Origin of the sequence: Nitrosomonas sp. HPC101 (assembly GCF_009833125.1) — a bacterium.
Lineage (GTDB): Bacteria > Pseudomonadota > Gammaproteobacteria > Burkholderiales > Nitrosomonadaceae > Nitrosomonas.
On sequence record NZ_QRCC01000001.1, the window covers coordinates 229629 to 287299 of the forward strand.

Annotated in this window: 57 protein-coding genes and 1 other RNA gene (1 of these 58 only partly in view); 33 read left to right on the forward strand and 25 right to left on the reverse strand. The window is 50.4% G+C overall.

Features of this window, described 5'->3' with window-relative positions:
* Positions 1-535 carry the 5' portion of an oxygen-dependent coproporphyrinogen oxidase gene (gene hemF, locus ABO04_RS01005; RefSeq protein ID WP_160808747.1) on the reverse strand. Its footprint begins 371 nt before the window's first position, so 535 of the gene's 906 nt are visible here — the first part of the coding sequence; its start codon is at positions 533-535; its stop codon lies off the left edge, out of view.
* Between the two features lie 160 nt (positions 536-695).
* Here hemF and aroC point away from each other — a divergent pair, with 160 nt between their 5' ends.
* The 4 genes from aroC to ABO04_RS01025 all read left to right on the forward strand — a co-directional run bounded on the left by aroC (position 696) and on the right by ABO04_RS01025 (position 3767).
* Entirely contained in the window at positions 696-1868 is a 1173-nt protein-coding gene (gene aroC / locus ABO04_RS01010; RefSeq protein WP_160808748.1) for a chorismate synthase, read from the forward strand.
* A 145-nt stretch (positions 1869-2013) separates the two neighbouring features.
* Positions 2014-2367 carry a hypothetical protein gene (locus ABO04_RS01015; RefSeq protein WP_160808749.1) on the forward strand — a complete coding sequence of 118 codons (354 nt, stop codon included), beginning with the start codon at positions 2014-2016 and terminating at the stop codon, positions 2365-2367.
* A gap of 232 nt (positions 2368-2599) precedes the next feature.
* Positions 2600-3373, forward strand: a complete 774-nt coding sequence (locus ABO04_RS01020; protein WP_160808750.1) for a complement resistance protein TraT — start codon at positions 2600-2602, stop codon at positions 3371-3373.
* Positions 3374-3431: 58 nt separating this feature from the next.
* Positions 3432-3767 carry a hypothetical protein gene (locus tag ABO04_RS01025; RefSeq protein WP_160808751.1) on the forward strand — a complete coding sequence of 112 codons (336 nt, stop codon included), beginning with the start codon at positions 3432-3434 and terminating at the stop codon, positions 3765-3767.
* A gap of 118 nt (positions 3768-3885) precedes the next feature.
* Here the strand turns inward: ABO04_RS01025 and ABO04_RS01030 are convergent, their stop codons facing one another.
* Complete coding sequence (locus ABO04_RS01030; RefSeq protein WP_160808752.1) at positions 3886-4533, reverse strand: epoxyqueuosine reductase QueH; 648 nt, start codon at positions 4531-4533, stop codon at positions 3886-3888.
* A 169-nt stretch (positions 4534-4702) separates the two neighbouring features.
* Here ABO04_RS01030 and ABO04_RS01035 point away from each other — a divergent pair, with 169 nt between their 5' ends.
* The 4 genes from ABO04_RS01035 to ABO04_RS01050 are packed head-to-tail and all read left to right on the forward strand — an operon-like array spanning position 4703 to position 7655.
* Positions 4703-5992, forward strand: coding sequence for a DUF3696 domain-containing protein (locus ABO04_RS01035; protein WP_160808753.1), 1290 nt, complete (start codon positions 4703-4705; stop codon positions 5990-5992).
* Complete coding sequence (locus ABO04_RS01040; RefSeq protein WP_160808754.1) at positions 5989-6516, forward strand: hypothetical protein; 528 nt, start codon at positions 5989-5991, stop codon at positions 6514-6516. The genes ABO04_RS01035 and ABO04_RS01040 overlap by 4 nt, the downstream gene beginning before the upstream one ends.
* A 2-nt stretch (positions 6517-6518) precedes the next feature.
* A complete protein-coding gene (locus tag ABO04_RS01045; protein ID WP_160808755.1) occupies positions 6519-7220 on the forward strand; it encodes an RNA ligase family protein in 702 nt (233 codons plus the stop codon).
* Between the two features lie 57 nt (positions 7221-7277).
* Positions 7278-7655 (forward strand): DUF202 domain-containing protein, encoded by a 378-nt coding sequence (locus ABO04_RS01050; RefSeq protein ID WP_160808756.1) that lies wholly within the window; start codon positions 7278-7280, stop codon positions 7653-7655.
* 225 nt (positions 7656-7880) lie between these two features.
* On the opposite strand, the gene ABO04_RS01055 is transcribed toward ABO04_RS01050, so the two are convergent.
* The 10 genes from ABO04_RS01055 to ABO04_RS01095 all read right to left on the reverse strand — a co-directional run bounded on the left by ABO04_RS01055 (position 7881) and on the right by ABO04_RS01095 (position 18194).
* Positions 7881-9338, reverse strand: a complete 1458-nt coding sequence (locus ABO04_RS01055) for a catalase (protein ID WP_160808757.1) — start codon at positions 9336-9338, stop codon at positions 7881-7883.
* 25 nt (positions 9339-9363) lie between these two features.
* Positions 9364-10698 (reverse strand): DUF3422 domain-containing protein, encoded by a 1335-nt coding sequence (locus ABO04_RS01060; RefSeq protein WP_160808758.1) that lies wholly within the window; start codon positions 10696-10698, stop codon positions 9364-9366.
* A gap of 33 nt (positions 10699-10731) precedes the next feature.
* Complete coding sequence (locus ABO04_RS12290) at positions 10732-11055, reverse strand: TSUP family transporter (protein ID WP_345852740.1); 324 nt, start codon at positions 11053-11055, stop codon at positions 10732-10734.
* 183 nt (positions 11056-11238) lie between these two features.
* Positions 11239-11370, reverse strand: a complete 132-nt coding sequence (locus ABO04_RS12295; protein ID WP_345852741.1) for a hypothetical protein — start codon at positions 11368-11370, stop codon at positions 11239-11241.
* 161 nt (positions 11371-11531) lie between these two features.
* Positions 11532-11987, reverse strand: a complete 456-nt coding sequence (locus tag ABO04_RS01070) for an EVE domain-containing protein (RefSeq protein WP_160808759.1) — start codon at positions 11985-11987, stop codon at positions 11532-11534.
* A 46-nt stretch (positions 11988-12033) separates the two neighbouring features.
* Positions 12034-12212: non-coding RNA, 6S RNA (gene ssrS, locus ABO04_RS01075), on the reverse strand.
* Positions 12213-12425: 213 nt separating this feature from the next.
* Positions 12426-13214, reverse strand: a complete 789-nt coding sequence (locus ABO04_RS01080; protein ID WP_205012728.1) for an arylamine N-acetyltransferase — start codon at positions 13212-13214, stop codon at positions 12426-12428.
* A gap of 298 nt (positions 13215-13512) precedes the next feature.
* A complete protein-coding gene (locus tag ABO04_RS01085; protein ID WP_160808761.1) occupies positions 13513-15750 on the reverse strand; it encodes a methyl-accepting chemotaxis protein in 2238 nt (745 codons plus the stop codon).
* A gap of 76 nt (positions 15751-15826) precedes the next feature.
* Entirely contained in the window at positions 15827-16330 is a 504-nt protein-coding gene (locus ABO04_RS01090; protein ID WP_160808762.1) for a chemotaxis protein CheW, read from the reverse strand.
* Positions 16331-16415: 85 nt separating this feature from the next.
* Positions 16416-18194: a chemotaxis protein CheW gene (locus tag ABO04_RS01095; protein ID WP_160808763.1), complete on the reverse strand. Its 1779-nt coding sequence runs from the start codon at positions 18192-18194 to the stop codon at positions 16416-16418.
* A 238-nt stretch (positions 18195-18432) separates the two neighbouring features.
* Here ABO04_RS01095 and ABO04_RS01100 point away from each other — a divergent pair, with 238 nt between their 5' ends.
* The 10 genes from ABO04_RS01100 to yedF all read left to right on the forward strand — a co-directional run bounded on the left by ABO04_RS01100 (position 18433) and on the right by yedF (position 27463).
* Positions 18433-18867, forward strand: coding sequence for a hypothetical protein (locus tag ABO04_RS01100; RefSeq protein ID WP_160808764.1), 435 nt, complete (start codon positions 18433-18435; stop codon positions 18865-18867).
* A gap of 88 nt (positions 18868-18955) precedes the next feature.
* Positions 18956-19588, forward strand: a complete 633-nt coding sequence (locus ABO04_RS01105; protein ID WP_160808765.1) for a hypothetical protein — start codon at positions 18956-18958, stop codon at positions 19586-19588.
* 89 nt (positions 19589-19677) lie between these two features.
* The gene (gene ubiB, locus ABO04_RS01110; protein WP_160808766.1) at positions 19678-21192 is read left to right on the forward strand and encodes a ubiquinone biosynthesis regulatory protein kinase UbiB; all 1515 of its coding nucleotides are present in this window, start codon (positions 19678-19680) and stop codon (positions 21190-21192) included.
* Between the two features lie 259 nt (positions 21193-21451).
* Positions 21452-22543: an ABC transporter ATP-binding protein gene (locus tag ABO04_RS01115; RefSeq protein WP_160808767.1), complete on the forward strand. Its 1092-nt coding sequence runs from the start codon at positions 21452-21454 to the stop codon at positions 22541-22543.
* Positions 22540-23442, forward strand: a complete 903-nt coding sequence (locus ABO04_RS01120) for an ABC transporter permease (protein WP_160808768.1) — start codon at positions 22540-22542, stop codon at positions 23440-23442. Before ABO04_RS01115 ends, ABO04_RS01120 begins: the two co-directional genes overlap by 4 nt.
* Positions 23443-23461: 19 nt before the next feature.
* Positions 23462-24247 (forward strand): ABC transporter permease, encoded by a 786-nt coding sequence (locus tag ABO04_RS01125; protein WP_160808769.1) that lies wholly within the window; start codon positions 23462-23464, stop codon positions 24245-24247.
* Between the two features lie 47 nt (positions 24248-24294).
* Positions 24295-25356, forward strand: coding sequence for a spermidine/putrescine ABC transporter substrate-binding protein (locus ABO04_RS01130; RefSeq protein ID WP_240141368.1), 1062 nt, complete (start codon positions 24295-24297; stop codon positions 25354-25356).
* A gap of 4 nt (positions 25357-25360) precedes the next feature.
* A complete protein-coding gene (locus ABO04_RS01135) occupies positions 25361-25669 on the forward strand; it encodes a (2Fe-2S) ferredoxin domain-containing protein (protein WP_160808770.1) in 309 nt (102 codons plus the stop codon).
* A 334-nt stretch (positions 25670-26003) separates the two neighbouring features.
* Positions 26004-27206 carry a selenium metabolism membrane protein YedE/FdhT gene (gene yedE / locus ABO04_RS01140; protein WP_160808771.1) on the forward strand — a complete coding sequence of 401 codons (1203 nt, stop codon included), beginning with the start codon at positions 26004-26006 and terminating at the stop codon, positions 27204-27206.
* Between the two features lie 11 nt (positions 27207-27217).
* Entirely contained in the window at positions 27218-27463 is a 246-nt protein-coding gene (gene yedF / locus ABO04_RS01145; RefSeq protein ID WP_160808772.1) for a sulfurtransferase-like selenium metabolism protein YedF, read from the forward strand.
* A gap of 2 nt (positions 27464-27465) precedes the next feature.
* Here the strand turns inward: yedF and cysG are convergent, their stop codons facing one another.
* The 6 genes from cysG to ABO04_RS01175 all read right to left on the reverse strand — a co-directional run bounded on the left by cysG (position 27466) and on the right by ABO04_RS01175 (position 35154).
* Positions 27466-28869, reverse strand: coding sequence for a siroheme synthase CysG (cysG, locus tag ABO04_RS01150; protein ID WP_160808773.1), 1404 nt, complete (start codon positions 28867-28869; stop codon positions 27466-27468).
* A gap of 46 nt (positions 28870-28915) precedes the next feature.
* A complete protein-coding gene (locus ABO04_RS01155) occupies positions 28916-29890 on the reverse strand; it encodes a PstS family phosphate ABC transporter substrate-binding protein (RefSeq protein ID WP_240141369.1) in 975 nt (324 codons plus the stop codon).
* Positions 29891-30050: 160 nt separating this feature from the next.
* The gene (glmM, locus tag ABO04_RS01160) at positions 30051-31427 is read right to left on the reverse strand and encodes a phosphoglucosamine mutase (protein ID WP_160808775.1); all 1377 of its coding nucleotides are present in this window, start codon (positions 31425-31427) and stop codon (positions 30051-30053) included.
* 162 nt (positions 31428-31589) lie between these two features.
* Positions 31590-32399, reverse strand: a complete 810-nt coding sequence (gene folP, locus ABO04_RS01165; protein ID WP_160808776.1) for a dihydropteroate synthase — start codon at positions 32397-32399, stop codon at positions 31590-31592.
* A gap of 120 nt (positions 32400-32519) precedes the next feature.
* Complete coding sequence (gene ftsH, locus ABO04_RS01170; protein ID WP_160808777.1) at positions 32520-34448, reverse strand: ATP-dependent zinc metalloprotease FtsH; 1929 nt, start codon at positions 34446-34448, stop codon at positions 32520-32522.
* 85 nt (positions 34449-34533) lie between these two features.
* Positions 34534-35154, reverse strand: coding sequence for an RlmE family RNA methyltransferase (locus ABO04_RS01175; protein ID WP_160808778.1), 621 nt, complete (start codon positions 35152-35154; stop codon positions 34534-34536).
* Between the two features lie 33 nt (positions 35155-35187).
* On the opposite strand from ABO04_RS01175, the gene yhbY reads away from it, so the two are divergent.
* From yhbY to ABO04_RS01190, 3 genes are all read left to right on the forward strand, one after another.
* A complete protein-coding gene (gene yhbY, locus ABO04_RS01180) occupies positions 35188-35571 on the forward strand; it encodes a ribosome assembly RNA-binding protein YhbY (RefSeq protein WP_160808779.1) in 384 nt (127 codons plus the stop codon).
* 95 nt (positions 35572-35666) lie between these two features.
* Positions 35667-36077: a CBS domain-containing protein gene (locus tag ABO04_RS01185; protein WP_160808780.1), complete on the forward strand. Its 411-nt coding sequence runs from the start codon at positions 35667-35669 to the stop codon at positions 36075-36077.
* On the forward strand, positions 36074-36457 hold the full coding sequence (locus tag ABO04_RS01190; protein WP_160808781.1) for a CBS domain-containing protein: 384 nt from the start codon (positions 36074-36076) through the stop codon (positions 36455-36457). Before ABO04_RS01185 ends, ABO04_RS01190 begins: the two co-directional genes overlap by 4 nt.
* A gap of 260 nt (positions 36458-36717) precedes the next feature.
* On the opposite strand, the gene ABO04_RS01195 is transcribed toward ABO04_RS01190, so the two are convergent.
* Together ABO04_RS01195 and ABO04_RS01200 are read right to left on the reverse strand one after the other, a co-directional pair.
* A complete protein-coding gene (locus tag ABO04_RS01195) occupies positions 36718-37287 on the reverse strand; it encodes a DNA-3-methyladenine glycosylase (RefSeq protein ID WP_160808782.1) in 570 nt (189 codons plus the stop codon).
* 237 nt (positions 37288-37524) lie between these two features.
* Positions 37525-38001 (reverse strand): glutathione peroxidase, encoded by a 477-nt coding sequence (locus ABO04_RS01200; protein ID WP_160808783.1) that lies wholly within the window; start codon positions 37999-38001, stop codon positions 37525-37527.
* 30 nt (positions 38002-38031) lie between these two features.
* Here ABO04_RS01200 and ABO04_RS01205 point away from each other — a divergent pair, with 30 nt between their 5' ends.
* Together ABO04_RS01205 and ABO04_RS01210 are read left to right on the forward strand one after the other, a co-directional pair.
* A complete protein-coding gene (locus tag ABO04_RS01205) occupies positions 38032-38592 on the forward strand; it encodes a carbonate dehydratase (protein WP_160808784.1) in 561 nt (186 codons plus the stop codon).
* 92 nt (positions 38593-38684) lie between these two features.
* Positions 38685-39524 carry an SDR family oxidoreductase gene (locus tag ABO04_RS01210; RefSeq protein ID WP_160808785.1) on the forward strand — a complete coding sequence of 280 codons (840 nt, stop codon included), beginning with the start codon at positions 38685-38687 and terminating at the stop codon, positions 39522-39524.
* Between the two features lie 125 nt (positions 39525-39649).
* On the opposite strand, the gene nadB is transcribed toward ABO04_RS01210, so the two are convergent.
* Positions 39650-41233 carry an L-aspartate oxidase gene (gene nadB / locus ABO04_RS01215; protein WP_160808786.1) on the reverse strand — a complete coding sequence of 528 codons (1584 nt, stop codon included), beginning with the start codon at positions 41231-41233 and terminating at the stop codon, positions 39650-39652.
* Between the two features lie 249 nt (positions 41234-41482).
* Here nadB and ABO04_RS01220 point away from each other — a divergent pair, with 249 nt between their 5' ends.
* From ABO04_RS01220 to ABO04_RS01260, 9 genes are all read left to right on the forward strand, one after another.
* The gene (locus tag ABO04_RS01220; RefSeq protein ID WP_160808787.1) at positions 41483-42403 is read left to right on the forward strand and encodes a branched-chain amino acid transaminase; all 921 of its coding nucleotides are present in this window, start codon (positions 41483-41485) and stop codon (positions 42401-42403) included.
* Positions 42404-42427: 24 nt separating this feature from the next.
* Positions 42428-42640: a zinc-finger domain-containing protein gene (locus ABO04_RS01225; RefSeq protein ID WP_160808788.1), complete on the forward strand. Its 213-nt coding sequence runs from the start codon at positions 42428-42430 to the stop codon at positions 42638-42640.
* 63 nt (positions 42641-42703) lie between these two features.
* On the forward strand, positions 42704-44080 hold the full coding sequence (locus ABO04_RS01230; RefSeq protein WP_160808789.1) for a phosphomannomutase/phosphoglucomutase: 1377 nt from the start codon (positions 42704-42706) through the stop codon (positions 44078-44080).
* Between the two features lie 48 nt (positions 44081-44128).
* Positions 44129-45739, forward strand: coding sequence for an NAD+ synthase (locus tag ABO04_RS01235; protein ID WP_160808790.1), 1611 nt, complete (start codon positions 44129-44131; stop codon positions 45737-45739).
* 107 nt (positions 45740-45846) lie between these two features.
* Positions 45847-47364 carry a M48 family metalloprotease gene (locus ABO04_RS01240; protein WP_160808791.1) on the forward strand — a complete coding sequence of 506 codons (1518 nt, stop codon included), beginning with the start codon at positions 45847-45849 and terminating at the stop codon, positions 47362-47364.
* Positions 47365-47604: 240 nt separating this feature from the next.
* On the forward strand, positions 47605-48657 hold the full coding sequence (locus ABO04_RS01245; protein ID WP_240141361.1) for an efflux RND transporter periplasmic adaptor subunit: 1053 nt from the start codon (positions 47605-47607) through the stop codon (positions 48655-48657).
* Positions 48658-48667: 10 nt separating this feature from the next.
* The gene (locus ABO04_RS01250; protein WP_160808793.1) at positions 48668-49423 is read left to right on the forward strand and encodes an ABC transporter ATP-binding protein; all 756 of its coding nucleotides are present in this window, start codon (positions 48668-48670) and stop codon (positions 49421-49423) included.
* Positions 49420-50643: an ABC transporter permease gene (locus ABO04_RS01255; protein ID WP_160808794.1), complete on the forward strand. Its 1224-nt coding sequence runs from the start codon at positions 49420-49422 to the stop codon at positions 50641-50643. The genes ABO04_RS01250 and ABO04_RS01255 overlap by 4 nt, the downstream gene beginning before the upstream one ends.
* Positions 50644-50735: 92 nt before the next feature.
* Positions 50736-51935 (forward strand): ABC transporter permease, encoded by a 1200-nt coding sequence (locus ABO04_RS01260; protein WP_160808795.1) that lies wholly within the window; start codon positions 50736-50738, stop codon positions 51933-51935.
* Positions 51936-51951: 16 nt separating this feature from the next.
* Here ABO04_RS01260 and ABO04_RS01265 read toward each other — a convergent pair whose 3' ends face one another.
* The 3 genes from ABO04_RS01265 to ABO04_RS01275 form a co-directional block, all read right to left on the reverse strand.
* Positions 51952-52476 (reverse strand): cytochrome P460 family protein, encoded by a 525-nt coding sequence (locus ABO04_RS01265; protein WP_160808796.1) that lies wholly within the window; start codon positions 52474-52476, stop codon positions 51952-51954.
* 440 nt (positions 52477-52916) lie between these two features.
* Positions 52917-54194 (reverse strand): cytochrome c, encoded by a 1278-nt coding sequence (locus ABO04_RS01270; protein ID WP_160808797.1) that lies wholly within the window; start codon positions 54192-54194, stop codon positions 52917-52919.
* On the reverse strand, positions 54191-54910 hold the full coding sequence (locus tag ABO04_RS01275; RefSeq protein ID WP_160808798.1) for a cytochrome c4: 720 nt from the start codon (positions 54908-54910) through the stop codon (positions 54191-54193). Before ABO04_RS01275 ends, ABO04_RS01270 begins: the two co-directional genes overlap by 4 nt.
* Positions 54911-54997: 87 nt before the next feature.
* Between ABO04_RS01275 and ABO04_RS11970 the strand changes: the two genes are divergently transcribed.
* Complete coding sequence (locus tag ABO04_RS11970) at positions 54998-55423, forward strand: DUF3293 domain-containing protein (RefSeq protein WP_160808799.1); 426 nt, start codon at positions 54998-55000, stop codon at positions 55421-55423.
* On the opposite strand, the gene ftsH (ABO04_RS01285) is transcribed toward ABO04_RS11970, so the two are convergent.
* Entirely contained in the window at positions 55415-57247 is a 1833-nt protein-coding gene (gene ftsH / locus ABO04_RS01285) for an ATP-dependent zinc metalloprotease FtsH (protein ID WP_345852744.1), read from the reverse strand. The two genes, ABO04_RS11970 and ftsH (ABO04_RS01285), sit on opposite strands and share 9 nt — an antisense overlap.
* Between the last annotated feature and the right edge of the window lie 424 nt (positions 57248-57671).

A 57671-nucleotide genomic window follows, 5' to 3' on the forward strand; every position in this document is an offset into this window, starting at 1 on the left:
CGCGCGGCTCCTTGCGGTGTTTCAAATAAAAGTACTCATCACACCATTTCTTGAAGCGCGGGTAGTATTCGCTGCCCGAGGGTTGCAGGGCATCCTTGCAAGTCTGGTGAAAATGAACAGCATCTTCCTCAAAACCATAGTAAGGCGTGAGATCCATCCCGCCGCCAAACCACCACACTGGTTCTGCCCCTTCCTTGGTCGCTGCAAAAAAACGGACATTCATGTGGACGGTCGGCGCGTAGGGATTGCGCGGATGCAGCACCAGCGAAACACCCGCTGCTTCAAACGCCCTGCCAGCCAGTTCTGGACGGGCTGCAGTAGCCGAGGCAGGCAATCCCTTACCGAACACATGCGAGAAATTGACGCCTCCGCGTTCCAGCACATTGCCTTCCTCGATCACACAACTGGCTCCTCCCCCGCCTTCCGGGCGTTCCCAGGTATCGCGGCGAAATGACTGACCATCAGCCTGCTCCAGCCCGGCTACAATTCTGTTCTGTAAATCAACCAGGTAATCCTTGACCTGTGCAAAATCCATACCCCCTCCCCCTGTAATAATGCTTGTTCACCAATCGGTTTTTTCAGCCAATTCTACCTGCACAACCCTGAATTGGCACGCTGGCAGATGGCCCTCAACCCGTCTCCCCGCCTGGGCTTATGTTAGACTTTGCATTTCCCCGTTCAACCAAGGATTTGTCATGTCTGGCAACAGCATCGGAAAACTGTTCAGTGTCACTTCGTTCGGTGAATCTCACGGTCCAGCCATTGGCTGTATCGTAGATGGATGCCCATCCGGATTAGCCCTGTCAACCGAAGATATTCAGCAGGAACTGGATCGGCGCAAACCCGGTACTTCCCGGCATGTCACACAGCGACGCGAGGCAGATCGGGTAGAGATCCTCTCCGGCGTATTTGAAAATACAACGACAGGCACGCCAATCGCCCTGCTGATTCGCAACGAGGATCAGCGCAGCAAAGATTACAGCAAGATCATGGATGTATTCCGCCCGGGCCATGCGGACTACACCTACTGGCAGAAGTACGGCATCCGCGATTACCGGGGAGGCGGCCGCTCGTCTGCCCGTGAAACAGCTGTACGAGTAGCAGCCGGCGCTATCGCCAGAAAATGGCTGCAACAACACCACGGTATCGTCATCCGGGGTTACATGGCACAACTCGGCCCGATTGCTATTCCTTTCAAAAGCTGGGATGTCGTCAATCAGAATCCGTTTTTTGCTGCAGATAATGATTATGTCGAGCAATTGGAAACCTTCATGGACAGTCTGCGAAAATCAGGCGATTCGGTGGGTGCCAGAATCAATGTCGTGGCTGAAGGGGTACCGGTCGGCTGGGGCGAGCCGGTTTATGACCGGCTGGATGCCGATATCGCTTACGCCATGATGAGTATCAATGCAGTCAAGGGTGTGGAAATCGGTGCCGGATTCGCCAGCGTCACCCAGAAAGGGACGGAACACTCGGATGAGATCACCCCGGAAGGGTTCCTGAGCAACAATGCCGGGGGAGTTTTGGGTGGGATTTCCAGTGGCCAGCCAATCGTCGCCAGTATAGCGATCAAACCCACCTCCAGTATCCGCCTGGCACGACGTTCGATCGACAAGACAGGAAATCCTGTACTGGTCGAAACCCATGGCAGGCACGATCCCTGTGTCGGCATCCGGGCAACGCCCATCGTGGAATCTATGCTGGCTATCGTACTGATGGATCATGCCTTGCGCCACCGCGCACAGAATGCCGACGTTGTCTGCACCACTCCCAGAGTTCCGGGAAGTATTCCCAACTCGACCCATCCACTCACAACACAACCCGCTGCTCCCCGGGCAGAAGATCCGGAACCGAACGAGAATTCTTAAACAGGCTACTTTCTGCAGATACACCCGAACAATCTCCTCCCGTTTCCTTCAAATCTACTCACCCCTGGCAACGAGAAAACCATTCAAGAATCTGAAACAGACTCCATTCCAAGAGTAAACTTTATAATCGTAAGGAGAAGGCAAAATGAGCACAAAACAATCAAATTTTGCTGTTTATGCGAGTTTATTGTTTCTTTTGACCAGCAGTGCTGCAGGATGGGCACAGAATGTCAGCGAAATTCAACAACGATTCAATGCTGAGATTCTCAATAGGCCCTTCGGTGTTCCCAGCGATGCAGAACTGACCTCCTCATTGAAAGAAGCCACCCAAAGAGGCAAATCCAACATCTCACCAAGTCATACACCCGCTTGCGTCGGACCGGGTTGCACGACAGGTAGAAATTATGGTTACGGGAGCTATTTCGGAGGATACGCGCGCCCGTATTACGGGGGCTATTATGGCTTTAATCGCTACCTTCCCTTTTATTATGGCTGGTAAATTGTCCGGTTACGCAGCATACGCCAGGAAACCTTTGAAAAACTACCTGCGTTGTCATTTTTGCATTTAAAGTCGGCTCAAAATGCTCATTTATTACGTATAAACTCCGCTTCTTCGCCGACTTTCGCCTTAAACTGACTGCCTCGTTGACATTTTCCAGAGGTCCCTTAAGTCACAGATATAAATATATTTACTCGTTTAATTTTTTCACACAAATATTCTAGGAGATGACATGGGTTATTCCATCAATAAACCAGCCTGGACCTTAACCGGAATCATGGCCCTTTCTTTGATATTAGGCGGCTGTGCTGCGGTTCACACATCCCTTGCCAAAAAGGATCTGGATGTGCAGACCAAGATGAGTGACACCATTTTTCTGGATCCGGTCGAACCGGGGCAAAAAGTCGTCTACCTGAACATTCGCAATACTTCAGACAAAACTAATTTCGATATCGTCCCGTCTGTCATCCATTCGCTGCAAAGCAAAGGCTACCGTATTACAGACAATCCAAAAGTAGCGCATTACTGGCTGCAAGCCAATGTGTTGAGTGTTGAAAAAGCCAGCCCGACCGCAGCTGAATCAGCCTTACGAGCGGGTTATGGCGGATTGGGTAGTGCTGCATTAGGGACTACTGTTGGCGCGGCCACGGGTGCAGGAATTGGCGGCTGGAGTGGTGCCGGGATTGGCGCACTCGCCGGTGCGGCAGCATTTAGCCTGGTAGATACCATCGCCGGAGCCGCAGTGAAAGACGTCACCTTTATGGCCATTACCGATATCGAGATCGCTGAACGCGCTGAAAGTGACGTCATCGTACGCGAAGATCGCCAGCAGGATCTGAAACAAGGAGTTGAGGGGTCCAAAAGACAAACCTCTTCCAAAGTCAGCGAAATGAACAAGTACCGCACCCGTGTCGTCAGCATGGCCAACAAGGCCAATCTCGAATACGAGGAAGCAGCGCCTGAATTGACCAATGGCCTGGCGCGTACTATTTCCGGATTATTCTGACACGCTGCCCGCTGCCGCACACGCGCAGTATCCGGTGGCGGCTCTCAGGGAGATTTGCATGACCATAAATACCATGATCATCACGCTGGCTTCAGTAGCCTTACTGTCATCTACGGTAGTACTGGCGCAAGAAGCAACGCAGCCTGCTGATAGCCATGTAGTAGTCAATCGTATGGCCAAAGAGCTGGGGCTCAATAACACACAGCGCTCCCAGGTCGAAACTATTTTCAACAATGAAAAAAGGAAAGTTGAAGCAGTATTCAACGAGGAAAGGATAAAACTACAGGCAATTCAGGAAGAAACCCGCGCCAGCCTGCAAGCAGTACTCACACCCGAGCAAATGCAGAAACTGGACAACAAAATGCGCCAGAAAAACAATCCGAGTAAACAATAGACCTTGTGGAGCCCTTAATCATGAGAAACTTGAACCCAGATAATTCATTATGCTGCCTAATGAATCATTGATGATTGAGTTGAAAGCTCTTAAAGCAACTCTTACAGGTAATACACATTTACTCGGTAACGTCCCCGTAATATTTCTCACCTATTCGGATACGCTCCCTGCCATGCTCCACGCGCCATTTATTGGTATCACGTAGCGAATAGGCGCATCCGCAGTATTCCTGCATATAGAATCTTTCCCGTTTACTGATCTCCAGCATGCGCGCAGAGCCTCCCTTTTTACGCCAATTATATGTCCAATAGCTGATTCCCGGATAGTGTGCCGCTGCTCTGACACCACTGTCATTGATCTGGTCCATATTTTTCCAGCGGGAAATACCCAGTGAGCTGGAGATAACATCGAATCCGTTTTCATAGGCATACAAAGCCGTACGCTCAAATCGCATATCAAAACACATGGTGCAACGGATGCCGCGTTCAGGTTCCATTTCCATGCCTTTTGCCCGCTGGAACCAGTCATCTCTATCATAATCAGCATCGATCAATGGAATACCATGCTTCTCGGCAAAACGGATATTTTCATCCTTACGCAGATCATATTCTCTGCGCGGGTGAATATTCGGATTGTAAAAAAAGATGGAAAAATCGATTCCGGAAGCGACGATGGCTTCCATCACTTCACCTGAACAGGGTGCGCAGCAGGAATGCAGCAATAATTTTTTACCATTTTCCGGTAGTTCCAGTTTTTCACGTTCCATTTTTCAATCTACCTGTAACACGATTATTCAATTGTTGCATTATAGACCCGGCTGGTACTTTACCGAACCACCCTGTGGCTGATAGAAATTCAGATTGCCGACAAAAACAAAATTGTACGCAGGCGATACACAGGCTCATAAAATATGACGACAGGAAATAAACAAAACCATGTTCACTTCTCTGAGATTAACCAACTTCAAGGCCTGGCAGGACACTGGCATGATCGCGCTGAAACCGGTGACTGTTTTGTTGGGAACCAATTCATCCGGCAAATCCTCACTTATCCAGAGCCTGCTGCTGTTGAAGCAAACGGCGCAATCGCCGGATCGTTCAATTCACCTCAATCTGGGCGGCGATGAAACCAGCGATTTATTCAACTTTGGCAGTTTCGATGATGTATTGAAACGCGGCACACGATCACCGCGCGAATTTTCAGTTACATTTGCTTTTGAGGCACACGAACAGTCACGGGTAAATAATGGCCGGTTTTCCTGCAGCTACCGACAAACAGCTGCCGGTGCTCCCATCATTCAGGAACTGGCGCTCTCCACTACCGGGCATCGTTTTCGCACTGCACGGAAAGAAAAAGAAAACTACGCCATTTTTCTTGATGATGAAACCCGATCGCGCGCCAAAAATAGAAATCTTGTACCGGAACGCTCCATCGCGCTTCCTGCCGAGGCGATCGTCATACTGGGAAGTAATGGTGCGCGCGCTGAAGATATCAGCCTTTCCATCCGGCGCAAACTGGAAAATATCTGCTATCTGGGCCCGTTTCGGCGCAAACCGGAACGGGATTACGTCTGGAACAAGACCACACCCGGTCAGATTGAAAGCGACGGACATCGCGCCATAGACATCCTCCTGTCTGATGTGTTGAGCAAAAAGGGGGAACAAAATGAAATTCTGAATGGAATTTCTTACTGGCTGGCCCGGATGAGAGTGGCAGAAAAACTGGCAATAAAACAGCTGGGGCGCTCGTCCCGTTATGAAATTGAGGTGCACAAGGATGGGGTTGCCGCCAACTTGCACGATGTCGGTATTGGTATACCCCTAATTTTACCCGTACTGACCGCAGGTTACTTTGCTCCCGCAGGCAGCACCATCATTCTGGAAGAACCTGAAGTGCATCTGCACCCGTTGGCACAATCCGTTCTGGCAGAATTTTTTGTGATCCTGAGCCGGTCACGTCACATTCAGTTCGTTGTGGAAACACATTCGGAGCATCTGTTCCGTCGGATGCAGACCCTGATTGCACGCAAAGAAACGTCGACAGAACAGATTGCCATGTTTTTCGTGGAAAGAGTGGCGGACAATGCAATATTACGAAAACTGGAAGTGGATGAATTTGGCCGGGTAAGCAACTGGCCGCAATACTTCTTCGGCGACGCATTGGGCGAGACACGCGAACAGGCGCGGTTAATGTTTGCCCGCCAGCAGGAGCAAGTCAACAAATGAGGCAGCGTTACGTGGTAGATACCAATGTATTGATTATCGCCAGCGTTGCACATCCTTCCACACCGAAAGATATCGACACGACACCGCAAGACCCTGCGCTACAGTTCCGGGTATGGCAATGGCTGGTTGAGTTTGAGAGCAGTCCGGCAAGACTGGTGCTCGATTCCGCTGGCAAAATCGAGGAAGAATATGGTCGCAAACTCGGATTCAACGATTATGGAATTCAGGTTTTGATCCATAAATGGAGTACCCTGGCGGTAGATAATGTAGATGTTCAATACGATAATAACGGCCACGCTGTATTGCAACCCCCACTGGACTCGGTAGTACACGACCTGGCAGACCGAAAAATGGTTGCAGCAGCACTGGAAGCCCGGAAGCAGTACGGTGAAAGCGCCATTGCCTTCGCTGGTGATACCGACTGGCATGATTGGGAACAGGCACTGACACACGCCGGGCTGTCGCTCGAACCCCTCATTGAAGACTGGTCACGCGCCAAACATGCTGAAAAGGCAAACAAATAATCATGACTGACTTCTTTCGTTTTCCCAATACCCCTCACTTGCTCTGGCTGGGGCAAGGCCAGCCCAGGGATGACAAAATCTTGTCAGATACCGAAATAGCTGCCTTGCTGCAGGACGAAGTGCTGATCGAGGAAAAACTGGATGGCGCCAATCTGGGTATTTCACTGGATAAGCAGGGAATATTGCGTGCACAGAATCGTGGCCAGTATCTGCCACAACCTTTTTCCGGACAGTTCTCCCGCCTGAACAGCTGGCTGGGTCAGCATGGAGACAGTCTCAGACAAGCGCTGACACCGGAATTGATCTTGTTTGGCGAATGGTGTGCCGCCAGGCATTCACTTGATTACGATAAACTGCCTGACTGGTTTCTACTGTTTGACGTTTATGATCGTACAGCAGGCAAATTCTGGAGTGTCGAACGGCGTAACCAGCTGGCCCGGGAATTGAATTTCACAACCGTGCCACTACTCAAGCGTGCGAAAGTAACGCACAATCAGCTTGCTCAATTACTGCATGAAGCGCAAAGCTGCTACCGCAACGGCAAGGTTGAAGGTATTGTCATTCGCTGTGATTCCTCACTCTGGTGTGAAAACCGGGCGAAACTGGTCAACCGGGAATTCGTCCAGGCCATTGAAGATCACTGGCGCAGTCGGACAATCGAATGGAACCGGGTAAATGCCGAACCAGTAAAATACAAGTTATGACCATAATCGATCCAAGGCAGCTGTCTGATTCAGACAGATAGATATGAAGGGAATACCATGTCCGAACTGAAAGATCCAAGAGTGTTATTTGCTGCTGAACGAACGCTGCTTGCGTGGACACGCACCAGTCTGTCACTTATCGCATTTGGTTTCGTGGTGGAACGTGCAGGCAAACTCACACTTGCTGTTTCGCCGGGAATCATCAGCCCCAGCCAGTTGATGACCATGCTCTGGCTGGGGCTGGCTTTCATTATTTTGGGAGTGATTATTGCGGCCTATTCTGCCCGCCAGTATGCAACGGTCCTGCGAACCCTCACACCAGATGAATTCCCGCCCGACTATGCAGCAAAATGGGGGCTGGCAGTCAATCTGATAGTGGCCATACTTGGGCTGATACTGGCGCTGTCGTTGTGGCAATTCCGTCTGGTGGAATAAACTAAAAATGTTATCCACATGGCGATCATCATGATTTTTCCTGCAATGTAGCTCATGAAAAACTTGATCAAAGGTAAGATTCCTTAATTACACCTAAAAAACCGCAGCCACTTCATTTTGTTCACATAATGTTGCTACACATAAAGTGTTTCTGCGGCCTGATGGCAGTGATAATCCACTTAAAATGATACAGCAGCACCGCCAGGCCGATAAATCTCCTACAGACTATTCTGCTTCACTTAGCGGAATTCCCAGTGCCATGGCAACACCTTCGCCATAAGCCCGATCTGCTTTCAGGCAGTTGGTAATATGCCGGATCTGGATTTCCCGCGGTGCTTCACTGATCGAACGTGCGGTATTGTCGAACAGTACCTGCTGCTGCGCGGGGTTCATGAGCCGAAACAGATTGCCCGGCTGGGTATAGTAGTCTTCATCTTCACGATGATCCCAGTGAGCAGCAACACCGTCCAATGCTAAAGCCGGCTCCGCGTATTCGGGCTGCTGCCGCCATTCCTGATAGCTGTTCGGATCGTATCCGGGCGTACTGCCATGATTGCCATCGACCCGCATGGCACCGTCACGATGGTAATGATGAAAAGGACAGCGCGATGCATTGACCGGAATCTGATAATGATTGACGCCTAAACGATAGCGCTGGGCATCGCCATAGGAAAACAGTCGTCCCTGCAGCATTTTATCCGGTGAAAAACTGATCCCAGGTACAACATTGGCAGGGTTGAACGCGGCCTGTTCAACTTCAGCAAAATAATTATCCGGATTACGATTCAGCTCCATCACACCGATTTCGGTCAATGGATAATCGCCGTGTGGCCAGATTTTGGTCAGATCAAACGGATTATAGGCAAGGTTGGCTGCATCGCTTTCCGGCATGATTTGCGCAAATAACGTCCAGCGTGGAAATTCACCCCGTTCAATGCTTCCGTACAGATCACGCTGATGACTTTCCCGATCCTTGCCAATCAGCGTTTCCGCCTCGGTATCCGTCAGGTTCTTGATACCCTGCTGTGTCCTGAAATGAAACTTCACCCAGTAGCGTTCCTGCCGGACATTAATAAAACTGAACGTGTGGCTGCCGAAACCATGCATGTGTCGATAGCTTGCCGGCAGGCCGCGATCACTCATAACGATGGTAATCTGGTGCAGGGCTTCAGGCAGCAGCGTCCAGAAATCCCAGTTGTTGCGCGAACTACGCAAATTGGTGCGTGGATCGCGTTTGACGGCGTGATTAAGATCCGGAAATTTCAACGGATCACGCATAAAAAATACCGGCGTATTGTTGCCAACCAGATCCCAGTTGCCTTCTTCGGTATAAAACTTGATAGCAAAACCACGGATATCACGTTCAGCATCGGCAGCACCACGCTCCCCTGCTACCGTAGAAAAACGAACGAACAGATCAGTTTTCTTCCCGACCCGGGAAAAAATCCCGGCCCGTGTGTAACGGGTGATATCGTGCGTCACTGTAAAGGTGCCATAGGCACCGGAGCCCTTGGCGTGCATCCGCCGTTCCGGGATCACTTCACGATCGAAATGAGCAAGTTTTTCCAGAAACCAGACATCCTGCAGCAACATCGGGCCGCGTGGCCCGGCAGTCATGACGTTCTGGTTATCCGGCACGGGTGCACCGGCACTGGTCGTCAATTTCTTTTTGCTATCGTCCATTTTCTCTCCTTTCGCAAGTTTTACGTCAGGCATTCTTCTTGCTACCACCGGAAGCAGGCTTTGCTACTATCCGACGGAATCTCCTGATAGCAAGGAACACGAAGGCCACTACAATCGGGATTGCAATGCCGGTCATCAGCTCAATATTGATATCAAATCCGGCAGCTTTGAGTGCTTTAAGACCATAGCCGGTAATGCCGAGCAGGTAGTAACTCAAAACAACTACTGACAACCCTTCCACTGTTTCCTGCAGGCGCAGTTGCAGATGAGCCCGGGCATCCATCGACTTGAGCAGATCACGGATCTGCGATTCCATCGAAATATCCACTCGGGTGCGTAGCATGGAAGTGGCCCGCTCCACGCGTAACGACAATGTATCCAGTCTGGATCGCACCAGGTCAAAAGTGTTCATGGCAGAAGTAACCCGCTGTTTTCTTAATTCATACAACATCTGCAGACCCTCAATCCGCTCTTCGCGCAACTCGGTAATCCTTTGCTGCATGATGACGTGATAGGTATGCGATGCACTGAAACGATGGCTGGATTGGGCTGATATTTTCTCGATCTCTGTGGCCAGAGCAGTCAGTTTTACCAGCAATTGCTGCTCATCCTCGATCGAATTGGGTGTAGCGTTGGTCGCCATCATCCCTATCAACTGATTTCCGTACTGCTCCAGCTTAGGAATAATTTCACGGATCATGGACAGTGGCAGGATGGTGAGCATACGATAGGTCTCGATCTCCAGCAGGCGCTGCACCAGTCTGCCAACCTGACGGCTCCGCAAGTTGTCATCATGCACCAGGAAACGGGTAAATCCATCCGGATGGATCTGGTTGTCACTCCAGACACTGGCGCTTCCCGCCGAGACTTTCGAACCAATAACGGTATTGGATGAAAACAAGGTAGCCAGCTCACTCATACTGCGACCGGGGCGTCTGCGATCTTCCAGCACAATGTGCGTGGCAACCAGTAACTCTCCGGGTAATTTTGCCAACCATTCCTGCGGAACGTATGTAATGGCCGACCGGGCAAAAGGTTCGTCAAACGGGCGCTCCCTGTAGAAAGTATAGGTAGAGTATTCTGTATGCCGTTCCCAGCGCAGATGAAAATCACCCAGTTCAACACTCAGCTGATCAAATGCACCATTGAGAATCCGGGTATTGAAATGTTTGCACAGCTCGATCACCAGTCCACGTTCCTTACCCACCCACTGCCGATCCGAGAGCAAGACCAAATGAGAAAGCTGTAGCGGAATATTAACCAGTTCATAGACATCTGCATTCAGTTCATCATGCAGCATGCGCCGCTCGGAATATTCTGGAATTTCAGGCAATCCGCTTTTCAACAAAGAGTCAGTCATAATCTAAAAAACCTTCTGGTAATTGAAATTCCGCTAATGCCAGAAATCCAGCAACAGCTTGATTCCCAGTAAATAGAGCAGGCCTGCAAAAATTTTTCTGAGTAATACCGCAAGGCAGAATGTGCGCTGTTCCAGCCCGAGTGGCGCAGTTACCATGCTTGCCAGTGCCACCATAATCAGCGCAGGAAGATAAATATATCCCAACGTGTAATCCGACAGCAGCTGTTTCTGCAATAAACCATTGGCAGCATAACCTGCCGCACTGGCCAGCGCTACCGAAAACCCGATTGCAGCGGAAGTGCCGATAGCACGATACAGCTCAGTGTTGCAAGCAACAAGAAAAAGCACCGTCAGCATTCCTCCCCGATAGATACCAGGCCGGATAATGCACCGATCAACACACCCGCCATGATTCCAGGAGAAATATAGCGCACGATCTACCCGTTCACAGCACCATGGACATAATGCGCACGCAAACTGGAAATCGAAGTCAGGGTAATAATTGCTGTTGTTGTCCCCTGTGCCATGTGTAGAACACGGTCACCCGGGAAATCCAAAGACATAAAAATGCAGCCAGTATCGGACCATCACCAGGCCACCACCGATGCCCAGTAACCCAGCAAAGAAACCGACCACTCCCCCTGTCTGCAGATAAGTCGACCATGCTTCCATGTCCGGGTTATCTCACTGGTGATTTCAAGGAATCTCTGAAAAACCACCTGCGTTGCTGATTTTCGCCTTGAACTGACTCTCTTGCTAAGACGTTTTTCAGAGATGCTTCAAATAGCCTGATACACAAACGTGAGGAGTACATATAGGACAGCATTACTACTCTACAGCTTTGCCTCGATGAATTTCCATTCCGACGGATCGACGGGAGTAATGGACAGCCGATTGCCTTTTTGCAGAATACGCATGCTGGTCAGCTCAGGATAGCTTCTTAACTCTTTCAAAGAAAGCAGGCGGGTTTTCCTGTTAAATCTGATATCAACATTGAACCAGCGGGGATTTTCGCGGGTCGCTTTCGGATCGAAATAATGACTGGAGGAATCGAACTGCGTTTCGTCCGGATAGGCAAGCCGGGATACTTCCGCGATACCGACAATTCCAGGTTCAGGACAGCTCGAATGGTAGAAAAGAACCAGATCACCCACCTGCATCTGGTTGCGCATGAAATTACGTGCCTGGTAATTACGTATTCCGTCCCAGGCAACGGTTTGTTCCGGCATTGCAGCAAGTCCATCAATACTCATTTCCGATGGCTCGGATTTCATCAGCCAGAAACGCATACTTTTACAGGTAAGACTTGAAGAAAAATTAAAACTGCTACTTAAGAGGATCCCCGCGAATGCCGTCAGGCTGCTATCTTGAACCACAGGTTCAAGAGTGGTCGCTCGCCGGTCACATCAGGCGCGCTCTGTAGCAGAGTGCGCACAACAGTGACCATTGGCTAGCAACCAGATACAAAGAATTAGTTCAAAGAACGCGAACCTTAACAAACACCGCAGGGAATAAACTTGTTGCGACTGCTTCAGTATAAACGAATCATTTTATTTCGGGGATTCGTCCAGTCCGTCAAACACGTCATCCAGCGCAAATTTCAATAATTCGATTTTACGCTTAAATCCCTGCATGTCAAAATCATGCTTTTCCTCCACAATCGTGGATTACAGCAAGAAAATACGGAGTTAAACACCTCTGCCTGGTCGGTCAAGATACAGAACAGCTCATCGATGAAGCCCTGGCCAGCGTATGGCAAATTGTTCCAGCAGGACATGCTTCAATTCATCGGAAGCAACGTGGTGCGCCACGACGCGGCCATCCGGATAACGATGCTTGAACAGCCCATCCAATAATGAAATACGCCCACCATCCGGTAGCGCACGTGCAGCCATGATCTGCTTGGTAAAACTTGATTCCGGGTATGTGCTGGTGTACCAGTTGGCCACTTTCTGATCGCTGGCCGGCATTTGCTCACCCCGGAATTCGTATACATCCAGCCAGTGATCCTCCATCCAAACCTGATGAAACCAGCGCCCGGCTTCATGGATCAGACGACGGCGATCATGCAATGTATCCTGCTCCAGATTTTCCTGCCACAACAGCGCGCGTGTCAGCGAATACCCTCCTACACCGACATCGGTTATCCATTGCTGCCCGTCCAGATCGATACCGATGAACAAATGGGTACGTGCCGGTATCTCTGAACGATCCGTCACACGCAGCCGTACTCGTGCTGCCAGCGGACGAGCGTCGAATCCAAGCTGCAACAGCACCTGTAAAAACAGGCCATTTTGCTCGAAGCAATACCCGCCACGCCTGGCCACTACCAGTTTATTGAACAGTGCGTCCATTTCCAGATGGATCGGCCTTCTCAGGTATACATCCAGATTTTCAAATGGAATAGTCTGCGTATGTGCGCGGGTCAATGCATGCAATACTTCCAGTGTATTTTCCGCTGCACCCCGATAGCCGATACGCTCGAAATAGCGCGACAAACAGACAGGTGATTCCATATTCATCATTACCCGATAAAAAATTCTTATCGATTATCTCCGGATGGCTACATAGATCAAAGGCATTATTCTTAAAGCTAGCGCTTCTTTACATGTTTGGGTCAACACCGGAAAATGATGTTCCTCATGGGAAAACGATGTCAGATTGGGAGTCAACGCGTTGACTTTTGTTCACGGACTGTACGTACATCTTAGTCCATCATTACAAGCTACACATCCCTCAACCTTGTCATCGCGAGCCTGCGTAGCCGCGTGGCGATCCAGCACCCTTGTTATTCTGCTGGATACTTCCAGACTGTCAAAATTCTTCCCAATCCCCGTCCGTGCCGGTCAGCTTCGGTGCGGACAATCCTGAAGAGGCTGCTTTTCTGTTGTTCTTCGCCTGCGACAATCTTTCGACATTGGTAGCACGATTGGGCCCACGGCGTTCGACCATCGGCTGACTGGATGATGGCTCCAACGTGAATGCCGCCACAGTGCGTGACAGTCGGTCAACCTGTTCACGCATCGACTCGGAAGCAGCGGCCGCCTGCTCCACCAGTACCGTATTCTGTCGCGTGATCTTGTCCACCTGGGCGATCGCCTGGTTGATCTGCTCGATGCCCAGGCTCTGTCCGTGGGAAGCAGCCGAAATTTCGCCCATGATGTCAGTCACGCGCTTGATCGATTGCGCTACCTCATCCATGGTTTTGCCGGCCTGATCCACCAATTGAATGCCATCCTCCACCTTGAGTACCGAGTTGTTGATCAGTTCCTTGATTTCACGCGCTGCTGCCGCTGAACGCTGTGCCAGCGTGCGCACTTCGGTGGCCACCACCGCAAAGCCACGTCCCTGTTCACCAGCACGCGCCGCTTCCACCGCGGCATTCAGCGCCAGGATATTAGTCTGGAAGGCAATGCCATCGATCACGTTGATGATGTCCACAATTTCCCTGGAACTGTCGTTGATCGCACTCATGGTTTCCACTACCTGCTCGACAACTGCCTCCCCTTTTACCGCCATATCAGAGGCTGAAGCAGCCAGTTGATTGCCCTGGCGGGCATTGTCCGCATTCTGTTTCACGGTTGAAGTCAACTCTTCCATACTAGCAACCGTCTCTTCCAGATTGGCTGCCTGCTCCTCGGTGCGTTGTGAAAGATCGAAATTGCCGTCAGCAATCTCTTTCGATGCAATGGTAATCAGCCCGATAGCATCCTTGATCTGTCTGACAAGACTGGCCAGTTGTCCCACAGTCACGTTGGCATTATCTTTCATGGTAGCAAACATGCCCTGGTATTCACGAGTGATTTTCTGGGTCAGATCACCTTCTGCCAATGCGCTCAAGATGCGGATAACATCATTCAGGTTGGTTTCACAAGTTTGCATCAACTGATTCAAATTGCTGACCATGCCATGGAACTCATACTGGTATTTGTCAGCATTGCCGTGCCGGGAAAAATCGCCGATCACCGCGCCATCCACCAGATATTTGATCTCATCATTGATCGAACGCAGGCTGGTCTTAACCTTGTCTATCGTCTCGGTAATTTTTGCCTTCTCGCCGGGTAACCGCTCCATCTCCACTGACAGATCACCCTGGGCATAGCGAGTAATGACTTCGACCAACCGCATCTTGACGGCGATATGGGAAGCCACCAGTTTATTAACAGAATTGGCCATTTGTCCGTAACTGCCGGGAAACTGATCCGCTGGAATGGAGTAGCTGATTGTGCCGGCATCGTGCTGTTTGCTCATCTCTTGCTGGGCAGACATAAAACTGTTCAATACTTCCACTATCCTGTGCATCGACTGCATCAATCTGGAAATCTCATCACGACCGGTTACTTCAATACGTTGATCCAGATGACCACTGGCAATCCCTTCCGCCACCTGTACCGCCTGATGAACTGAACGGCTGATGCCCTGGATCAGCATAAGCCCCACTCCACCCGCCAGTAGGATGCCCAGCACGATCAGGGTAATCATGACGTAAAAAATACCGGATGCCATCGTCTGTAAATCTGCATACCCTTGTGCAGTCACGTTTTCCTGCAACTTGATCAACTGCATCAGAGTGTCATGCACTGCCTCATATTTGGGGCCGGCATCCTGCATAGTGTTTTCCATTGCCGCAGCAAAATTGCCATTGAGGGCAAGATTAATTACCTGATTACGTGAAGCCTGATAAATCTTCCACTGCTCGGTGAAGCGGCTGGCCAGTACACCTTCTTCCGGAGTCATTTGCGTCAAATTGTATTTTCGCCAGAGTTCGGTAACCTTAGCATCTTCATCAAGAATCTGACCAGCCCGTTGCCGGGAAATGTCGACATCCTCCGAACTGGTCGCCATCAGTGCATGCAAGCGCACTTGCTGCAGGCTATCCAGCACTTCTGAAAAATGACCAAGCACCACCGCCCGGTCCCGGTAAATCGTTCCCAGTTTTTCCTCAGAGTGATGTAATCCATACAATCCCACTGACCCCACGCTGACCAGTGTTAAAGACAATAGGCAAACTATAAAAATCAGCCGTGATTTGATCGTCATGTTCTGCAACATTTTCACTCCCGGTTTAAAGTGACTTGCCTCAAAAACATAATGCCTCGTTATGGCAGATCAGATCCACCCAACTACTTCACCGCTGCTCCAGAATGCCCATGTCTGGACTGCTCATCAGTTTTTCGATATCCACCAGAGTCAGCATACGCTCCTCCACTGCTCCCAGCCCAAAGATGTATTCAGCATCGATCACCTCGCCAAATTCCGGGGCAGGACGCAGCTGTTCGGTATCCAGATTGATAACGTCAGATACACCGTCCACCACAATGCCAATAACACGGCCGGACAGATTCAGGATGATGACCACGGTGAACTGATCGTAAAGCGCTTTACCCAGATTAAATTTGATACGCATGTCGACGATCGGCACGATGACTCCACGCAGATTGATGACACCCTTGATGAATTCGGGTGAATTGACGATGCGGGAAATGGCACCGTATCTACGTATTTCCTGGACTTTGAGTATTTCGATGCCATATCCCTCCTTCCCCAGCCGGAAAATCAGAAATTTATTGCTGGCCAGATCCCTGGCTGGATTAAGCGATTCGCTCGTGGCTGCGGCTTGTGTCAACAACATGGTTTGCTCCTCAGTAATATGCGCGAATTGGCTGCCAGTTTTATCGACTTTTCCAGCTAGAATTTGATCAATTTATCCAGAATGATTACGCTGCATTGACCATTCTCTGTTTCGTGATATTGACCAGACCCGCGACATCCAGTATCAGAGCAACGCTGCCATCGCCCATGATAGTGGCGCCCGAAACACCCTGTATCCGGCGATAGTTATTTTCCAGACTCTTGATTACCACCTGATGCTGATCAATCAGCGTATCGACAAACATGGCGGCCTTGCTGCCCTCGGCATCGAGAATCACCAGAATGCCTTCGTGAATCTGTTGCGCAGCGGATTCGAGATTGAAGATTTCATGCAGAGCAACTACCGGCAGGCATTCCCCGTGCACCTGCACTACCCGGCCTTGATCACGTATGATGCGAATATCCTCGGCTGCGGGCTTGAGCAATTCGGTGATATACGCCAATGGGATAATGAACATCTGATCCCCCACGGATACTGACAACCCATCCAGAATAGCAAGTGTCAGCGGCAGATGGATCGAAATCTTTGTTCCCTTTCCGGTAACCGAATCGATCTCCACTCGCCCATCCAGTTCTTCAATATTGCGCTTGACCACATCCATGCCCACGCCCCGGCCGGAAACATCCGTCACCACATCTGCTGTTGAAAATCCAGCCTCAAAAATCAGCATCCATACTGCCTGATCGGTCATGTTTTCGCTGACCGGTAAGCCACGGCTCTGTGCCCTGACCAGGATTTTGTCGCGATTCAGACCAGCGCCATCATCCATCACTTCAATCACGACGCTCCCTCCCTGATGGGAGGCACGCAATATGATGGTGCCGCGCTCCGGCTTGCCCAGCGTCTTGCGTTTTTCCGGGGTTTCGATGCCATGATCGAGGCTGTTGCGAATCAGGTGCGTGAGCGGATCGGTGATTTTTTCAATCAACCCTTTATCCAGCTCGGTACCCTCACCTGCGATTTTGAGATCTACCTGCTTACCCAGCCTGGAAGCAATCTCTCTCACTACACGTGGAAACCGGCTGAAAACGAAGTTGATCGGCATCATACGGATCGACATGACCGCTTCCTGCAAATCGCGGGTGTTACGTTCAAGCTGGTTCAGGCCGTTGAGCAGTTTCTCGTAAATAACCGAGTCGATCTGGCTGGCGGTCTGGGCCAGAATGGTCTGGGTAATCGCCAGTTCGCCCACCAGATTGATCATTTGATCCACTTTTTCGACACTGACGCGAATGGAGGAGGATTCATTGCCACTTGATGATGCGGAGTGATCTGCCGATTGCTTTGAGTGCGACGCGCTAACAGCAGCCCTGGCAGGCGGTTTCACCCCGGAATTCACAAGATCATTGGGCGAAAGCAGTATTCTGTTCTCTGCTTTTTCTCCATGTGCAGCGGCCGCTTCAGTCGTCTGATCGATAGCAGGCGGATATTCAGGTGCTGCATGATTGCTGCCAGTGTCCATCTCCAGTTCTTTCAGTTTACGATTGACCGCTTCCATCTCCGTTGGATCGGCTGAACTGTTGCCCTTGTGACCATTGAGCTGATCTCTCAGCACATCTCTGGCATGCAGGAAGATATCCACCATTTCAGCACGCAGTTCGAACTCGCCCTTGCGCAATCTGTCTAGTAAAGATTCGAGCACATGAGTAAGCCCGGCCATATCAGTAAAGCCGAAGGTTCCTGCACCTCCTTTGATGGAATGCGCCGCCCGGAATATCGCGTTCAGATCTTCCGGATCGGGTGATAGAATATCCAGATTCAGCAGGCGTGTTTCCATTTCCGCCAGCAATTCACCTGCTTCCTCAAAAAATATCTCGTAGAACTGCTCAAGATCGGTGTTCATAAGAGGATTCCTGTCTGGAATTTGCAACAGGTTACCGCAGCAAAATAAGGATGTCGCTTTGAACAAACGTATAAACCACCTTCAGTTCCGGCAGTTCCGGTATTGGATACGGGGCATCGGGCGATGCAGGATGCACAGAAATTCGCATTGCATTCAGCCTCTATTCCTTTGTAATATCTTTATTTGCAAGCATTATTTATAATTCAGAGGTCAATGCGCGAGATAAGCAAGAATAAAAATGACAGAACACGTTTATACAATCCGGCAACAGGATAGAAAGGCAGCCACCGCTTTTATCGACAGCCAGCTCGGTAAGGATCCGGAGTGGTTCGGCACAACGGAATCCCAACGCATCACGGCAAAGCAGGAATATCTTGAATCCAGGATCGATTCAATCCATTTCAACAGGTGGTGCAAAAAATGGCTGAACGAAAACCAATGGGCGGAAATCAGGAAAGCAATCAGCACGAACAGATACCACAAGGAAGAAAAGCAGAGATATACCGAGCCACACAAAACCATCAGCGTGACACATCACGCATGGCAGATTCTTTCCGAACTTGCCCTGCAGGATCAGCTCTCCCTGTCCGAAGTCATTGTCAACCGGCTGGGTAAAAATAATGCAACCGCCCGTTCACCTGTCGAATCACGCTATAATCTGGGCAGAAATTGACGAATCACCGGATGTGTTCCTGAGCATGCGGTGACATGCGAGCCAGCTCTACACTAATGGCAAACATGTTGACAACCTGTTCCCGGTAATGATTACACAAGCCTCAATATTGACTCCCCCTCTGATTGCCTGCCTGAATCATTTGGCCGGTAAATCGAATTCGGTACGGCAGCAGTTACAAGCTCATGCGAACGAAACCGTGTGTTTCCGGATCGGCTCCCTGATCCGCCTGCATATCACAATTACACAGGACGGCCATTTCACAACGGCCGCCAGAGATGCACAAGCTGCGATCATTCTCAACATACCAGCCGAACTTATCCCCCGCCTTGCATCCGGCGAGATGGATGCATTCCGTGAAATCACGGTCTGTGGCGATCCGCTACTGGCAGATGTCCTGCTGTACATCGGCAAGCTCTTTCAGGCTGAAATCGAAGAGAATCTGAGTTCAGTCATAGGGGATGTGTTTGCCCGTCGTGTCACTTTGGCAGGCCAGGGATTGGTGCGCTGGCATCTGGAAAGCATGCGTAATCTGTCCCGGGCAGTAGGAGAATTCATCACTGAAGAACAGCCGGTAACGGCAAGCCGCACCCGATTCCGCCAACTTGGCCCCGAGGCCGAATCACTGCAACAGCAGGTCTCGCAACTTGCAGAGCGAATTGACACACTGGTTTCACCGCTATCGCAGGCGATGGAAAATCCGTCCCGGACCAACCAATGACCGGAAACCGTGTACAACACGACCCTGTATCCCGCGCAAACGCCACCGGCTCCGCCTGCCGATAATCTTATTGAACCACCGACTACTTCATGCGCTTCTTCCGCCTACTTAGAATCATCCTGATTGCCTATCGCTTTGGCTTGGATGAAATCCTGTTTGATCAGATCCGCCTGCGTATATTTAAGGTATTTTCACTGTTGCTGCCCTTCCGTTCTCAGCTCAAACAGCCACGTGCGGTCAGATTGCGCCTGGCACTGGAGGCACTTGGACCTATTTTCATCAAATTTGGACAGATGCTGTCCACCCGCCGGGATCTGCTCGCGCTGGATTTTGCCGAAGAACTGGCGCTCCTGCAGGATCGGGTACCCCCTTTCCCTTCGGAACAGGCGATCAGCATACTGGAAACCGTCTATGGCAAACCGGTTCATGAGGTTTTTCTCGAGTTTGATATCACGCCGACCGCCAGCGCATCGGTCGCCCAGGTACACTTTGCTGTATTACAGGATGGCACACAGGCAGCCGTTAAAATCCTGAGACCCACCATTGCTCCCGTCATCGCACATGATGTGGCACTGATGGAAACCGGCGCATGGTTGCTCGAATCCATCTGGCCGGATGGCAAGCGACTGAAACTACGCGAAGTGGTGGCAGAATTTGCCCGACATCTGGACGACGAACTTGATCTGATCCGGGAGGCTGGCAACTGCAGCCAGTTACGACGCAACTTTATGAATTCCCCTCTGTTGAAGGCGCCAGAAGTGTATTGGGATTATTGTCACACGGAAGTCATGGTTATGGAACGAATGATCGGCACGCCTATCAGCCATGTCGCCACATTGCGCACTAAAGGCATCGATATTCCGCAACTGGCCCGCATGGGCGTAGAAATTTTCTTCACTCAGGTGTTTCGGGATGGCTATTTTCATGCCGACATGCACCCCGGCAATATCTTTGTTGACGATGATGGACGCTACATCGCCATCGATTTCGGCATTATGGGCACGTTAAGCGATCAGGATAAAAACTATCTGGCACAGAATTTCCTGGCTTTCTTCCGCCGGGATTACCGTCGTGTAGCACAGACGCATATCGAGGCGGGCTGGGCACCGAGGAACACGCGCGCGGACGATTTCGAGACAGCCATCCGCGCCGTGTGTGAGCCGATTTTCGACCGACCATTAAAGGAAATTTACTTTGGCCGCGTGCTGCTGCGGCTGTTTCAGGTATCCCGCCAGTTCAATGTAGAAATTCAGCCACAACTCGTTCTGCTGCAAAAAACACTGCTCAACATTGAAGGCCTGGGACGTGACCTGGATCCGGATCTCGATCTCTGGAAAACCGCCAAACCCTTCCTGGAAAACTGGATGAGCGAACAAATCGGGCTGCGCGGACTCATTACCCATCTACAGAAGGAAGCAACTAACTGGGCGGTAATGCTCCCGCAATTTCCTCGTCTGATGCACTATAATCTGGAACAGGAACGCACTCGGAATATGGAAGACAGGCTGGCCGAGTTGGTCGCACAGCAAAAACGTCAAAACCGAATATTGACACTGGTCGTCGTACTGCTAACTGGATTATTACTTGTCCGGATATATCTCTAAGGAGCCTCTGAAAAACTACCTGCGTTGTCATTTCTGCGTTAAAAGTCGGCGAGAAAGCAGAGTTTATACGTAATAAATGAGCATTTCGATGCCGACTTTTGCCTTGAACTGACCGCCTCGCAGACGCTTTTCAAAAGGTTCCCAGGAATTCCCGCAACATAACGGTAAAAATCCGTTGGGGCATGCTCCTGTTGCTTCCCGGAGGCCCCTAACCCGACTGACCCAAATTTGCTAAAATCCGCCTTTTTGGAATAAAGTCATGGCGCTACTTGAATTGCGCAACGTTATCCGGCGCTTTGGCGATTTCACGGCGGTAAATAACGTTAGCCTGTCGATTGAAGCGGGTGAATTCTTCACACTGCTGGGTCCCTCCGGTTGTGGCAAAACAACACTGTTGCGCATGATGGCCGGATTCGATGTGCCGGATTCCGGCCAGATTCTGCTTGATGGTCAGGACATTGCCAATACGCCCCCTGAAAAACGTCCCATTCATACCGTCTTCCAAAGCTATGCCCTGTTTCCGCACATGACTGTGGCGAATAATGTAGCGTTCCCACTGAAAATGGCGGGAGTGGCATCAGCGGAAATCGAGAAACGGGTGGAAAAAGCACTGGAAGAGGTACAGCTTTCCAGGTTCGCACACCGCTTTCCGCATGAGCTCTCCGGCGGACAAAAGCAGCGAGTGGCCTTTGCACGTGGCCTGATCAACCGGCCGCGCCTGCTGCTGATGGATGAACCGCTTGGCGCACTGGATGCAAAACTGCGGGAGGACATGCAACGTGAGCTGATCAACCTGCAAAAGGAAGTCGGCATCACTTTCGTTTTTGTCACCCATTCCCAGGATGAAGCGCTGGCGCTGTCGCAGCGGATTGCGGTCATGAATCTGGGACAGATCGAACAAATCGGCGAACCTTCCGTAATTTACGGCCACCCGACTAACCGCTTCATCGCTGACTTCATCGGCAAGATCAACCTGATAGCAGCCCGGATAACTCAGGTTTCCGACAAAACCATGACGCTGGAGATCAATCAGCTCGGTACCACCACACTGCCGTTGAAGCAGGACATCAAAAGCGGAGATCAAGGCGTAATCGCCATCCGTCCGGAACAAGTGGCGGTACACGCACTGGCAAAACAGGTGGAAATTCCGCATGCCTATACCGGCAAGGTGCTTGATTTTCTCTATGTCGGGGATGTCACCACCTATGTCATCGAACTGGACAGTGGTATCCGGATAGAAGCTTTGCTGGCAAATTCTTCACCCGGGCGCGCCCGTTTTTTTGAAGTGAATGATCCGGTCATCGTCAGCTGGCCGCAAGAGGCTATACAATTTCTGTTAGATCAGCCATGAACAAATTTCGTCTGACACGCTGGCTGATCAGCCTGCCACCAATACTGTTTCTGCTGATATTTTTCGCAGCACCCAGCCTGATCATGGTGATAACCTCGTTCCGCTTCCCTGGTGAATATGGTGGGCTGGCACCGCTGGTAGCACCAGAAACTGACACCATGGCAGGTGATTCCAGTTTGTATGGTCTGACACTTGAAGCCTATCGCTTCTTTTTCAGCGATATCCTGTATGCGGAAATTTTCCTGAAATCTTTCGCGGTTGCAGCAACCTCTACCTTGATCTGTCTGATTATGGCCTACCCAGTAGCCATGCTGATTGCCCAAAGTGCAAAAAAATACCGTAATCTGATGATATTGCTCGTTGTCCTCCCATTTGCCAGCAACTTCCTGATCCGCATCTACGCCTGGATGATTATTCTTGGCCCGGAATCGGCATTCAGTCATTTCATCAATAATATGCTCCAATTTTTTGGCTTTGAACCGGTTATGATGCTGTTTTCCTCGTTCGCAGTGCTGGTCGGAACGGTTTACGTGCATCTGCCCTTCATGATTCTGCCGCTCTACACCAATCTGGAAAAACACGACCCAGTATTACTCGATGCAGCACAGGATCTTGGTGCAAACCGCTGGCAGCGCTTCTGGCGGGTAACCTGGCCACAGTCTCTGCCAGGCGTATTCTCTGGTTCTGCATTGGTATTCATCCCAGTGCTGGGCATGTTCGCCATTCCGGATATTCTGGGAGGTACCGGTGATATTCTGATCGGAAACCTGATCAAGGATCAGTTCCTGGGTACGCGCGACTGGCCATTCGGTTCCGCATTGTCCATCATGCTCATGCTGGTCGTATTATGCGTGACTGGATTATTCACCCTGCTGGCCCGCCCTCGCGCTCCCAAGTAAATCAATCTTCTGTTCGGATATGAAACGCACAAATCTCACCCTGTGGCTTGCTGCCGGCCTGGTCTATATTTTTCTTTATGTTCCACTGGTCATCGTAGTCATCTACTCGTTCAATGATTCCCGCCTGAATGCGGAGTGGGTTGGCTTCACACTCGACTGGTATTACAAACTGTTTAATAACCAGGAAATGCTGCTGGCTGCACGCAACTCGCTGATTATCGCTGTCAGCGCCAGTCTGCTCGCCACCCTGTTGGGCACAATGGCAGGACTGGCTATTCATCGCTACCGGATCAGGGTGTTGCCGTTTCTTGTATTTGCACCGATCGCCATGCCGGAGATCCTGCTGGGCGTTTCATTGCTACTGTTCTTTCTGCAGATACTGAACCTGACCTTGGGCCTGGTTTCGATCATCATCGCCCACACAACATTTTGTGTCGGTTTCGTCGCAATTATCGTGCGTGCACGGCTGCAAGGCATGGACGACAGCATTTTTGAAGCAGCACGTGATCTGGGCGCAACGCCCTGGCAAACCTTCCGGCTGATCACCCTGCCGCTGATTATGCCTGCTGTGGTCGCCGGGGCACTGATGTCGTTCACGCTGTCAATCGATGATTTTGTCATCACCTTCTTCACCAAAGGCATTGGTGAACCCATTCTGCCGATCCAGATCTACACCATGATCAAAATCGCCGTTACGCCCGAGATCAACGCCATTTCCACATTGTTCATGCTGTTAACGCTGCTGCTGATCATTATTGCCAACCGCCTGGATTCCGGCATCCTGCAGGAGGGGAAAAAATCGTGAAATCCAGTCGCATTCTGATCAGCCTTTTTTGTCTGCTATGCATCACACTGACCAGCTGCACCTCCGGAGATCAGGTCGCGAGTAACGATTTGCCCGACCAGGACGACAATATCCTGCGGCTGTTCAACTGGAACAACTACATCAGCCAGCAAACAATTGAGCGTTTTGAGCAGATCTGCCAATGCCGGGTGACACAGGATTATTATTCGGATAACGAAGAGCTGCTCGCCAAACTGGCCGCCGGTGCAACTGGCTACGATCTGCTTGTGCCAACGGGCAATGCCATGGATACGCTGATTCATCAGGGAGTATTGAGTGCGCTGGATAAAGCACAAATACCCAACCTGAAAAATATTGACCCGAACTATCTGGGCACTCTGTTCGATCCGGACAATCGCTATTCCATCCCCTATGCCTATACCACGACATTAGTAGGATTCAACCGTGAAAAACTGGCTGAACTGAATTTGCCTACTGATAGTTGGTCAATCATCTTTGAACCTGAGTATCTGAAAAAGATCAGAGGGCGCGTCACTGTGCTTGACAGCCAGCGTGAATTAATGGCAGCCGCGCTCAAATATCTGGGTTATTCCGCCAACGATACCGATGAAGTTCACTGGCAGCAGGCAAAGAAATTGATTATACAGGCAAAACCGTACTGGGCCGCTTTCAGCAACACCAGCTATATTCGCGAACTGGCGGTGGGTAACCTGTGGGTTGCGCATGGTTATTCAAATGATATGTATCAGGCTGCGCTGGATGCACAAAAAACAGGGCGCCATTTCACTGTGGATTTTGTCATCCCCCGGGAAGGGGCGGTACTGTCTCTTGACAGCATGGTGCTGCATCACACCGGCCACCAACCTGATCTTGCGCATCGTTTCATTAATTTCATGCTGGAAGGTAAAAATTCTGCTGAACTGACCAATCTGACCGGCTCTGGCAACCCTAATCTGGCTGCCCAGCCTTATATCCTTCCTGAAATCATCACCAACCCTGCTATTTTCCCGGATATGGCACAACTCACCCGGCTGGAAATGCTGCAAGATATCAACCACACCCAGCGCCGGCTGCTCAGCCGGATCTGGACTGAAATCAAACTGAGGTAACACCATGTCCTATTATCAGCACCATGTTTTCTTCTGTACCAATCAGCGCGCCAATGGCGAGCGCTGTTGTAACGATCACCACGCCCAGGAAATGCGCGATTACGCAAAAGCACGCATTAAATCACTCAAGTTAAGTGGCAAAAATAAAATACGTATCAACAACGCAGGTTGCCTTGACCGTTGCAGTGAAGGCCCGGTCATCGTCATCTACCCGGAAGAAATCTGGTACACCTACGTTGATCAGGAAGATATCGATGAAATTATCGAATCCCACCTGCAGAATGGAAAGATTGTGGAGCGATTGAAAATCTGATTGGGAATGTGCCCTCCGTTGAACACATGATTAGAGATCTTTGATATAAGCGAATCCTCCTGCTCTCGAACAGATAAAACTTTGCGGCAAAATGATGATGGATAAGTCATCGATAGATTGCAATCAATTTATTTGAGCTTTGCTATATCAGCCACTGCAGCCAATAATTAAAAGCAAAACATACATAAAAGTCATAAAATATATTTCAAATTACCCGGCAAAAGATCCGATGATCGCCCGGTACGCGATCAATAATTACCTTCCCGTCCCCACGTCGGCGCAGACGGAATACAATCAGATATACCACACACATCTATAAAACAAGAGAGCAGAAATGAATTGGCATAACTTCAAACAGCAGTACTTAGTGCGTTTCTGGTCGCCCGTACCCGCAGTCATTGCGGCTGGTATTCTTTCTGCGTTTTACTTTGGAATCACCGGCACTTTCTGGGCAGTGACAGGAGAATTCACCCGCTGGGGTGGCCACGCACTGCGGTGGCTGGGTGTGGATGTTTCTCATTGGGGTTATTTCCAGGTCATTGGTCTGCAAGGTACGCCACTGACACGCATTGACGGAGTAATGATCCTCGGTATGTTTGTGGGATGCTTTTCAGCAGCCTTGTGGGCCAATAACGTCAAGCTGCGTCTGCCTCAGCACCGTATACGTGTGTTCCAGGCCATCGTGGGCGGCATTATCGCGGGCTTTGGTGCGCGCCTGGCCATGGGATGCAACCTGGCGGCATTTTTCACCGGTATTCCACAATTCTCGTTGCATGCCTGGTTTTTTGCCATTGCTACAGCGATTGGTTCACTGGCAGGTGCCAAGGTCAGTCTGCTGCCAATATTCCGTATCCCGGTACAACTGCAGAAAGTATCGTCAGCACAACCGCTTAATCAGCATGCTTCCCGGGCACGACGTCACTTCCGTATCGGCATGCTGCTGTTTATCGCCTTCGTACTGTGGGCTGTCGCCAAGGCATTTGATGTGCCCAAGCTGGGCTATGCCGCACTGTTTGGGCTGGTTTTCGGCCTCATCATCGAGCGCGCACAGGTGTGCTTCACTTCGGCATTTCGTGATCTTTGGATTACCGGACGCACACAAATGGCCAAGGCCATCATCGCGGGGATGGCTGTGGGTACGATTGGTGTTTACAGTTATGTGCAGCTGGGCATGGACCCCAAAATTTTCTGGGCCGGACCCAACGCAGTCATTGGCGGGCTACTGTTTGGCTTTGGCATCGTGCTGGCAGGCGGCTGCGAAACGGGCTGGATGTACCGTGCCGTAGAGGGCCAGGTACATTTCTGGCTGGTGGGATTAGGTAACATCATTGGCTCCACGCTGCTGGCGCTGGCGTGGGATGATCTGGCGCCTGTCCTCGTTGTAAATTTCGACAAGGTCAATCTCCTCCAAGCATTGGGGCCACAAGGCGGTCTGCTAACCACCTACATTATGCTGGGTGTATTTCTGGCGCTGGTGCTGTACTGGGAAAAATATTTCTTTGCCCGGGAAGCCCGCAAAACACTGCAAACAATCTAAACATAGCCTTGATGCAATCAAATTCAAGTACCATCATCCCTGATTTTCGCCTCGATATGATCGGCGAACCCTGCCCCTATCCTGCTGTGGCAACACTGGAAGCCCTGCCTCAGCTGCAGCCGGGGCAGATTTTGGAAGTAATTTCAGACTGCCCGCAATCAATCAACAACATCCCGATTGATGCTAAAAACCATGGCTACGAAGTACTGGAAATCCAGCAGGATGGTCCCACCATCCGTTATCTGATCCGCCGCTGATCTTATTCCAGATTTTCCGGAAACGAATTGAACCAGGCCAGCTTCTGACGAAGTTTGACCACTTCCCCCACAATGATGAGTGTGGGGGGCTTTAGTGGATTCCTCTGAACGATTGCCGGCAAGGTCTCAAGTGTACCTGTCAGGACACTCTGGTTAGGAGTCGTACCCTGTTGAATAATCGCTGCCGGCGTAGCGGCGTGCAGGCCATGGGCAATCAGTTGCCGGCATAATTCGGAGATTCCCAGCAATCCCATATAGACAACAATCGTCTGGTTTGGCCGTGCCAGTGCCGGCCAGTCGAGCTGCACAGTGTTATCCTTCAGGTGTCCAGTCACAAAAATACAGGAATGCGCATAATCCCGATGCGTCAGGGGAATCCCCGCATAACTGGCAACACCTGATGCCGCTGTAATTCCGGGAACAACCTGAAATGGAATTCGATGTTGTGACAGTGTCTCAATTTCCTCGCCACCTCGCCCGAAAATAAAAGGATCGCCTCCTTTCAGGCGCAAAACACGTTTGCCCTCCTGTGCCAGTTTTGTCAGCAGTTCGTTGATCGATGTCTGTGGCAGAGTATGCTGATTACGTGCTTTTCCGGCATAGATGCGTGTTGCATCCTGTCTGACCATATCCAGAATGGCAGGAGAAACCAACCGGTCATAAACGACCACATCTGCCTGCTGCATCAGGCGCATGGCCCGGAAAGTCAGCAAATCCGGATCTCCCGGACCCGCCCCCACCAGATAGACCTCTCCAGTCGGGGGTTGATCAGTACTGTTTTTCAGCGCTTCTGACAGATAATCCTGTGCGGCCTGATCTCTACCAGCAAAAACCATTTCTGCAAACGGCCCCTGCAAAATTTTTTCCCAGAAGAAGCGGCGATTCTCCGGATGCGTGAAACGCTGTCTGACCTGCTCCCGAAAGCGTGCGGCATACCTGGCCAGCCGGCCATAAGCTGCGGGAATCAGTGCTTCCAGTCGCGCACGCAACAACCTCGCTAGTATGGGAGAACTGCCTCCGCTTGAAACCGCGACAATAACCGGAGAACGGTCCAGAATGGATGGCATGATAAAAGTGCACAGATCCGGATTATCAACAACATTTACCGGAATACCCGCTTGCATGGCAGCCGCGGAGACTGCCTGATTCACTTTACGATCATTCGTGGCAGCAATAACCAGTACCATATCCTGCAGATGATCCGCACGGAAGATTTCAGCATCATGAATAATTGAAGAGTATTGCAGCAACAGACGATTCAACTCTTCATCAATGACGGGAGATACGATATGAATGCACGCTCCTGCTCGCAATAACAGCCTTGCTTTACGGGCGGCAACCCCCCCCCCACCCACGATCAGGCAGTTACGCCGTTTGATATCGAGAAATATGGGCAAGTAATCCATTCAGGCACCGGGTCAGGCAAATGACTGGGTTAAGAAGAGCAGTAAATCACTGAACTTTTGCGCGCTTGTACAATTCTTCAATACTGATTCCCATGCCTGCTTCACCGCCGAAAGCAGTACCCAGCGTCTTGTTCTCAAGATGCTTGATATTAAGATCGTAAAATTCTTTCTTCAATGGAAAGTATCTGACTTCCTCAACCAGTTGTTGCGCGTGTTGCATATAAAAACCGACAAATTCACGGATTTCCGGCTTGTCCACGGATTTGACATTCACATAGATAAAAAGTGGGCGAGATAACGGCTGATAACTTCCGTTCCGTACAGTAAGTACGGAAGGCAGAATGCCACCATCGCCACTACCATTATCGATTGCTACGGCCTTTAGTTTTTTGTGATTTTCAACGTAGTAGGCAAAGCCAAAAAAGCCCAATGCATACAGATCGCTCGTTACGCCCTGAACAAGCACATTGTCATCTTCAGAGGCCGTGTAATCTCCCCGGCTGGATTTTGCCCTGCCCACTACGGCTTCAGTGAAATAATCGAATGTGCCCGAATCAGCCCCTGCACCAAACAGTTTAATTCTGGCGTTCGGCCATGCCGGGTTGATTTGATTCCATTTCAGTATCTTCTCCTGTGCTGCTGGTTCCCAGATTTTTTTCAGCTCGGTAATGGTCATGGACTGAACCCAGTCATTCCCGGGATTAACCACCACAGTCAAGGCATCGAAGGCGATGGGCATTTCAATATATTGCACACCCGCATTACGACATTGCTCCATCTCGGAGGACAGGATAGGGCGAGAGGCATTCACAATATCAATCTCATTCCGGCAGAATTTTCTGAACCCTCCACCTGTACCAGAAATGCCTGCAGTCACCATGACGCTCCCTCTCTTGGCGATCTGGAAATCTTCTGCAACCGCTTCCGTAATTGGAAAAACTGTACTTGATCCGTCTATTTTAACAAGCTGCCTGGCGCTAATCGTTGTTCCAGCACTACACAGAAAAATAAAACCCAGCATTACGATCAGAAATCGGATATCAAAATTCAATAAAGGTCGCTGCATGACAACACTCCTGTTTTTAATAAATTGGTAAGGATAATTGCAACGCAACGCATACCTCATGACTCGCAACAAGGATAAACAGGATATGTTACAAGCTCGCGATGATCGTGATTGCTCAGTGCCCAACAGTTGAAACAGCAGCCTGTTGTTGAATTGTTCCCGCAATTTTCTCGGCCCAGTATTCAATCTGCTGGGGCTCTTTCCCTTCTACCATCACCCTGATCAACGGTTCAGTTCCGGAAGCGCGCAACAGAATACGCCCGTCCCTTCCCAGCACCTGTTCCGCCTCGTTTTTGCACGCTGCTACGATCCGATCATTCTGAAAATCAAAATCTCTGGAAACCTTTACATTGATTAGCCGCTGGGGGAAAAAGCTAACATCACGCATCCAGTCGGAAAATGTCAAACCCGTCTCCCGTAGCGCGCATAAAACCTGGAGAGCGGAAATAATTCCATCACCGGTGGTATGTTTGTCGCGACAGATAATATGACCAGAATTTTCTGCTCCCAGGTACCAGTCATTTTGTTGCAGCAATTCAGAAACATAGCGGTCCCCGACATTCGCTCGGGCGAACGGAATACCAAGCCGTCCAAAGGCTTGTTCAACTGCCAGATTGGTCATGAGTGTTCCAACAACCCCACCCTGCAGTACGCCGCGCTGTTGCCGATGTCTGGCGATAATATAAGCCAGGCTGTCACCATCGTATACCATACCTTCCTTACTTACCATCAGCACCCGATCACCGTCGCCATCCACAGCAATGCCAAAATCCGCACTATGTTGCAAGACTGCACTCTGCAGCGTCTTGATATGGGTTGCACCGCATTCGTAATTAATATTGAAACCATCCGGATTCGCATGAATAGTAACAACATCGGCACCCAATTCATGCATCACATGCCCGGCAACCTGATAATCCGCACCATTGGCACAATCAACCACAATTCGCCACCCTCGCAAATCGAGTTGGTTAGGAAAAGTACTTTTACAGAACTCGATATACCGCCCTTCTGCATCCTTGAGACGATGAACCCGACCCAGTTTGGCGGAAGGTGCTGTCTTTATAGGCAACTCCAGCTCAGCTTCAATTTGAAGCTCCATACTGTCCGGCAGTTTTGAACCTTCTGAAGAGAAAAATTTGATCCCGTTATCATCAAACGGATTATGCGAGGCGGAAATAACTGCCCCGGCCTGAATGCGCAAAGCTCGGACAAGGTAGGCCACAGCAGGCGTTGGCAGTGGTCCGGATAACAACACATCCACTCCTGCCGCAGAAAAACCGGCTTCCAGCGCAGATTCCAGCATATAGCCGGATATCCTCGTGTCTTTTCCTATCAGGATGGTAGGTCGCTTATCCGCAGTCAGTTGCCAATCAGAAGTCAGCAATACCTTGCCGACAGCGTAACCCAGACGTAAAAAAAAATCCGGCGTTATCGGAAATTCTCCCACCCTGCCACGAATACCATCCGTACCAAAATATTTTTTCTTCATATCAGTTGTTATTTCTCCGTTAGGTTCCGGATTAAAATATTTAGCCGAACCGACCATATCAAGATTGATGTTCTACAAACACAAATGTCTGATAAATCAACAGCACAAGTATCTACTCCGCCATTATATTATTGTCCTCGAAACTGATTATCGTACAATCAGTTACTGGCCAGATGATGGATATATTAGAAAGCCCGGATGAATCCGGTTCATTGCCGCAAATACTGAAAATGCATCACGGGTCGCTTTGACATCATGAACCCGTACAATTCTTGCACCCTGACCCACCGCCAAAAGCGCGGCCGCCACACTGGCATGAACGCGGTTATCAATCGTATTGCCTGTAATCATTCCTAGCATTGATTTGCGTGAAAGGCCGGCCATAACGGGAAGATTTATGGCGGTGAATTGATCCAGATGGTGCAATAGCGCAAGATTATGCTCCAATGTTTTACCAAAACCGAAACCGGGATCAATAATGATCCGTTCACGCGCAATCCCGGCTGATACCGCAGACGCAACACGTTGTTCCAGAAAAGTTAGCACCTCGGTTACTACATCCAAGTACTGCGGATCGAGCTGCATTGTCTCTGGTCGACCTTGCATATGCATCAGACAAGTCATAACAGCACTGTCCGCGACAATCTCAAGTGCACCAGGCGCTTGCAACGCACGGGTATCATTGACAAGAGCAACTCCGGCACGAATAGCAGCCTGCATGACTTCTGGTTTGGCAGTATCAACCGAGACCGGAATATCCATGTGTAATGCAAACTCTATAACAGGCATGATGCGTAACAGCTCTTCATCCGATCCAATGGACCGGCTTCCGGGACGGGTAGATTCACCCCCGATATCAAGGATATCAGCCCCTTCCTGAACCAGACGCCTTACCTGTTCAATTGCTTTTCCGGTGGTATCAAAACAACCGCCATCAGAAAAAGAATCAGGTGTGACATTGATCACTCCCATGATCAATGGGCGATTTTCTTGAAAAATTCTTTGTAGTTTGTTCACTTGAGCAAGAAAAATGGCCTGTACGTTTTATTTATCCGTACAGGCCATCAATCAGGAAAATAATTTAAAACCTTTTCAGGCTTCCACTTTCTGGGCAGGTGCCTCTTCTGCTGTCGCTGGCTCACTCGCAGGCTGCTTCACTTCACCACTGGTGCTACTGGTTGAGCCTTTATCCTGCCGTGGAGAAGAAGGTGTTTGTGGTGGACGCGGAGGACGACCTTCCATAATATCTTTGATCTGGTCGCTGTCTATCGTCTCCCACTCAAGCAACGCTTGTGTCATCGCCTCGATTTTATCCTTGTTCTCCTCGATGATCTTACGCGCAAGTGCATATTGCTCATCGACGATCCGGCGAATCTCGGCATCAACCATTTGCATAGTTGCTTCACTCAGATTTCTGTGAGTAGTGACCGAACGTCCAAGGAATACCTCTCCTTCATTTTCGCCATACACCATCGGCCCCAATGTCTCGGACATACCCCATTGCGTTACCATCTTGCGGGCGGTATCCGTGGCCCGTTCAAAGTCATTGGAAGCACCGGTCGTCATCTGGTGCATGAACACTTCTTCCGCAATACGGCCACCGAACATAACAGCAATCGTCTGCAAAATCTGATCGCGATCCATGCTATAACGATCTTCGGTAGGTAATTGCATGGTAACACCCAGTGCACGCCCACGTGGGATGATCGAAACTTTGTGAACCGGATCGGTCTTAGGCAGCAAATAGGCCACTACCGCATGGCCTGACTCATGATAAGCAGTATTACGCCGCTCATTTTCCGGCATAACAACAGTACGACGCTCTGCACCCATCAGGATTTTGTCTTTCGCACGTTCAAAATCCTCCATATCGACCAGACGTTTGTTGGCTCGTGCGGCAAACAATGCTGCCTCATTAACCAAGTTGGCCAGATCAGCCCCTGACATACCAGGTGTGCCTCTTGCCAGGATACTGGCTTTCACATCGGGAGATATCGGAACCTTGCGCATATGTACTTGCAAAATCTGTTCCCGGCCACGAATATCAGGCAAGGGCACAACAACCTGTCTGTCGAACCGGCCTGGACGCAACAAAGCGGGATCCAGCACATCCGGGCGGTTGGTGGCAGCAATGACAATCACGCCCATATTGCCTTCAAACCCATCCATTTCAACCAGCAGCTGGTTCAGGGTTTGTTCACGTTCATCATTACCACCTCCCAGGCCAGCACCACGCTGACGCCCGACCGCATCAATCTCGTCAATGAAGATGATGCAGGGTGCATGTTTTTTCGCCTGTTCGAACATATCCCTTACTCTGGAAGCACCAACACCCACAAACATCTCAACGAAATCTGAACCGGAAATACTGAAAAACGGTACTTTTGCTTCCCCGGCAATGGCACGGGCAAGCAGCGTTTTACCTGTTCCCGGGTTACCGCACATCAGCACGCCACGAGGAATACGTCCCCCCAGTTTCTGAAACCGGGAAGGATCTCTCAGAAACTCCACCAGTTCTGCGACTTCTTCCTTGGCTTCCTCACAACCTGCCACATCCGCAAAAGTCACATTGTTGTTTTTGTGATCAAGCATTCTGGCCTTGCTTTTGCCAAATGAGAAAGCACCTCCGCTCCGGCCGCCTCCCTGCATCTGACGCATGAAAAAAATCCAGACAGCAATCAGCAGCAGCATCGGGAACCAGGAAACCAGTATACTCATCAACATGGATGGCTCTTCTTCCGGTTTTGCTTCCACAGCCACCCCTGCTTTTAAAAGATCACTTACCAGCCATGGATCGGAGGGCGAATGGACGATAAACGAACGGCCATCTGTTTTCGTGCCTCTCAAGGTACGACCATCAATTACTACCTTGGCAATCCTGCCTTGGTGCATTTCACCGATGAATTGTGAATATTCCATGGGAGGCTGTGATGGCTGCCGGGTGGAGAATTGATTGAATACTGTCATCAGCACCAATGCAATCACCAGCCAGATAGCCATGTTCTTAATCAAATTATTCATATTAGCTCCTCAATTTTGCTTCTCGACGAAACCGGTTTTTTGAAACGCTGCGGCTTATCAGTTACAGGACTGTCACCGCAGTCTATCAGATTATTTTTTTCAGTCCCAGCAAATATAACTCTTTACTCCGATCTCGCGAAGCCTTTGGTTTCCTGATAACAACTTTTGCAAAATCAGCCTGCATCAATTGTCGGAATGTCTCAAAGTCACTCCCCTGAAATACTTTGACAAGAAAATTTTGTCCGGGGTTCAGGTGTTCACGACAAAACATCAAAGCAAGTTCTGCCAGGTACATGCCGTGAGCCTGATCGCTGACACGGATACCAGTCAGATTGGGTGACATATCGGAAATTACAAGATCTGCCTGTTTTCCGCCCAGCATTGTCTTCAGCGCAGCTAGAGCATCTTCTTCACGAAAATCACCCTGAATGAAAGTCACACCCGGCAAAGGCTGCATATCCAGCATATCCAGCGCAAAAACTTTGCCTGTCGGTCCAACAGATTCAAGTACCACTTGAGACCAACTGCCAGGTGCTGCCCCCAGATCGATAACTGTCATCCCTGGTGAAAAAAGAGCAGCACGCCCGGCGATTTCCTGTAACTTGTAAGCAGCACGCGAACGATAACCCTCGTGATTAGCCTTGCGGACAAAATTATCGTTGATATGAGTCTTTATCCAGGCTCTGCTGGTTCTGGCAGATTTCATCAGGTAAAATCCGGTGTTTTAAGGAAGGTTTTAATGCTCGAACTCGATACAACGCTGCGCCGCCAGCTTACAGCCAGTGCGCACCATCTGAATCCGGTAGTAACAATTGGCAAGGATGGCTTGGCAGAAAGTGTTATTGGCGAGCTGGACCGGAATCTTTTGAAGCATGAACTCATCAAAATTAAAGTGCTTGAAGGCGACCGGGAACAGCGAAGTTCACTGCTGGAGCAGATTTGTCTCTCTCTGAATGCTGCGCCTATCAAACAGATTGGTAAAATCCTGATTATATACCGGACCAATCCGGATAAAAAAAGCCTCGAAACCACAGCTTCGAGCACGCCCAAATCTACTTCCAAAGCAAAACGCAAACCAAGCCCCACGCAACGGGCGAGAAAAATTTTAACAAAAAATAAATAAGCGAAGGAAGATTCGCCATTTCTTCCGAACCATATCCCCTAAACACCTGGGTGATCTGGTATAACGCAGATCGGTTCACGCATATGGAGATACTTATGAGCACGAAACTGGAATTACCAATTCATGAATTTACCACGCCCTATCCAGTCACCGCACGCGAAGACAGTTCGATCGACGAATTACTGGATATCGTCAAAAACCTCAAGGTACGCCACATTCCCATCATGTCAAACGGGAAAATCACGGGAATTGTCAGTGAACGTGATCTCAGAATCATCTCTGCATTAAGTGCCCGCGAAAAATTCCTGGTCAGAGCAGATGATCTGATGGTATCCAATCCAGTGACTTTTCAGAGTAACACTCCCATTGAAGATGTTATTCTGGAAATGTCAGAGAAAAAAATAGGTAGTGTATTGGTGACAGATGAAAAGGGAGAGCTGCAGGGTATATTCACAGTAACCGACGCACTGGATGTTCTGGTCGAAATATTACGAGGCAGAAAATGACACAGGTCCGTGATTTAATGACGCCTATGCCTCAAACCATCGGCTTTGATATCTCAGTGGAAAAGGCTCTGGAGATGATGCAGGAATATGCCTGTCATCACCTCCCCGTACTGAACGGTGGAAAACTGGTTGGGGTACTGAGTGACAGAGATCTGTCTATGGCCAGACATGATTCAAGTAACGCTAAAACCGAACATCTTGTCGGGGATCTCATGAGTGATGAGCCCATAGTCATTGAGCCTTCCGCCGAAATCAATACAGCCATCCGCATCATGCTGAATAATAAAATCAACAGCCTCATTGTCAAAGCAGAAGCAAACCAGCCGTGGGGCATCCTTACCTCGACGGACCTTCTACGCTACGTCGTAGAAAAAACCTGAAGCAGGCCACACTGATAAACCCGGAGGAAACAGAGACTATCCGCCTCGTTTTCTCTGGCACGTTTCCGGATATACAAACAGGCCAGTAGCCGTGAGGCCTGTTCAGATTCCATTGAAAGGCGCATTACAGCGTTAAAACCAAGCTCGAAAGTTTCCCCGCGCATACTTCGAACAAGCTCCACTTTTTCGTTCGCTACTCTCTCCTGACCAAGCGCCTGAACAGGTTCCCGGAAACATATTTTCCATTTGTGTGCAGAAACTCAGCGAAACGGGCGACTCAGGAAACGAGATCCTGCCAACCCAAAACGCCAGGGTTTTTCTTTCGCCTTCGAGATACCGATACGCGGCCCGGTGACAATAGTTACCGGAGTTGTCGCTGGTAAAAGCTGAAACGGAGGAACATCAACCGGCATACCACTGTGTGCCATAGTAATTTCGAGCGCCTGACACAGCCGCCCGGGGCCCGCACAGAGCAGGCGTATATTATCCAACCCGCGACGTGTCCGCATAATATCCAACCCTGCCAGCGGTTCCAGTGCACGGATCAAAACACCAGCACCATGCCCAGGTGGACAGCAAACAATATTGAAGCACCAGTGTATTCCGTAAGAGCGATAGATATACGCATGACACGGCGGCCCGAACATGACCTGATTGCGCGGTGTCATTCCACCAAAGCAGTGCGAAGCAGGATCTTCATAATCATAGGCTTCCACCTCTACAATCCGGCCACCTACCCCATTCAGCATGAGCGTTACGCCTATCAGGGAACAGGCTACTTCAGCGGGCGGCGCCGAGAAATCAATGCCGAGTGATGAAATCAAATACATACAAATGCCGGATGAAATTAAATCTAGAGCGTTTTCTGCACAGATGTAGATATTCCCCTTTCCATCAAAGGTTCCTAAGATGCTGCTGAGAAATCAAACTGTAAACATTTGGATACAAAATGCTCCGGAAACAACCGTTGGACGCACCTAAGTGTACGTCTGGCGCGTTGTCCGAAAAAACGCAGGCCTCCCCTTGCAACACTACAGATGAGTTTCACAGCAATCTTCAACAGTCTGTTAAAGCAGTTGTTCGATATCTCTTCCCAAGGACTCCGGCCTATCAACCGGCGCGTAACGCTTGACCACCTGCCCGGCTCTATCCACCAGAAATTTGGTGAAATTCCACTTTATGCCCCTGGAGCCCAGTACACCCGGTTTTTTATCCTTCAGATATTGGTAGAGTGGATGGGCATTGGCACCATTTACCTCAATCTTCGCAAACAAAGGGAAGCTGATGGCGTAGTCGGATGCACAAAACTCTTGAATCTCACGCTCATTGCCCGGCTCCTGGTGGCCAAACTGGTTACAGGGGAAAGCAAGCACAATCAATCCTTGATCCTTATAGCGGCGATATAACGCCTCCAAGCCCTGGTACTGCGGTGTAAAGCCACATTGACTGGCCGTGTTCACTATCAGCATAACTTTACCTTTATAATCGCCGATCAGCTTATTCCGACCATCAATCATTTTTACGTCATAGTCATAGATATCCATCGCTGTTTATAACACTACCCAGAAATTATCATGATTAGAAAAAACCCCACAGGGGATCAGCCGATCGTTCACGCAAGCGCTTTTGTTGATCCCACTGCTATTCTTTGCGGACGTATCGTCGTACACGAAAATGTATTCATCGGGCCGTACGCTATCATCCGGGCAGACGAGGTGGATGAAGCCGGAAATATGGAGCCCATTACAGTCGGTGCACATTCCAATATTCAGGATGGCGTGGTCATTCATTCCAAATCGGGTGCCGCCGTCACAATCGGGGAACGTACCTCGATCGCCCACCGGGCAATTGTACACGGGCCTTGTACCGTAGGTCCCGGTGTGTTCATCGGATTTAACAGCGTACTGTTCAACTGCACAATCGGTGAAGGCTGTGTCGTTCGCCACAATTCGGTCGTTGATGGCTGCGATCTGCCACCAGGCTTCTATGTGCCTTCTACACAACGAATCGGTCCAAAAACCGACCTGGCGTCCATCAGGAAAGTCACTCCCAAAGCATCGGAATTTTCTGAGGATGTCGCCAGAACCAACAATTCCCTGGTGCAAGGATACAAACGCATCCAGAATGAACTTTAGCTGATTGTTAAAAATTGCTGTGTCGTAAATTGATTATTATGCTGAATGCTGCTCATAATTCTCCTTTTACGTGAACCACCCGAATCCAGCCTATGAAAAAAGCCATATTAATTACCGGCTGTTCCAGTGGCATCGGCTACTGCGTTGCCCACGGCTTACACGCACGGGGTTATCGTGTCTTTGCCACCGCCCGCCGACAGGAGAGCGTGGAAATGCTGCTTGCGGAAGGATTGGAGAGTTTTCAGCTCGATCTGAATGATTCCACCTCGATTCAACGGGCAGTCGAAGAAACCCTGAAACGCAGCAATGGTGCGCTGTACGCTTTGTTCAATAATGGCGCCTACGGGCTGCCTGGTGCCGTTGAAGATCTTAGCCGGGCAGCATTGCATGCACAGTTCGAAACCAATTTCTTCGGCTGGGTGGAGCTGACCAATCTGATCCTGCCCGTCATGCGCAAGCAGAAATATGGACGTATCATCCAGAATAGCTCGGTATTGGGTTTTGCCGCCATGCCATTTCGTGGCGCATATAATGCCTCCAAATATGCAGTCGAGGGATGGAGTGATACCTTGCGGCTGGAGCTGAGAGGAAGCGGCATTTTCATCAGCCTGATCGAACCGGGGCCAATTGCAACCCGGTTCCGCGCCAATGCGATGAGAGCATTTGAACGTTATATTGACGCCGAACACAGTGTTCACCGCGAAAAGTATCTCGCCATTCGTAACCGGCTCAACAAACCAGGAGCGGCTGTCCCCTTCACCCTGCCCCCGGAAGCTGTGCTGAAAAAGGTAATCCATGCGCTGAAAGCCGATCTCCCCAAGGCGCGCTACTACGTCACCCTCCCGACACATCTGTTCGGTTTTCTCAAACGCATTCTCCCGGTTTCAATGCTGGATAAAATACTGTCCAAAGCCGGAAATGATCACCAGTAAATCTGCTGCAAATTATCGCCAGTCACGAGACTTGCTACAGCGTTTGCAATTGATATCCCACGAGGACGCTTGAAAGTATCGGTTTTACGGCCCTGTGGGACTTGCTCTGAAATTCCCTAACCACATCACCGCGACAAGATTGTATCAGTGGCTCGCGGCAAGGCTTCCGGATAATCCTGGCTGTAGTGCAACCCGCGGCTTTCATGCCGCAGCATGGCGCTGCGAACGATCAGATCAGAAGCACACACCAGATTGCGCAGTTCAAGCAAATCACTGGTCACCCGGAAATTGGAGTAATATTCATCGATTTCCCCACTCAGCAATCTGATGCGATGCTGTGCCCGCTGCAGACGCTTGTTGGTGCGCACGATACCAACATAATTCCACATGAAACGGCGCAATTCATCCCAATTATGCGAAATAACCACTTCTTCATCCGCGTCCGTCACCCGGCTTTCATCCCAGTCTGGTAACGGTAGATCCGATACAAGGGCGCGCGTCAGAATATCCTCGACTGCCGAAAGACCGATGACCAGACATTCCAGCAAGGAATTGCTGGCCAGTCGGTTGGCACCGTGCAATCCAGTGTATGCGGTTTCACCAACAGCATACAGATTATCGAGATCAGTTCTTCCGCGCTGATCAGTCACGATGCCACCGCAGGTATAATGCGCGGCCGGAACGACAGGAATAGGTTCGCGCGTAATATCGATACCCAGTTCCAGACAGCGCTTGTAGATTGTAGGAAAATGCTGCACCAGAAAATCGGCTGGCTGATGTGATATATCCAGAAATACGCAGTCCAGTCCCCGTTTTTTCATTTCAAAATCGATCGCACGCGCTACGATGTCACGTGGAGCGAGTTCAGCCCGTTCATCATGTCCGGGCATGAAACGTTCTCCATCGGGTAATCTCAGTACACCCCCTTCCCCTCTCACCGCTTCAGTGATCAAAAAAGATTTTGCATGTGGATGATACAGACAAGTAGGGTGAAACTGGACAAATTCCATGTTGGCAACCCGACAGCCGGCACGCCACCCCATAGCAATACCGTCCCCGGTTGCCACATCGGGATTGGTGGTATACAGGTAGACCTTGCCGGCCCCACCAGTGGCCAGAACCGTATTTTGCGCCGCAATCGTGCGCACTTCCCCGGTATAGATATCAAGCACATAAGCACCATAGCAACGGTTATTGCCTCGGGCATGCGGGAGTTTTTCGCTGGTGATCAGATCGATTGCGATATGGCGCTCCAGCACGGTAATATTCGGGTGCTGGGCAACTTGCCGGGTGAGCGTGAGCTGTACCACCTTGCCGGTAGCATCATCAGAGTGAATGATGCGACGCACACTATGGCCACCTTCGCGCGTCAGGTGATAACCAGTTTCATTTTGATTATCCCGGGTGAAATGTACACCCCGGTCGATTAGCCACTGGATAGCTTGCGGGCCATGCCCGACGATATGGCGGGTCATTGCCTCGTTACACAAATCCGCCCCGGCAATCAGCGTATCGCGAACATGCGCTTCCAGCGAATCTTCAATCGAAAGCACGGCGGCAATGCCGCCTTGTGCCCAAGCGCTGGAACTGTCGTATAGTGTCCGTTTGGTAATCAGCGCGACCTTTCGAGTTTCTGCAAGATTCAGGGCGAGTGTCAGTCCGGCCAGACCGCTGCCGATAATCAGTGCATCGAAACGAGATGATTGCATGGATGGTGGTAATTACTCAGAAATAATTAAAGATAAAACATTTTCTGAAATTACCACATTTTTTGTCATGATTCCGTATCCATCCAAATGTGCCAGCGTTTCCATCAGCAAAAATACGCTAGAATACAGACAAAGGTTTCAGGGAAGATTAAACAGACTAAAATCCCGGCAGACGCAGGAAAAACAATTGCCCGACGCCGGCCACTTCCCGTTGTTCAATCCACAGATCTAATACAGGAGAGTTTCAGCATGTCGATGGCGGACCGTGACGGAGTTATCTGGTATGACGGAGAGATGGTTCCATGGCGTAATGCCACGACACATGTACTCACCCATACCCTGCATTATGGAATGGGTGTATTCGAGGGGTTGCGCGCCTACCAGACCAACCGGGGAACCGCCATCTTCCGTCTGCCCGAGCATACAGAACGCCTGTTCAATTCGGCACATGTCTTCAAAATGAAAATGTCTTTTGATCAGGCCACACTGATCCAGGCACAACTGGATGTTGTCCGGCAAAACAAGCTGGTCTCCGGCTATATCCGTCCAATCGTCTTTTATGGCTCGGAAGCCATGGGGTTATCCGCGAAAAACCTGTCCGTTCATATTGCCATCGCTGCCTGGTCATGGGGAACTTACCTGGGGGCCGATGCACTGAAAGATGGTATTCGCGTCAAGACTTCTTCATTCACGCGGCACCACGTCAATATCAACATGTGCCGTGCAAAATCGGTGTCCACCTATACCAACTCGATCCTGGCACATCAGGAAGTTGCACAGGATGGCTACCAGGAAGCCCTGCTGCTGGATGTGGATGGTTACGTTGCAGAGGGCTCCGGCGAAAATATTTTCATCATCAAAAAAGGCAAGATTTACACGCCTGATCTGACATCCTGTCTGGAAGGCATCACGCGTGCGACGGTCATTCAGCTGGCAGAAGAAGCCGGCATGGATGTCATTCAGAAACGAATTACGCGCGATGAAGTCTACTGTGCGGATGAAGCCTTCTTTACCGGCACGGCGGCAGAAATCACTCCGATTCGCGAGCTGGATTGCCGCACGATTGGCAATGGCAAACGCGGCCCGATCACCGAACAGCTGCAAACCTCATTTTTTGATTGCGTCAACGGCAAATCAGATAGACATGCCGACTGGCTGCATTACGTTTAATTGTTAAACCAGACTGAACCACCAATGAACACACTTTCTACCTATACCTATCCACAAGAAGTCGAAATCAGCTCGGATGATTTGCCACTGTACTGTCCGAATCCATTGATGGATACAAGAAGCTGGCACCCACGTGTTTTCCTCGAAATAGAAGCAACTGGCAAAGCCATGTGTCCCTATTGCGGCACACGTTACACTCTGGTCGGCACACCGGATCCGGATCACCATCACGCATGATATGGACAGATCTCCTTCCCGCCTGCTACCCATCATTTATCCGAACCGGAGAATCATCACTGCATGAGTAATATTGCACCTGAAATTTTCAAGGCTTATGACATTCGCGGCATTGTTGAAACAGTACTGACACCGGCAGCAGTAGAACGCATCGGCCACGCTATCGGTTCCGAGGCGCGTGAACGCCAGCTGACGGCCATTGCGGTGGGCCGTGATGGCCGCCTGTCCGGACCGGAGCTGGTACAGGCTCTCACGAATGGTATCCGCAAAAGTGGCGTCGATGTCATAGATGTAGGCATGGTCGCCACCCCCGTGCTGTATTACGCTGCACACGAGTTATGTCACTATTCGGGGGTGATGGTGACCGGCAGCCACAATCCGCCTGAATACAATGGCCTCAAAATCGTTCTGGGGGGTGAAACACTGGCAGCCGAAACCATCCAGGCATTGCGATTGCGTATTGAGCAGGACAACTTCCAATACGGACAGGGAAATTATCGACAACACGACATCGTCCCGGCCTATTGGCAACGCATCGTGGATGATGTCAAGCTTGTCAGACCAATCAAGATTGTGGTGGATAGCGGCAATGGTGTCACCGGTGCACTGGCGCCAGAATTGTATCGCCGATTGGGCTGTGAAGTGATCGAGCTGTTTTGTGATGTCGATGGCACATTTCCGAATCATCACCCTGATCCCTCAATACCGGAAAACCTGCAGGATGTCATCCACACCCTCGCCACCACTGATGCTGAAATCGGTTTTGCCTTTGATGGCGACGGTGATCGCCTGGGTGTTGTCACCAAAGACGGCAGTATCATTTTCCCGGATCGCCAGCTTATGTTGTTTGCCGCCGATGTGCTGTCCAGAAACCCTGGCAGCCAGATCATCTATGATGTCAAATGCACACGCACCCTGGCACCGTGGATCAAGCAGCATGGTGGCAAACCAATCATGTGGAAAACGGGGCATTCCTTCATCAAGGCCAAGATGAAGGAAACCGGCGCATTGCTGGCCGGTGAAATGAGCGGCCATATTTTCTTCAAGGAACGCTGGTATGGATTTGACGATGGCCTCTATGCCGGTGCACGTCTGCTGGAACTGCTTAGCAGGGAGGCTGATCCGGCTGTAGTACTGCATGCCCTGCCCGATACGATCAATACGCCCGAGCTGCAAATCATACTTAAAGAAGGTGAGAATCATGCCCTGATTGCCCAACTTCAGCGCAATGCAGATTTTCCTGAAGCCGAGCAGGTTATTACGATCGATGGCTTACGGGTGGAGTACAAGGATGGATTCGGTTTAATCCGGGCATCCAACACCACCCCGGTTGCGGTGCTGCGCTTCGAGGCAGATAATCAGGCGGCACTGGATCGTATTCAGCAGAATTTCCGTCGAATCATTCTACAAGCCAAGCCGGATGCAGTGCTGCCTTTCTGACCGAGCGTCAGCTGTTTACCTGCAGCACGGCCTGCATTTCCTTTTACCGTGAAAATCGCGCTTGCCCAGATCAACTGCACGGCAGGCGATCTGGACGGAAATCAACTCAAAATACTGCATGCCTGCCAGCAAGCCAGGGAAGCCGGTGCCGATCTGGTCATCACTCCAGAAATGGCGCTGTGTGGCCATCTCCCGGAAGATTGGCTGCTACGCAGGGAATTTGTGCAAGCCGGCCATCAGGCACTGCTGGAGCTTGCCGCACAGGTGCACGATGTCATGCTGACCGTCGGGCACTCTTATAGTCTGAATGGCAACCTGTTTAACGCTGTTTCCGTTATCCGGGATGGCCATCTGCTGACCACCTATTGTAAAAAACACCTGTCCACCGGTCAGCTGCTGGATGAACGCCGTTATTTCACTGCTGGTGAGTCACCTTGTACATTTGAGTGCAAAGGTACCCTTTTCGGACTGACGACTTTCTCTGATTATGCGCATTCAGCATATTTGCAGGCCTTACGTGCTACAGGCGCACAAGTTTTACTGGCGGTGGATGCATCACCCTACTCTATCGATGGCCAGATCGAGCGCCACCGGGCACTATTACGTGAAGGCATTACGCAAACCGGCCTGCCAGCTATTTATGTCAACCCGGTCGGCGGGCAAGATGAGCTGGTTTTCGAGGGCGCCTCGTTCGCGATGGAGCGCAATGGTACACTCGTTTGCCAGCTGGCAGCTTTCCAGGAAACACTCGGTTTGATCGAACTTCACAATCATCAACTCATCCCCGGGCAATATTCCGCTTTACCAGACCAGATCGAAGGCCTGTATTCAGCATTAAAAATGGGGTTGCACGATTTCATCACCAAAAACAGAATCCCGGGCGTATTGATCGGCTTGTCGGGCGGCGTCGATTCGGCACTGGTGCTGGCGATTGCAGTGGATGCGCTTGGGGCTGATCGGGTCAGTACTGTGATGATGCCCTCTCCTTATACCGCCGACATCAGCCTGCAAGATGCACAGACTATGGCGAACAATCTGGGCATACATCACATTACACTACCAATCAGCGCACTTTTCGAACAATTCCAGCAGACGTTGTGTCCTCAATTGCAGACCAGCACTACTTGCGCTACCCAAACTACCATGGAAAATCTGCAAGCTCGTATCCGCGGTACATTGCTGATGGCACTGGCCAACCAGTCCGGCAGACTGGTGCTGACAACGAGCAATAAATCCGAAACCGCAGTGGGTTACAGCACGTTATACGGCGATATGGCCGGTGGATTCTCGATCCTCAAGGATGTCAGTAAAACACGGGTTTACCAGTTGTGTCGTTACCGCAATGGCATTTCCCCCATCATCCCGCAACGCATCCTGCAACGTCCTCCTTCGGCTGAACTGCATCCTGATCAGACTGATCAGGACAGCCTTCCGCCGTATGACATACTGGATGCAATCATCACGGCCTATGTAGAAAACAATCTGTCAGCAGCAGAGATCATTGCCATGCACTATCCGGAAGAGATTGTCCGGCGCGTGCTACATATGATCCATTCCTGCGAATACAAACGTCGGCAGGCAGCACCTGGCATCCGGATCACTCGACGTGATTTCGGCCGATCATGGCGATTCCCGCTCACTTCCGGATTCCGGAAATGAGCGGCTCCACTATACTGGTGTTATCGTGCCCGCAACCGCAATTGCGATCTGTGACTATACAGAAGCGGGAACTGGAACTCATTCTGTTAGTGTCCGTCAAATGCAATATGAAATTTCACTACCTTCTCATCATTGTGCCCTTGCTGTTTCCAGCCCATATATTTGGGCAGGAGCTGCCCGATTTGGGGGATATTTCACAAGCCACGGTAACACCTCATCAGGAACGGCAAATCGGAATACAAATCATGCGCGAAATCCGTGCAGATTCCAGTTATCTGGACGATCCTGAGATTGCCGATTATCTGAGCCGACTGGGCTACCGGCTGATTTCCGCTGCCGGCCAGACACATCTGGACAATTCGTTCGAATTTTTTGCCATTGATGATTCCTCAATCAATGCGTTCGCGCTCCCCGGTGGATTCGTAGGGTTTCACAGCGGACTGATCACCGCTGCGCAAAACGAATCCGAGCTGGCGGGTGTCATGGCGCACGAAATCGCGCACGTCACCCAAAAGCATCTGGCCAGAATGATCTCCGGGAGCTCGTATCTGGGCATCCTCGGCTCGATCGCAGCACTGGCCATCGCGATCCTGGCTTCGCGTTCCAATCCCCAGGCCGGCCAGGCAGTCCTGGCTACCGCCCAGGCCAGCGCCATCCAGTCCCAATTGAACTTCACCCGTAAACATGAGAAGGAAGCGGATCGCGTCGGATTCAGCATGCTCGTCAAGGCAGGGTTCGATCCGCACGGCATGTCATCTTTCTTTGAACGGATGCAGCACGCCAGCCGCTACCATGAAAATGGCATCCCTTCGTATCTTATGACTCACCCGGTTACGCATGAACGCATCGCCGACATTCAGAACCGTACCCGGGAGCTAGGCTATCGACAAGTTCCGGACAGCTTAGAATTTCATCTGGTACGCGCCAAAATTCGTGCCTTCCGGGGCAATCCGGCTTCGATTGCCGGTGAATTCAGGGCACGTTTGCAGGATAAACGCTACATCAACGAAATTGCCGAACGATATGGCCTGATTCAGGCTTTATTACGCGCCAGACAATTCAAACAGGCCGATGAAGAATTAAACATACTTTACCGGATCATCCAGTCCGATTCTTCTGCGAAATCCCTGAAGGATCATCCCCTGGGAAAACCTGTCCAGGTAGAAGTTGATTATCTGCAATCCGCTGCCATGATCGAGACACTTGCTGCACGTGTTAAACTTGCTGGCGGACAGGTCGATGATGCCTTCAAATTGTACCAGGCTGCACTACAATCCTTTCCACATTACCGCGCACTGGTTTACGACTATGCCGATGCGCTGCTGAAGCACAAGGATGCACAAACTGCACTGAATTTCATCGACGGACAATCCCGCTTCATTCACGATGACATCCGGCTTTATCGACTGACAGCACAATGTCATGCTGCGTTGGGAAACGCCCTGCTGCAACACCAGGCGGAGGCCGAAGCACTGATCCGCGAAGGCAATCTCCGGGCGGCAATAGAACAGCTCCAGATCGCGCTGCGTCACAAGCATGATAATTTTTACCAGCTATCCAGCGTGGAAGCTCGCCTGAGCCAAATCAAAGAACTTGTATCTTCTTCTGAAGAAAAGAACAAATAAGTCTATCCAATGGCTTTCATCTTCTGCTAAAACGCTTCTACCCGGGATCTTCTGAATAAGCGCTGGCATGGTAGTCAGCGCAATACAGACCGTTTTGCAGAGGGCTCTAAAACTCAGCTACTTGACATTTCTCATATTGCGTCTATGTTCAGCTCACGCGTAAGAATCATCCTTTTCCTGATAATCCTGCCAGCCATCGTACTCTACGGATATTTTTCACTCCGGAACGAATCCGGCAAGATGCACTACAAAACACACGCAGTTGATCACGGAGATATTGCGCGCACGATTTCTGCCAACGGCACGCTCACTCCGCTGGAATTGGTTGATGTGGGCACACAAATTTCCGGCAGAGTGATCCAGCTGTTTGCAGACTTCAATGATCTGGTAAAAACCGGCCAGATCCTGGCAAAGCTGGATCCCGCACTGCTTGATGCACAGCTACAACAATCCAAGGCCAATCTGAAAAGTGCACAGACTGCGTTATCGGTCGCTATTAACAAGGCCAGACGCAGCCGTGACCTGGTTGAGAAAGGCTTCATCTCAAGAGAGGCAATGGATGATGCACAAGAACTGCTCGACTCGGCACAGGCGCAGGTTGTCGTCAACCAGGCGCAGATTGACCGCGACCGTACCAATCTGGATTACAGCATCATCCGTTCACCTGTTTCTGGCGTTGTCATTGCCCGTAACGTCAATATCGGGCAAACCGTCGCCGCCAATTTTCAGACACCTATTCTGTTTCAGATTGCACGTGATCTGAAACAAATGCAAATCGAGATCAGTGTAGTAGAAGCAGATATCGGCCAGATTCATGACGGCCAGTCCATGGTATTCACAGTAGATGCTTTTCAGGATCGTGAATTTCCCGCTGTAGTCAAACAGATACGGCTCAATCCCACCATCCAGGAAAACGTGGTGACTTACAGTGTTATTGCAACTGTTATCAATGAAGATGGCAGCCTGCTACCCGGCATGACCGCCAATGTACGTTTTATTGTCAACGAAAAATCCGGTGTGCTGCGCGTACCCAACGCTGCCCTGCGTTACAGACCCAGCCGGAAGGAATTCTCCGGAACCACCGAAACACAACTGCTTGGCCAGCGGCTGCTCTACCAGCTGAAAAATAACCGCCCGCTGCCGGTCAAAGTGATCACTGGCATTACAGATGGCAGCTTTACTGAAATTCTTTCAGGTGAACTCAAGGTCAATGATGAACTGATCATCGAGGAAACCAACAGCAACAAACAGGATAAACCAGGTGCCAGCAATTTCAGATTCAGAATGTTCTGATAAATCAGCAATGACGTTTTCAGATAATCCTCACCCTGTCGCAGGTGAACCATTAGTAGAGGTGGAAAATCTCTGCAAAATCTATCACTTTGGGAATCCCAGCGATTCTTCCCCCAGCCTGCAGGTGTTATTTGATATCAACCTGACGATACGGCGGGGAGAATTTGTAGCAGTCATGGGACATTCCGGCTCCGGAAAATCTACGTTAATGAATATACTCGGCTGCCTGGATACTCCCAGCCGTGGTCGCTACTGGCTGGCGGGACATGATGTCTCGACTCTTTCCAGCAATCAACTGGCCAGCGTGCGCAACCGGTTAATCGGTTTTGTTTTTCAGGGATTCAATCTGCTCAGACGCATGTCTGCACTGGATAATGTGGCCATCCCGTTACTATACGCCGGCTATAGCCGCGCTGAAAGCCGCGAACGGGCGATGTCGCTGCTGCAACAAACCGGGCTTGGCAATTTTGTCACGCACCAGCCCAGCCAGCTTTCCGGCGGACAGCAACAACGTGTTGCCATCAGCCGTGCTCTGATCAACCAGCCGCAGCTCATCCTTGCCGATGAGCCTACTGGCAACCTAGATACGCAAACCAGCTATGAAATTATGCAATTGTTTGATCGCCTCAACCGTGAAGAGGGCATTACCATCATTATTGTTACCCATGAAGAAGATATTGCCGCCTGGACGCATCGTCTGATCCGGCTCAAGGATGGTCGTATTATTGAAGATCATCCGATTGAAAAACCCGCTACCGCCCCATGAATTTACTGACCATCATCGGTGAAGCCACGCGGGCACTGCGGACCAACCACCTGCGCACCGCACTCACCATGCTTGGCATGATCATCGGCGTAGCGGCAGTGGTACTCATGCTTGCCATAGGACAAGGTGCACAAACCAGCATCAACAGTGCCATTGCCTCGATGGGCAGTCATCTGCTGATTGTCATGCCGGGAGCGACCTCTTCCGGCGGCGTACGCTGGGGTATCGGCAGCGTCAAAACACTGACAGTTCAGGATGCGCAAGCCATTGCAGAACTCCCCATGATCGATGCAACCGCCCCGGTTATTTCGGGTGCAGCACAGCTCAACTACAGTGCAAATAACTGGAGCACCATATTGACAGGCGTCACACCGGATTATTTTTCCATTAACAACTGGGAAATTGCCAGTGGCACAATCTTTTCCGAAGGGGATCTGCGCTCCGGCGCGCGCGTGGCCATTCTGGGACAAATCACCGCAGACAGCCTGTTTGGTAACGAGGATCCAACAGGAAAAATCATCCGGATCACAAACCGACCATTCACGGTTGTCGGCGTGCTCGCGCCCAAGGGTCAGAGCCTGAGCGGACGCGACCAGGATGACAATGTATTTATTCCGCTCACCACCGCGCAGAGACAGGTCATTGGCAGTCAGTTTCCCGACTCCATCAATTTCATGACAGTCCGGGCAAAATCCGAGGACAGCATGGAAGCAGCCGAGGCAGAGATCACCCATCTGCTTCGCCAGCGTCACCGCATCAGCAACCACATGGAAAATGATTTTACCGTTCGCAATCTGACCGCACTGGCCTCTGTGGCAAGCAGTACAGCCAAAATCATGGGCTGGATGCTGGGCGCAATCGCATCAGTCTCGCTACTGGTAGGTGGAATCGGTATCATGAACATCATGCTGGTATCCGTCACGGAACGTACCCGTGAAATTGGTATACGCATGGCCATCGGGGCGAATCAGCGCATGATCCTTACCCAGTTCTTGCTGGAATCCCTGATGATCTGCATTCTGGGCGGGCTCACCGGCATTGCCCTGGGAATCGGAGGTGCATGGCTGGCCAGCCAGATTGCCGGAATCGAGGTAGTCATCACACTCGGCACCATTGCTCTCGCCTTCTCGTTTGCCTTCATCACGGGTATTTTCTTCGGGCTGTACCCCGCCCGGAAAGCTGCCGCACTCAAACCTGTGGAAGCCTTGCGTCACGAATAACCCAGTATTCCATCCGGTTTAAAAACAGAGATCTGTGGCTTGCTTCTCGATCGCGATACAATCCCGATCATTCACTCACTGCAATTTCAAGAATGAACTTCGCCGAATCACTGAAATTTGCACTGCGCGCGCTGACAGCCTACCGGACACGCACCTTGCTGTCTGCATCCGGCATTGCCATCGGTATTGCCGCCGTGATCCTGCTGACGTCGATCGGTGCGGGTATCCAGCGTTTCGTGCTATCCGAATTCACCCAGTTCGGCACCAACATTGTCAACATTACACCCGGAAAAACGCGTACACGCGGTGCTTCAACCGGATCAATCGGCAGCGTACGTCTGTTGACAATCGAAGATTCACTCGCACTTAAATCATCCCGTCATGCGGTCTACACCAATGCAACCGTCACAGGAAATGCAGAAGTGCGCGGTAACGGCCGCAGCCGGCGTGTCACCGTCTATGGCCAGGGACCGGATTTTGACCGGGCATTCAATATGCACACCGCTATCGGGCAATTCCTGCCGGCGGATGATCCGCGCAATCCACGCGCATTTGCCGTGCTCGGAGCAAAAGTGCACAAGGAGCTGTACGGCAGTACCAATCCGCTTGGCTCGGTACTGCAGGTCGGCGGTTCGCGTTTCCGTATCATCGGTGTCATGGCCTCCAAGGGCCAGGTGCTGGGTTTCGATCTGGATGATACGGTATATATTCCCACTGCCCGGGCACTGGAGGTCTTCAACCGGGAAGGCGTGATGGAAGTCCAGGTAGTCTATCCACCCGCTACACCACTGGATGAGGTGATGAAAGACATCAAACGTATCATGGTTGAGCGGCACGGGCGCGAGGATTTTACGATTACACCCCAACAACAGATGCTCAGTACCTTGTCCACTGTGCTGAATGTACTCACCTTTGCCGTCGCGGTACTGGGAGGAATTTCATTGCTAGTGGGTGCGGTAGGAATGATTACGCTGATGCATATCACTGTCACAGAACGAATGGCCGAAATCGGATTGCTGAATGCCCTGGGAGCAACACCCATGCGTATCCGCATTCTATTTCTGCTGGAATCAACGATATTGTCAACGCTGGGTGGCGTGGTCGGATTGCTGACAGGATCCGGTATCGCGGGATTACTGGGAATACTAGCTCGCGATTTGCCCGTCAGCATCCCGTGGCACTATATTATCGCAGCACTGCTCCTGTCCGGAGTCATCGGGCTGGCGGCGGGCGTTATTCCCGCCATACGTGCAGCCCGTCTCAATCCGGTAGATGCTTTACGTGCAGAATAACAAGTCCAGCTGTTTTTCAGTGCCCTTTTACGTAATCCACCAGCTTCTGGAAAGAAAACAGATTATCCTGCTTCTGCAATGGATTATGGCATTGTGCACAACTCAGATCGTTATCCTTGGCCTTGCCTTCCGGATCATATAACGCAAATCCCCAGTTACCGGAGCGATCCTCGGCCTTAAAGGCTGCATCCCAATCTGCTTTCTTTTCCATGACGGCTACAGCCGCCAGTTTATCGATGACGAACAAACCATCTTCACCGGACTGGATTTTACCTTCGGCATCTTTCTTGGGCGCATAGATTTCCATGATCACAATCGAACCGGGAGCCGCCTCTTCACCCTGTTTGTAGCTATCCACAGCAACCTCGTTTGCATAAAACTTCGCCAGCTGTGTCTGATTGGCCCGATTGGCCGTGTCATACTGCGAAAAAGTCTGCGTATAATTTTCCGGAAATTTGACAAATTCCGGGTTTCCACCACCAAATGCATGGAACGATAGCGTTAAACCAACCAGCGCAGACAAACCTAAACTCGATTTCATTTTTTCTCTCCTTTTAAGAATCATCCTGCAAGCAGACCATCAGCAAACATAATCCGCCTTGCTTTTGAGTGGAAAACGAAACATGCGCGAAAAACACATATGAATTCCACTGACATTATCCCAAATAATCATCGGGGATGGGACACCTATGGACGCCGAACAAGCGATAAATAATGAATTGGCAGTGATTATCCTGGAAACCACAGCTGAATGCACTCTGTGTCGAGTTGGCCCGAGGAACTTCCCCCGAACCACTCACAGAACCGTACATAACACTTAGCGTACAAGACAAACTGGCCTTTGTCCAAAGGCAACGTCCTGGTCATCGTCACATTCGCTATTCCATCCGTTATAACTATCTGCTGGATAACCCTGTTGAGGTATTACCTGACCCAAGATTAAAAACATTTGTTCTGCCAAATATCTGATTGACAACAGCTTCAAAACTCATTCCCCCGGCTGGCGTCAACCTCTTCCGGACTGACCAGGCTGCCTAAATTTCCCCAGGTATTACGGATATAGGAAACCACCCAGGCAATTTCATTATCACGAATGATGTGCTGAAAAGGGGGCATGCCATAAGGACGCGGATTACCCGCCGTAACTGGAGGAAATCCTCCATACAGCACGCTGCGGATAGTATTGTGCGATGAGGTCATCGTAACATTGCGATTGCCCGCCAACGGTGGATAAATGCCTGGCACGCCCTCTCCTGATTTTCCATGACACTCCTGACAATGTTTTTCATACACGGGTTTCCCCAGTGCCAGGTATTTGCTGACGCGCTCCGGCATGGGCGAGGTTTTTTTAGGTGCTTCCTCACCACGCTTTTCACCCAGAGATTGCAGATAAACTGCCATGGCACGCATATCCTCCTTTGACAGATATTGCAGGCTTTGCCGGACAATCGTTGCCATCGGACCGGAAGTCACTGCATGATCAGTCACCCCGGTGGAAAGCAGTTTGGCAATCTCATCGACCGACCACTCTCCCATCCCGGCTTCCCGAGGAGAAATCAGTGATGGCGCATACCAGTAAGTGCCCATGATTTCGCCCCCCGCCAGTTTGTCATCCTGGCTTGCTCCCCATACGTTGCGAGGCGTATGGCAGGCATTACAGTGCCCCAACCCCTGCACCAGATAGTTGCCTCGATTCCATTCATCGCTTTGGGAACCGTCCGGTTCGTAGACACCTTCCTTGAAATACCAGGTGCGCCAGAGAAACAAGAGAAACTGGTTATCGTAAGGAGCGCTGATTTTATGCGGTGGATTGCTCTGCGCAATGGGTGACAATGAACGCAAATAGGCAAAAATTGCATCAGCATCCTGGCGCGTAACCTTCGTATATTCGGTATAGGGAAAAACCGGATACAGATAGCTGCCATCCCTGCCTTTGCCATAATGGAGCGCCTGCCAGAAATCTTCTTCACCCCAGCGACCAATACCTGTTTCATTATCCGGCGTAATGTTTGGAGAGACAAATTCTCCAAAAGGAGTTTTCAGCACCCGCCCACCGGCATAAGGTTTCCCTCCTCGGGTGGTATGACATCCCATGCAGTTGCCGGCACGCGCAAGATACGCTCCCCGTTGCGCCTGTTCTGTATCCGGATCTGCCGGAGGTTGACTGGCTGCGATAGACGATAGCGGCAGCAATGCGCTTGCTGCAAAAACTGCAATTTGTCGTTTCCCGACAAACTTGAATTTATTGGATGATTTCATTGAGTGAATCCCTCCCCGGACAAAATGGTATGACAACGCTGAGCAAGCTCCGGAGCCAGTTTTTCCGCTTCTGCAGGTTCACCTGTTACCGGCTGAGTAGGCAACCACATAGCCAGCGCATTGACTTCCTCCTGTGTCATCTTTTTGGCTATTTCAGACATACAATCCGGTGTTTGCCCGCGCATGACTCCACCATTACGCCAGCCGCCAAACTGAGCCGCCAGATAGGCATGCGGCAGACCCAGTAAACTTGGAATAAAGGGTTTCGTCCCTGTCAGTGCCTGGCCGTGACAAGCGCTACAAGCGGGAATGTCGCGGTCAGGATCACCCGAATGAATCAGCGTTTCTACTGCCTGTGTTTCCTCAGGTGACAGTGCAATCGCCGCCGGTTCCGGATAAGGGTATTTCAGGGAGGAGAAATAATGAGCGATTTCGAGCAGATACTCATCTGACAGGTTTTCCAGCAGAATTGCCATAGCCTGGTAGTACCGTCGTCCATCGCGAAAATTGCGTAACTGATTGAACAGATAACCAGCCGGCTTGCCCGCAATTCGCGGGTAATACGCATCTCGCCCTGCCCTGTCTTCATCACCATGGCAAATCGTACAGGGTTTTACACGCTGCTCCAGCGTATCGGATATCCGGGATGGTGCCAATTCCTGCGCATTGGCCAGACCAGAAGCTATCCACAGCAGGATAAAAATAATAAATTTCATTTACACTCAACCAATAAAAATAATCAGAAAGATTTGTACAATGAACGCTTTACCAAATTCCCATATGGAAATTCACATAAAAACACAGTGCCATCCACCCTTCCGGAAGAACTGATCGGTAAATATCTTGCCACACGGTATCAGGTGTGGATCGATACTTCTCTGGTTACCCTGCGGATTGGCTGTCAATCTGCGCCCCTGGCTGCATTGCTTCAACTCACTGACAGCTGGAATGCAGCATATATCACCGCTTGCAATCCAGCCAGCCAAGTGGTAGCCCCCGAAGAAAACCGATCTGCCATGGCCCGGTTATATGAAACACTTGCCAACCATTCAAATCACATATACCGGGGTGCAGGCATCGATCCTGCCGGGGAATGGCCTGCCGAAGAAAGCTTACTCGTGCTGGATATCAATCTCGCCATTGCTATAAAAATCGGCAGGGAATTTGGACAAAATGCTATCGTCTGGATGGATTCTGCCGCGATTCCCCGCTTGGTTTTGCTACGTTGAAGGATTTGTTTCTTCTGCAAGGATGCTGTGTTTCAACTCCAGCAGTTCCGGCTGATTCAACGTTTCAGTTTCCAGGAGTTGCTGTGCAGTCTGATCAAGCAACGCCCGGTTTTTATCCAGGATTTTGATAGCACGCTCAAGCGCCCGATCAAGTAGTGCACGCACTGCCTGATCAATCTTGTTGGCAGTCTCTTCGCTGTAATTACGACTTTGTGGCATGGGAAAATTGGGTTGCAGATAGGTCATTTGCTCTCGATCATAAACTACATTTCCAATTGCCTCACTCATGCCATAGCGTGAAACCATTGCACGAGCAATATCGGTAGCACGCGCCAGATCATCGGAAGCACCGGTGGAAATCTCATCGAACACCAGCTTTTCCGCTGCACGCCCACCTAATAATACTGCCATTTTATTTTCCAGTTCTTTGCGCGTCATAAGAAAACGATCCTCAGTGGGACGCTGAATGGTATAACCCAGCGCGCCGATTCCACGCGGAATGATTGAAACCTTATGTACTTCGTCCGAGCCAGGCAGAGCAAGTGCCACCATGGCATGGCCCAGTTCATGATAAGCAACGGTGCGCCTTTCATCAGGATTGAGCAGACGGTTACGTTTTTCCAGGCCGGCCACGATGCGCTCGATCGCGTTATTGAAATCATCCATGGCCACAGCTGCCGCCCCACGTCGGGTTGCCAGCAGCGCAGCTTCATTGATCAGGTTAGCCAGATCCGCACCTGTAAAACCGGGTGTCAGTGCAGCAATCTGTTCAGTATTAACATCGGATGCCAGCGTGACTTTGCTAATATGCACGGCAAGAATATCCTGACGGCCTTTTTTGTCAGGCCGATCCACCAGCACCTGACGATCGAAGCGCCCTGCACGCAGCAGGGCTGCATCCAAAATTTCAGGACGATTGGTAGCAGCAAGCAGAACAATTCCGCTGGAGGAATCGAATCCATCCAGCTCGGCCAGCAACTGGTTCAGCGTCTGTTCTTTTTCATCATGACCACCAAATCCACCTGCCCCGCGCGCGCGTCCCAGTGCGTCCAGTTCATCAATGAAAATGATAGCAGGCGCCATCTGGCGAGCTTGCTCAAACAGATCACGCACCCGTGCAGCGCCTACTCCAACGAACATTTCAACAAATTCCGATCCGGAAATTGAAAAAAATGGCACATGTGCTTCCCCGGCGACGGCCCGGGCCAGCAGGGTTTTACCGGTCCCCGGCGGGCCAACCAACAGTATGCCTTTAGGCGCCCGTCCGCCCAGTCGGCTGTATTCCTTTGGATTTTTAAGGAAATTGACGATCTCCATCAATTCTTCCTTGGCCTCATCCACTCCGGCAACATCGGCAAAGGTTACACTGGTTTCTTTTTCTACGTAAACCTTGGCACGACTTTTGCCAATCGACATCAAACCGCTTCCCATGATGCCTTTATTCATCCGCCGGATGATAAATAACCAGATACCAATAAAAATCGCCATCGGCACGATCCAGGAAAGCAGATCGCGCAACCAGGTACTTTGCACCACCCCGGTATAAGTAACACTATGCTTATCCAACATCTCCGCCAGATCCGATTCGACCCGGGTAGTGACGAATTCAGTAAATTTTTCACCACTCGTATCCTTGAGTTTGCCGAAAATCTGTTGATCTGTAATAGCCACTTCAGCTACTTTGTCTTGCTCCAGTAATGTCTGAAAGCGGCTGTAAGGAATCGGCTCGATTTTTGTATATTGCGTATAAAGATTCTGAATGAAGAGAACACTCAGTACCGCAACTAATACATACCAGAAATTGATCTGCGTCTTCTTGTCCACTGGTGACTGATTGTTCATGAACTCTCCTTTTCTGCTTTATTTTAATTTTTCAGCAATCAAGCTTGCAAGCTGGTAAACAGTACCCAGTTTAATTGATTTAGAGCCAGGAGGTGGTACAACCCCATTCTTTATCCAGCTTTCCGTTAAACAGTCCTGTCCCCCAGATTATCCTGGGTTTTTATGGAACAGGTGAGGATAAGAAATGTATCATTCCTCCATGATCTGTTCCATAAAAACCCGGAAATCAAATGAGATAACGGGTATCACAATTAGCAGTTACAAGGTTTTACGTGACAAAAAATGAAAAACAATCTCGTTCACACGATCAAAGATGTTTCGATTCCGCAAGCCAATCGGAGGAAGTTTATTCAGTTTGCTGCTCCTGGTAGTAGCATGGATTTATTTTCAGTCGCATCAGAGATAT

What these genes read in the sequence shown, in the direction of transcription:
- aroC (WP_160808748.1), top strand. Translation starts at nt 696, where the DNA reads ATGTCTGGCAACAGCATCGGAAAACTGTTCAGTGTCACTTCGTTCGGT.
- ABO04_RS01015 (WP_160808749.1), top strand. Translation starts at nt 2,014, where the DNA reads ATGAGCACAAAACAATCAAATTTTGCTGTTTATGCGAGTTTATTGTTT.
- ABO04_RS01020 (WP_160808750.1), top strand. Translation starts at nt 2,600, where the DNA reads ATGGGTTATTCCATCAATAAACCAGCCTGGACCTTAACCGGAATCATG.
- ABO04_RS01025 (WP_160808751.1), top strand. Translation starts at nt 3,432, where the DNA reads ATGACCATAAATACCATGATCATCACGCTGGCTTCAGTAGCCTTACTG.
- ABO04_RS01030 (WP_160808752.1), bottom strand. Translation starts at nt 4,533, where the DNA reads ATGGAACGTGAAAAACTGGAACTACCGGAAAATGGTAAAAAATTATTG.
- ABO04_RS01035 (WP_160808753.1), top strand. Translation starts at nt 4,703, where the DNA reads ATGTTCACTTCTCTGAGATTAACCAACTTCAAGGCCTGGCAGGACACT.
- ABO04_RS01040 (WP_160808754.1), top strand. Translation starts at nt 5,989, where the DNA reads ATGAGGCAGCGTTACGTGGTAGATACCAATGTATTGATTATCGCCAGC.
- ABO04_RS01045 (WP_160808755.1), top strand. Translation starts at nt 6,519, where the DNA reads ATGACTGACTTCTTTCGTTTTCCCAATACCCCTCACTTGCTCTGGCTG.
- ABO04_RS01050 (WP_160808756.1), top strand. Translation starts at nt 7,278, where the DNA reads ATGTCCGAACTGAAAGATCCAAGAGTGTTATTTGCTGCTGAACGAACG.
- ABO04_RS01055 (WP_160808757.1), bottom strand. Translation starts at nt 9,338, where the DNA reads ATGGACGATAGCAAAAAGAAATTGACGACCAGTGCCGGTGCACCCGTG.
- ABO04_RS01060 (WP_160808758.1), bottom strand. Translation starts at nt 10,698, where the DNA reads ATGACTGACTCTTTGTTGAAAAGCGGATTGCCTGAAATTCCAGAATAT.
- ABO04_RS12290 (WP_345852740.1), bottom strand. Translation starts at nt 11,055, where the DNA reads ATGCTGACGGTGCTTTTTCTTGTTGCTTGCAACACTGAGCTGTATCGT.
- ABO04_RS12295 (WP_345852741.1), bottom strand. Translation starts at nt 11,370, where the DNA reads ATGGAAGCATGGTCGACTTATCTGCAGACAGGGGGAGTGGTCGGTTTC.
- ABO04_RS01070 (WP_160808759.1), bottom strand. Translation starts at nt 11,987, where the DNA reads ATGCGTTTCTGGCTGATGAAATCCGAGCCATCGGAAATGAGTATTGAT.
- ABO04_RS01080 (WP_205012728.1), bottom strand. Translation starts at nt 13,214, where the DNA reads ATGGAATCACCTGTCTGTTTGTCGCGCTATTTCGAGCGTATCGGCTAT.
- ABO04_RS01085 (WP_160808761.1), bottom strand. Translation starts at nt 15,750, where the DNA reads ATGTTGCAGAACATGACGATCAAATCACGGCTGATTTTTATAGTTTGC.
- ABO04_RS01090 (WP_160808762.1), bottom strand. Translation starts at nt 16,330, where the DNA reads ATGTTGTTGACACAAGCCGCAGCCACGAGCGAATCGCTTAATCCAGCC.
- ABO04_RS01095 (WP_160808763.1), bottom strand. Translation starts at nt 18,194, where the DNA reads ATGAACACCGATCTTGAGCAGTTCTACGAGATATTTTTTGAGGAAGCA.
- ABO04_RS01100 (WP_160808764.1), top strand. Translation starts at nt 18,433, where the DNA reads ATGACAGAACACGTTTATACAATCCGGCAACAGGATAGAAAGGCAGCC.
- ABO04_RS01105 (WP_160808765.1), top strand. Translation starts at nt 18,956, where the DNA reads ATGATTACACAAGCCTCAATATTGACTCCCCCTCTGATTGCCTGCCTG.
- ubiB (WP_160808766.1), top strand. Translation starts at nt 19,678, where the DNA reads ATGCGCTTCTTCCGCCTACTTAGAATCATCCTGATTGCCTATCGCTTT.
- ABO04_RS01115 (WP_160808767.1), top strand. Translation starts at nt 21,452, where the DNA reads ATGGCGCTACTTGAATTGCGCAACGTTATCCGGCGCTTTGGCGATTTC.
- ABO04_RS01120 (WP_160808768.1), top strand. Translation starts at nt 22,540, where the DNA reads ATGAACAAATTTCGTCTGACACGCTGGCTGATCAGCCTGCCACCAATA.
- ABO04_RS01125 (WP_160808769.1), top strand. Translation starts at nt 23,462, where the DNA reads ATGAAACGCACAAATCTCACCCTGTGGCTTGCTGCCGGCCTGGTCTAT.
- ABO04_RS01135 (WP_160808770.1), top strand. Translation starts at nt 25,361, where the DNA reads ATGTCCTATTATCAGCACCATGTTTTCTTCTGTACCAATCAGCGCGCC.
- yedE (WP_160808771.1), top strand. Translation starts at nt 26,004, where the DNA reads ATGAATTGGCATAACTTCAAACAGCAGTACTTAGTGCGTTTCTGGTCG.
- yedF (WP_160808772.1), top strand. Translation starts at nt 27,218, where the DNA reads ATGCAATCAAATTCAAGTACCATCATCCCTGATTTTCGCCTCGATATG.
- cysG (WP_160808773.1), bottom strand. Translation starts at nt 28,869, where the DNA reads ATGGATTACTTGCCCATATTTCTCGATATCAAACGGCGTAACTGCCTG.
- ABO04_RS01155 (WP_240141369.1), bottom strand. Translation starts at nt 29,890, where the DNA reads ATGCTGGGTTTTATTTTTCTGTGTAGTGCTGGAACAACGATTAGCGCC.
- glmM (WP_160808775.1), bottom strand. Translation starts at nt 31,427, where the DNA reads ATGAAGAAAAAATATTTTGGTACGGATGGTATTCGTGGCAGGGTGGGA.
- folP (WP_160808776.1), bottom strand. Translation starts at nt 32,399, where the DNA reads ATGGGAGTGATCAATGTCACACCTGATTCTTTTTCTGATGGCGGTTGT.
- ftsH (WP_160808777.1), bottom strand. Translation starts at nt 34,448, where the DNA reads ATGAATAATTTGATTAAGAACATGGCTATCTGGCTGGTGATTGCATTG.
- ABO04_RS01175 (WP_160808778.1), bottom strand. Translation starts at nt 35,154, where the DNA reads ATGAAATCTGCCAGAACCAGCAGAGCCTGGATAAAGACTCATATCAAC.
- yhbY (WP_160808779.1), top strand. Translation starts at nt 35,188, where the DNA reads ATGCTCGAACTCGATACAACGCTGCGCCGCCAGCTTACAGCCAGTGCG.
- ABO04_RS01185 (WP_160808780.1), top strand. Translation starts at nt 35,667, where the DNA reads ATGAGCACGAAACTGGAATTACCAATTCATGAATTTACCACGCCCTAT.
- ABO04_RS01190 (WP_160808781.1), top strand. Translation starts at nt 36,074, where the DNA reads ATGACACAGGTCCGTGATTTAATGACGCCTATGCCTCAAACCATCGGC.
- ABO04_RS01195 (WP_160808782.1), bottom strand. Translation starts at nt 37,287, where the DNA reads ATGTATTTGATTTCATCACTCGGCATTGATTTCTCGGCGCCGCCCGCT.
- ABO04_RS01200 (WP_160808783.1), bottom strand. Translation starts at nt 38,001, where the DNA reads ATGGATATCTATGACTATGACGTAAAAATGATTGATGGTCGGAATAAG.
- ABO04_RS01205 (WP_160808784.1), top strand. Translation starts at nt 38,032, where the DNA reads ATGATTAGAAAAAACCCCACAGGGGATCAGCCGATCGTTCACGCAAGC.
- ABO04_RS01210 (WP_160808785.1), top strand. Translation starts at nt 38,685, where the DNA reads ATGAAAAAAGCCATATTAATTACCGGCTGTTCCAGTGGCATCGGCTAC.
- nadB (WP_160808786.1), bottom strand. Translation starts at nt 41,233, where the DNA reads ATGCAATCATCTCGTTTCGATGCACTGATTATCGGCAGCGGTCTGGCC.
- ABO04_RS01220 (WP_160808787.1), top strand. Translation starts at nt 41,483, where the DNA reads ATGTCGATGGCGGACCGTGACGGAGTTATCTGGTATGACGGAGAGATG.
- ABO04_RS01225 (WP_160808788.1), top strand. Translation starts at nt 42,428, where the DNA reads ATGAACACACTTTCTACCTATACCTATCCACAAGAAGTCGAAATCAGC.
- ABO04_RS01230 (WP_160808789.1), top strand. Translation starts at nt 42,704, where the DNA reads ATGAGTAATATTGCACCTGAAATTTTCAAGGCTTATGACATTCGCGGC.
- ABO04_RS01240 (WP_160808791.1), top strand. Translation starts at nt 45,847, where the DNA reads ATGAAATTTCACTACCTTCTCATCATTGTGCCCTTGCTGTTTCCAGCC.
- ABO04_RS01245 (WP_240141361.1), top strand. Translation starts at nt 47,605, where the DNA reads ATGCACTACAAAACACACGCAGTTGATCACGGAGATATTGCGCGCACG.
- ABO04_RS01250 (WP_160808793.1), top strand. Translation starts at nt 48,668, where the DNA reads ATGACGTTTTCAGATAATCCTCACCCTGTCGCAGGTGAACCATTAGTA.
- ABO04_RS01255 (WP_160808794.1), top strand. Translation starts at nt 49,420, where the DNA reads ATGAATTTACTGACCATCATCGGTGAAGCCACGCGGGCACTGCGGACC.
- ABO04_RS01260 (WP_160808795.1), top strand. Translation starts at nt 50,736, where the DNA reads ATGAACTTCGCCGAATCACTGAAATTTGCACTGCGCGCGCTGACAGCC.
- ABO04_RS01265 (WP_160808796.1), bottom strand. Translation starts at nt 52,476, where the DNA reads ATGAAATCGAGTTTAGGTTTGTCTGCGCTGGTTGGTTTAACGCTATCG.
- ABO04_RS01270 (WP_160808797.1), bottom strand. Translation starts at nt 54,194, where the DNA reads ATGAAATCATCCAATAAATTCAAGTTTGTCGGGAAACGACAAATTGCA.
- ABO04_RS01275 (WP_160808798.1), bottom strand. Translation starts at nt 54,910, where the DNA reads ATGAAATTTATTATTTTTATCCTGCTGTGGATAGCTTCTGGTCTGGCC.